This is a genomic window from Gryllotalpicola kribbensis (assembly GCF_039538245.1).
Classification (GTDB): domain Bacteria; phylum Actinomycetota; class Actinomycetes; order Actinomycetales; family Microbacteriaceae; genus Gryllotalpicola; species Gryllotalpicola kribbensis.
This window is the reverse complement of the sequence record NZ_BAABBX010000014.1, coordinates 224,873-267,792: the sequence shown is the minus strand read 5'-3', so window position 1 is coordinate 267,792 and position 42,920 is coordinate 224,873. Positions and strand designations below refer to the sequence as shown.

Here is a 42,920-nt window from a genome sequence, read left to right as displayed (position 1 = left end):
CCCAGCAGAGAAACTCGACGAATACATCAAGTCCGGTGTTGCACTCACCACCTGAAACCGCCGCGGCGGAGCACCATTTCGGCACGTCTCGATGAGGGCCGTGGGCTCAAACGCTGCGCAGGCGACCGAAAAAACGATCGAAGTAGACACTCAGCTCGGTCTGCACCGCGGGAGTGCTCAGCACCCCGGGGAGCGTAGAGTCACTCGACTCCGGTCCGCGCCGTACGGCGTCTTGCCCGTCGACGTAGTAAGCCGTGACCACTGGCAGCACCTTGAACCCCGTCACGGGAAGGTCACCGTGCCCGCTGCCGTCAAGCTCGACGACTGACGTCGACGACATGAACAGGCTCTTCAGCTCAACCTTCACGTACGCGTTCGCTACTCCGGTGACCTGCACGTTCTTGTCGGCGCCGAGGAATCCGCTCGACACGATTCGAGCCGCGGGGGTCTTCAGCGTGACCGTCACCGGGACTCCGACGCTCAGCTCGGCCGCGTCGGAGACGCGCTGGTAGACGGTGACGGTGGAGTCACCGGCGGGCAGCGCATCGAGCTCGGGGAACCGGAAGTGACCGGATGCGTCGACCACGGTGCTGACCGAACCTCCGTCAGGTCGGCCGGCGCCCACCACCGCGTAGACGGTCGCACCCGGCACGCCCTTGCCGCTGATGATCGGGAAGAGCTCGTTCTCGTGGGGCGCGGCGCCCGTGTCGGCGGTCACGTCGGTCACCTCGGGGGACGCACTGTCTCCGTCGCCCGGATTCGTGTTCCCATTGCCGGGGTCGGAACCGTTGCCGTTGCCGTTGCCGTTGCCCGGGTCGCTGTGACCGCTGCCGCCGCCCGGCGTCGATCCGCCCTGGCCGTTGTCGCCGGGCGTTCCACCCGTCTGGGCGACCGGCAGGCTGTTCAGCTTCACGGTCCGCACCGCGCCGGTGCGGCCGGTCTTCGGGTCGACGTAGACGACCTTCGCCGCGGTCGCCCCCGCCGGAATCGCGGTGGACCCGTGGCCCGAGCCGTCGAGCACGAGCTTGCGCTCGGTGCCCTGCGAGAAGAGCACCTCGACCGTCGCACCCGTGGCGCCGCTGATCGTCAGCTGAGATCCGCTCGATGCGAGCGGCGCCGACAGGCCGAGCGTCTGCTTCGGCATCCTCGCCGTCACCGCGGTGGTCGTCGTGTCGCCACTCGGGCTGCGCTGGGTGACGGTGAGCCGCACATTGCCGTCCGCGTCGGGCTGCACCCAGTTCAGCGGCCCGAGCGTGAAGGTGCCGGACTGCCCCACGGTCGTCGAGCTGCTGCGCGTGGCGGCCGCGACCGTGGTCACGAAGGCGGCCCCGGGGTGCGCGAGTGCGGGTCGCACCGTGCCCATGCGCCCACGGGCGAGCGCCGGTGCATTCGCCGCAGCTGCCTGGGTCGCCGTCACCGTCGAACCGGGCGCGCCGGTGCCGTTGAGGATCGGATAGTAGAGGCCGTCGCCCGTGTCGACCGCCGACACCGCAACGGGCGCCGGGTCCTGAGCCGGCGGCGCAGCCGGCACGACGGGCACGGCTGGCTCGTGGGGCTCGCTTGATCCGCGCGCCGCCGGGGGTGCCGCCGCGGTTGACGGAGACGGCTTCGACGGCGCCGCGGGCGAGGCATCCGTTGACGAATCGGACGGCGCCTGCGCGCTCGACGACGAGCCCGCGGCGGCGACAGCCGACGATGCGGAGTGATGCGCGGGCGCGAAGGCGCCGCTTGCGAAGGCGATGCCGCCCGCGACCGCCGCAGCCGCCACGGCGCCGCCCGCGGCGATCGAGGCGTTCCTGACCCACGTGACCTTGCCGGCGACCGCGGCGCCGGCGGCTTTTCCGCCCGCGGCACCGCCACCGATGGCCGCGGCCGTGGCCGCAGCGGGCTTGAGCATGGCGGCGTATGCCGTCGCAGCGCCGCCGCCCAGAAATCCGATGAGGATGAGCGCGCCCAGGCGACGCGACGCCGCCGTCATCTCGGCGGCGGCCAGCGGGCAGCGGTCGCACTCGTCGAGGTGGGCGTCGAGGCGCTCCTGCTCGCGAGCGGGCAGCGCCTTGCGGGTCGAAGCCGCGAGCCGGTCGATCGACCAGCGGCACTCGGAGTTCTCGGGAACGGTGGAGATGTGCGCCTGCACCCAGGCGTGCCTGAGGCCCTCTTTCGCGCGCTTCGCGAGCGCCGACACCGCGTTCGGCTTGATGCCGATCATCGCGGCGACCTCGCGCGGCGGCAGCTGCTCGGCCTCGGTGTACCAGAGCACCTCCTGCCAGCGCTGCGGCAGCGTGTTGAACGCCCGCACGGTCAGGCTCTGGTCGAAGCGCTCAGAGAAGGCCTCGTCGCTCGAGTCGGGGTCGACGACCTCGAGCTCGTCAGGCGTGATCTCGTTCGGCTGCGCGCCCCAGCGGGCCGCGACCGAGCGGATGGTCGTGACGAGATACGGCCGGAACGCCGCTGTCGGCCCGTTGCCGCGCTCGATCGCCTTGAGCACGCGCACGAACGCCTCGGAGACGAGGTCGTCGGCGTCGAAGGCCGAGGTGATGGCGCGGGCCGCGCTGATCCCCGCGCGATGGTGGCGGTCCCAGAGGGCACCGTAGGCCTGCTTGTCGCCCGAGCGGACCCGCTCGAGCAGCTCGGCATCGCTTTCCGCGGACGCGCCGACCGGCCCGCTCTCAGCGGGCTCAGTGGGCTGGGGAAGTGCAGTCATAGGTCGTAGCTCGGTGCGGGGGTAGACAAGGCAGTGCGCTTGTACGATACGCGACGACTGTCGCGCAAGCTACATCGGCACCGTGACCAAAGGGCGGGGTACCGCGAGCCGCACAGACATGATCTCAATGAGAACCTCCTCGGACTCGCGCACCATGAGGCACAGGGCGCCGTCGATACGCTGCACGCTGAGACCGCCGCTCAGCGCCGCGGCCGACAGTGTCGTCGCCGCCACGTTGAGCAGCGCCGGCGCCGTCTTCCACACCACCACGTCGGGCAGGTGCTCGACGACGTCGCGCGCGACGGCCCGCACGAACGCGCGCCAGTCGCCGGGCGCCTTCTGCTCGGCAAGGGCACGCGCGACGCGCAGCTCGTCGAGTTCGATGACCTCGTTCACTTGTTCTGCTCTCTTCTGTGATCGAACGGATGCCGCGACCGCGGCTCGGAGACTGTGGTGATGCGAATGCCGCAGCTGAGGCATCCGGTGCAGAAAAGGGAGACACGAGCGGCCGCCACCCCCATGGCGGCCGCTCTCGGCCCAAGCCCGCGCGCGTTCCCAGTCGGTTGCGGGCACCCCCTTGTCGGCCGGTCTATTTAGTCGGCCCGGTGACGACTGCCGCTGAAGTCGGTGCGCACCGCGAGCAAGTCGCGGATCTGCGTCAGCAGCTCGATGTCACTGGGCCCAATCGGCGCCCCTTCCGCCGGCATGGCCGCCGCCGCGCGCCGCTTCATGAGTGCCTGAAGCGGAAGCACGAAGGCGAAGTACACGACCGCCGCGATGATCACGAAGTTGACCACCGCGCCGACCACAGCGCCGAAGTACAGCGTCGAGTGGCCGCCCGAGACGGTCGGAATGTCGACCGTGAGCGCCTTGTCGAGGCTGTTCGCGTTGAAGACGGCACTGATGAGCGGGTTGATGATCTTCGTGACCACCGCCGTGACAAGTGCCGTGAACGCCGTGCCGATGACCACGGCGACCGCGAGGTCGATGACGTTCCCCTGCGAGAGGAACTCTTTGAACCCCTTCAGCATGAATCCTCCAGATCCGGTTTTTCGTGCGGTTTCGTTCCGTACGCCTTGAAGAGACCTGGGGTGACGCGGATCGTGACGCGGCTGCCGAAGTTTTTTTGGAACTTTTTCTGGAGGGCCGTTTTCTAGGCTCGAGTCATGGCCTGGACGACACTCAGCACCCGCACCGCGTACGAGAATCCCTGGATCCGGGTGCGCGAGGACCAGGTCGTGCACCCCGACGGCTCGCAGGGGCTCTACGGCGTCGTGGAGCTGCGGCCGGCGGTGTTCGTCGTGGCGCTCGACGACGCCGAGCGGGTCGCCCTGGTCGAGATCGACCGATACACGGTGGGGTCGTCGCTCGAGGTGCCCGCGGGTGGCAGCGATGGGCAGGAGCCGCTGGTGGCCGCGCAGCGCGAGCTCGTGGAAGAGACCGGCCTTGAGGCATCCGAGTGGGTCGAACTGGGAACGCAATATGCGCTCAACGGCGCCGCGCTCGCGCCCGAGCACATCTTCCTCGCGCGCGGGCTTCGTCAGGTGGCGGATGCCTCACGCGAGCAGCTCGAGGAGGGGATCTCCGGCGTGCGGTTCGTGCCGCTCGGCGAGGTGCTCGCGATGATCGGTGACGGGCGCATCACCGACAACGAGACGGTCGCGGCGGTGGCGCTCGCGGCGATCAGGCTCGGCCGGCTGGCTTTCTGCCCCTCTTCTTCACCCGAAGTGTGAGTTCGGGTGCCTTGGCCCGCCAGGAAGCAACCCGAACTCACACTTCGGGGGCAGAGGGTGCCAGAGGGTGGGTGAGCGCCGGCGGCTCAGGCCGGGGTCGTCGCTCGCAGCTTCACCGCGGAGAGGATCGCGGCACCGGCGCCCGCGGCGACCGCCACCCAGAGGATCGTCGTCGCGGCCGCGGCCTGCTCGGTGACCGAGCCCGCCGCCGCACCCGAGAGCACGAGCGCCATCGACACCGCCGCGGCGCCGGCCGACTGCCCGACCGTGCGGTTCGTGTTGAGCACGGCAGAGGCCGACGCGGCGTAGCGCAGCGGCGCGGCCGCCATCATGTCGCGGTTGTTGGGGCTCTGGAAGGTGCCGAATCCGAGCCCGCAGACGGCGGTCGAGACCAGCACGAGCCAGATCGGCGGGTGCGAGCCGAGCAGGGCGCACATGGCGAGGCCGATCGTCAGGATCACGAGCCCGGTGACGGCGAGGTACGCGGGCCTGACCCGGTCGGCGACGCGCCCCGAGAGCGGGGCGACGATGACGATCACGAGCGGCCACGGCGTGAACAGCAGGGCGGACTCGAGCGGAGAGGCCCCATAGGCGCTCTGGAACAGGAACGGCAGCGCGATGAAGGCGATGCCCTGCCCGAGGAACGACACCCACGCCGTGCCGACGGTCAGGCTGAACACCCCCGTGAACAGCCCGAGGGGAATGAGCGGGCGCACGGCGCGGCGCTCGCGGCGGATGAACAGCCACGTGAAGAATCCCGCGGCGATGAGCAGCACGACCCCCTGCCACAGCGTCGAGAGCGCAGCGAGCTGCCGCACGCCGATGAGGAAGCACGCGATCGCGAACGCCGCGAAGAGCGCCCCCTGCGTGTCGTAGTCGCCGCGCTGCCGCGTGCGCCCCGGCACGAAGAAGATCGCGAGCACGAAGGCGACCGCCCCGATCGGCACGTTGATGAGGAACAGCCACGGCCAGCTCAGCCCCTGCAGGATGACGCCGCCGAGCGTCGGGCCGATCGAGGTGCCGAGCGCGACGGTCATCGCGTTGATGCCGAAGATCTGCCCCAGCTTCTCGGGCGGGAAGATGTTGCGGAACAGCGGCAGCGCCACCGCGAGGATCACCGCCGAGCCGAGTCCCTGCACCACGCGGAACGCGACCAGCCACCCGAGGGTCGGCGACAGTGCGCACCCGAGCGATGCGAGCGTGAAGACCGGCACGCCGACGAGGTAGAGGCGCCGCCGGCCGACCTGATCGCCGAGTGCACTCGTCGCGGGCACGGCGCACGCGACCGCGAGCAGGAACGCGGTCGCCACCCACACCGTCTCGGACGGCGGCACCGCGAGCTGCTTCGTCAGCTGGGGCAGCGCGACGTTGACGATCGACGTGTCGATCGTGGCCATCAGCGTGGACAGCAGGATCGAGACGACGGCCAGGTTGCGCCGCAGCGGCGACGAGGTGAGGGCGAGTGCTGCGGTGGTCATCGAGATTTAGTTTAGCTTTGCTAACTATCGGATGCCTGAGCCGGCCGCGCCCCGACGGCGAGCACCGCCGCCTGCGGGAAGTGCAGCAGCCCGTCGCTTCCGGTGAACGCGGGGGTGCGGGCGTCGTAGGCCGCTCTCATGCGGCGTCTGGTCGCGGCATCCGCCGCCCGATATGCGTAGCCGATCAGCGCGATGCCCGCCTCGACACCCGACCACAGCGCGTCGGCGTCGACGGCCCACTCGAACTCGACGCGGCGAGCGCGGATGCCGGTGAAGCCGCACTCCTCGAACAGCGCCGACAGCCCGGCCTCGCTGCGGTCGAAGTCGCTGCCCGCGGGCAGTCGGTTGCCGGGCGGCGGGTAGGCGCCCGTCTCGTCCTGGATCTCGCGCCACAGCACCGCTGTCGCGCTCGGCGCCTTCCCCCACGGCCACACCGTCGCGGCGAAGCGGCCGCCGGGCTTCAGCACGCGGCGCAGCTCGGCGAGGCCCTCGCGCGGGTGGTCGACGTGGTTGATCGCGAAGTTCGCGGCGGCCGCGTCGAACGCGGCGTCGTCGTAGGGCAGCTCGGGGAGCGTCGCGGTGGTGAAGCGGATGGTCTCGGCAGGCTCAATCCGGCGGCCTGCGGGGCCCGGTCTCCATTCGGCTTCGCCCAGTCGACCAGCGGCATTCGGCTGCCCCGAGTCGACCAGCGCGGGTCGGGAGCGCGCGAAGTCGATCATCGACTGCTCGGCGTCGAACGCGTCGACCTGCCAGCCGGCGCGCGCCGCGGCGATCGCCACCGAACCAGTGCCGGTGCCGACGTCGAGCAGGCGGCCCGGCGAGCCCAGCTCGCGGAGCAGCTCGGGCACGGTGCAGGCGCAGAGCGCCCCGAACGAACGGTCGTACGGCGCGGCGATGCCGGCCCATTCCGCGAAGGCCACCTGACCACACTATGGTGTGCGTCGTGAGCACAGCGTCGCCTCTCGCGCAGTCGCCTGACGACATCAAGATCCCGACCCGGAAGATCCTCGCATGGGGCGCGTGGGACTGGGGTTCGAGCGCGTTCAATGCGGTCGCGACGACGTTCGTCTTCACGGTCTATCTGACGAGCAGGAGCTTCGGCGACACCGACCACACCTCGGCGCTGCTCGGCTGGGTGCTCGGCGTCGCGGGCGTGCTGGTCGCGCTGACCGCACCGGTCACCGGCGAGCTGTCTGACGCCGCCGGCCGCCGCAAGCTGTGGCTTGCGATCTTCTCGGCCCTCGTCGCCCTGTCGCTGCTCGCGACGGTCTTCGTGAAGTCCGAGCCGGGATTCCTGTGGTTCGGCCTCATCGCCGTGGCGGTCGGCACGATCTTCTACGAACTGGCGGCGGTCAATTACAACGCGATGCTCACGCAGGTCTCGACGGCGAAGACCATCGGCCGGGTGTCGGGCCTCGGGTGGGGCCTCGGCTACGTCGGCGGCATCGTGCTGCTGCTGATCGTGTACATCCTCTTCATCTCGGGCGAGGGCGGGGCGCTGCACGTCCCGACGGAGGGCGGCTGGAACATCCGCATCTCGATGCTCGTCGCGACGGTCTGGTTCGCGGCCTTCGCGATCCCGGTGCTGGTCGCCGTCGAAGAGCCGCACGTGCCGCGCGAGGTCGCGCGCGAACGCGGCTCGTTCTTCGGCGCCTACGTCACGCTGTGGCGCACCATCACCGAGCTGTGGACGCTGAGTCGCAACACGATCTGGTTCCTGCTCGCCTCGGCGATCTTCCGCGACGGCCTCACGGGCGTCTTCACCTTCGGCGGCGTGCTCGCCGCCGGCACCTTCGGCTTCTCGAGCGGCGAGGTCATCATCTTCGCGATCGCGGCGAACATCGTCGCCGGCGTCTCGACGATCGCCACGGGCCCCCTGGACGACCGCGTCGGGCCGAAGCCGGTGATCGTCACCTCGCTGATCGGGCTCGTCGTCGCGGCATCCCTCATCTTCTTCCTGCACACGGGTGGCGCGACGATCTTCTGGGTCTTCGCCCTGATCCTGTGCCTGTTCGTCGGCCCCGCGCAGTCGGCGTCGCGCACCTTCCTCGCCCGGCTGATTCCCGAGGGGCGCGAGGGTGAGGTGTTCGGGCTGTATGCCACGACGGGGCGCGCCGCAACCTTCCTCGCCCCGACCGCGTTCGCCCTCTTCGTCGACCTGTTCGGCCACCAGATCTACGGCATCATCGGCATCGTGCTGGTGCTGCTCATCGGCTTGCTCGTGATGATTCCGGTGCGGCCGGGGCAGGGGAAGCTCGCGGCGCGCACCCGCTAGCGCTTGCAACCCGGGTTTTGCGCCCCGCGCCGACAGATGCGCCTACGGCCGTGGACGCAGACGTCGGGCGGGGACGCAAAACTGACCGAACGGAACGCTCGCTCGCGGCATCCGCTCACCTTGTGTCCATAGGGTCTATGACGTGTCCAGCGACGTCGTTCCCCTCGGCCCCGTAGAACCTGCCGACAAGCGCATCGTGACCGAGTCCACCGAGGCGGTCTTCGAACAGCTCGGCGACAGCGCGCTGAGCGAGATCTACGCGTTGCGCGACGACTTCTCGCGGTTCATGATGCCGTACAAGTTCGCCATCGACGAGGTCATGACCAAGATCTCGATCCTGCGCGAAGAGTTCGCCGCGCTGCACGCCGAGAACCCCATCGAGCACGTGAACTCCCGGCTCAAGACGACGGAGTCGGTGCTCGAGAAGGTGGCACGGAAGGGTGTCGAACCGTCGTACCAGGCGATTCGCGAGGCGATCACCGACATCGCCGGCATCCGCGTCGTCTGCTCGTTCGTGAGCGACGTCTACCGCGTGTTCGACGCGCTCACCGCACAGGACGACGTGCGGGTCATCCAGGTCAAGGACTACATCGCGAACCCCAAGCCCAACGGCTACAAGAGTCTGCACGCGATCATCGAGATCCCCGTGTTCCTCTCCGACGGGCCCGTTCCCGTCGTCGTCGAGGTTCAGCTGCGCACTGTCGCGATGGATTTCTGGGCGAGCCTCGAGCACAAGATCTATTACAAGTACGACGCGGATGTCCCGGCCGAGATGCTCGAAGGGCTGCGCGAGGCGGCGGATGTCGCGGCCGATCTCGACTCGAAGATGGAGCGCCTGCACCACCAGGTGCGGCGAGCGTAAGGGCCGCAGCGCGGTTGGGGCTGCGCCTGCGGTTGCGCGCTGCGCGCCTACGCGCCGTGCTCGGGGCGCGCGGACTTGGGCAGCTCCTTGCGCTCCGCGCGCGTGAGCTGGGTCGCATCGGGCAGCCCCTTCGGCGGGCGGCCGCTGTACCAGAGCCCGGTCTGCTCGTACCACTGGACCTTGCGGTAGTGATCGTCGAGGGCGGCACGCACGGCCCCCTGGACCACGCCGTAGAGGATCCACGCGGCGATGGCGAACAGAACCAGATAGCCGAGGCCCGCGAAGAGCACACCGACCGACATCACCCAGGGACCCACGGAACTGCCTTTCGTTGAGGTGCCCCCAACCTAGCGGCACCCCAGACCATCGTCGAGGTTCTGCTCGATGTTCCGCGCTTCGCCGGCCGTCAGACGACCCCAACTGCCGTTCTCGCGGCGGATTGCGGCACCTACTGCCGTCTCGCGGGCCCGGCGGCCGGGGCGCGGCGCGGCGCTACGCCGTACGGACGCCGTGGAGCTCCTCGACGAGGCGCCAGGTCACACCCTCGTCGTCGGAGACCCAGCCCTGCCAGTCGTAGCCGTCTTCGCGGATGTCGGTGAAGTTCCACCTGATCGGGCGCCCGTCGTTCTGAGAGCCGTCCTGCCGCACGCCGCCCCGCCACGTCGAGGCGATCATGCTCGCGAACTCGTTGGAGTCGGGGGCGAAGAAGCTCACCCGCGCGATTCCTGCCTGGGGGTCGGCGACCCGCAGGCCGATCGCGACCGTGCGGCGCGTGCCGTCGGGCTCGGTGACGACCTCGAGGTCTTGGATCGCCCGGCCCTCGAGCACCCATGCGACGAGGTAGTCGAACTCGCGGGGCATCCACTCGCCCGTCTCTTCATCGAGTCGCTGACCTGTCACGTGCCACGACCCGACCAGCTTGCGGAAGTTGCGCAGACTGTGGTGCCCCTCGGCCAGCAGGGCCTCAACGAATTGCCCGGTTGCTGCGTCGAGTTCCATGCCGGCCTCCTGGTGGTGAGTGGGTGCGGTCAGTTCTCCGGTCGACCGGTCTCGGTGGACGAGACGTCGGTGCGGTGGAAGTTGAGGTAGCTGCGCGACGCCGTCGGGCCGCGCTGGCCCTGGTAGCGCGAGCTGTAGTCGGCCGACCCGTAGGGCTTCTCGGCCGGCGAGGTGAGCCGGAAGAAGCACATCTGGCCGATCTTCATGCCGGGCCAGAGCTTGATCGGCAGCGTCGCGACGTTGCTCAGCTCGAGGGTGACGTGACCCGTGAAGCCCGGGTCGATGAAGCCCGCGGTCGAGTGGGTCAGCAGGCCGAGGCGGCCGAGCGAGCTCTTGCCCTCGAGGCGGGCCGCCACGTCGTCGGGAAGCGTGACGCGCTCGAACGTCGAGCCGAGCACGAACTCGCCCGGGTGCAGGATGAAGGGCTCATCGCCGTCGACCTCGACGAGGTGGGTCAGGTCGGGCTGGTTCTCGGCCGGGTCGATGAACGGGTACTTGTGGTTCGAGAATAGCCGGAAGAAGCGGTCGAGGCGCACATCGATGCTCGACGGCTGGATCATTCCGGGCTCGTACGGGTCGAGCTGGATCCGGCCGCTGTCGAGTTCGGCCCTGATGTCGCGGTCGCTGAGCAGCACGCGGCCAGCCTATCCAAAGGGTCGCGGGCGATCTCGATGCGGATGCCCGAACCTCAGGCATCCGTCAGGGAGCGGCCGGGCGCATCAGGGGAAGCACGACCTCGTCGATGATCTCCTCGATCACCTTCTCGGGCACGGGCTTGAGCGTCATCAGCAGCTCGTGGCGATACAGGTCGAAGGCGACGCTCCTCACTCGCGGCGACAGCTTCGCGGTGTCGACCTCGCCGCGCCCGGCGGCGCGGTCGAGCACGATGTCGAGTGTGCTCGCACGGCCGGCGAGGAAGGTTTCGCGCAGGTCGGCGAAACTCGTGCCGGTTTCGGCGTAGTAGGCGCCGAGACGTGCACTCATCAGCATCGCGTATGGCGCGCGCGTGCGGTTGGCGCGCCGGAACAGCTCCAGCAGATCGCCGCGCAGCGAACCCGTGTCGGGCGCGACACCGCGGTCGCGCTGAGCCCAGCGCGCGACGGCCGCAGTGACGAGCTCGGGCTTCGAGGCCCAGCGTCGGTAGACGACCGCGCGGCTGGTCTTCGCCCGCTCGGCGACAGACTCGATCGTGAATCCGTCGTAGCCCTTCTCGTCCAGCTCGGCCCACGCGGCATCCAGCAGCGCGCTCTCGAGCTCCGCGCCGCGACGGCGCTGGCCCGGCTGCTTCGACGCATCCTGCGAATCTTCTTTAAGAGACATTGCGTTTCTTATCCTACCGCCCTACCTTTTAGATACAGAGTGTTTCTAAAAGGAGTGTCGATGTCCACCACTCAGGTCGAGACGGCCAAGGTCGACCCTGCCGCCTGGCGCAGCGTCTGGGCCGTGCTCGTCGGCGCCCTCGCCGTCATCTTCGACACGACGATCGTCGCCGTCGCGCTGCACACGCTGGCGACCGAGCTGCACACCTCGGTCGCGACGATCCAGTGGGTGAGCACGGGGTACCTGCTCGCGCTCGGCGTCACGATTCCGATCACCGGGTGGGCGCAGCGGATTCTCGGCGCGAAGCGGCTGTGGATCATCGCCCTCTCGATCTTCCTGCTCGGCTCGGTCTTGTCGTCGCTCGCGTGGGATGCCCCGAGTCTCATCGCCTTCCGCGTCGTGCAAGGTATTGGCGGCGGCGTGATGCTGCCGCTCATGTCGACCATCGTGATGCAGGCGGCCGGCGGCAGGGGCATCGGGCAGATCATGTCGGTCGTGAGCCTGCCCGCCGTGCTCGGACCCATTCTCGGGCCGGTCATCGGCGGCGTCATCCTGTCGCACCTGCACTGGTCGTGGCTGTTCTGGGTGAACGTGCCGTTCTGCGTGGTCGGCCTGGTGCTCGCCGCGATCATGCTGCCGAAGGACGGGCCGGTGCACCGCGCGCCGTTCGACCTCGTCGGCTTCGTGCTGATGGCACCGGCGCTCGTCGCCCTGCTCGACGGGCTCTCGAACACCAGCAGGGACGGGGGATTCGGGCGAGCCGACGTGATCTGGCCGCTCGTCATCGGCGTCGTGCTGCTGAGTGGCTTCATCGCATGGGCGCTGCGGCGCAGGGCGCGCGCCCTCGTCGACCTTCTGCTGCTGCGGCACTGGCCGCTGTCGTCGTCATCGATCCTGCTGTTCCTCTCAGGCATCACGCTCTACGGCGCGATGCTCGTGCTTCCTCTCTATTTCCAGCAGCTGCGCGGCATGACGCCGCTCACGGCCGGCCTGCTGCTCATCCCGCAGGGCGCCGGCACCTTCATCAGCCGCTCCTTCGCGGGGAAGCTCTCCGACCGCATCGGCGCGCGCTGGCTCGCCGTCGCCGGCTTCGCGATCGTCGCACTTGGCACGCTGCCGTTCGCGTTCGCCGGACTGCACACCAACGAGATCCTGCTGATGGCGGCACTGCTGGTGCGCGGTTTCGGCATGGGCATCGTGACGGTGCCGCTCATGGCACTCGCCTTCCGCGGACTGGAGCGGGCGGAGGTTCCGGATGCCTCGATCATCAGCCGCATCGCCACACAGGTCGGCGGCGCTTTCGGCACTGCGGTGCTGGCCGTCATCCTTGAGGGTGCGCTGGGCGCGGCGACGACGAGCGGCGGTGCGGTCGCGGCCTTCCAAGGCGCGTTCTGGTGGTCGTTCGGCTTCGCGGGGGTCGGCGTCGGCCTGTCGTTCCTGCTGCCCGGGCGGGTCAGGGACTGACCGGCACCTCCCACGTCAGGCGAGTGCCTGACCGCGTCGAGTCGATCGAGAGCGTGCCGCCGCGGGCGTCGGCACGGGCGCGCAGATTGGCGAGGCCGCTGCGGCGCGTGCTCTCGTCGACGCCGCCTCGCCCGTCATCCGCCACCTCGACGCGCAGCCGCCCCTCGGCGAGCGCGAGCGACACGTTGACGGTCTTGGCGTGGGCGTGCTTGACGGTGTTCGCGACCGCCTCGCGCACGACGGCGACGACGTCGTCGGCGAGCTCGGCGGTCACACTCGAGTCGAGCGCCCCCCGGAAGTCGATGCGGGGGCTGCGCAGCAGCTCGTGCCGGAACTGCTCGACGACGTCGATGACGCGGTGGCGCAGGGAAGAGGCATCCGTCTGCGTCGCCGTCATCGCGAAGATCGCGAGCCGGATCTGGCTGATCGCGTCGTCGAGCTGATCGGTGACGCGCATGATGCTGGCGCTCGCGTCCTCGCCGATGCCGGTGCCGAGCAGGCCCTGCAGCTCGAGCCCCGAGCCGAAGAGCTGCTGGATGACGTTGTCGTGCAACTCGCGCGCGATGCGCCCCCGGTCTCGGACCAGCGCCATGCGCTGGCGAGCGTCGCGCGCCTGGGCCAGCGCCAGCGCCAGGCTCGCCTGGGCCGCGAACTCCGAGGCCATCTGGCGGGTCGCCGGGCTGAAGGCGACCTGGTCGCGAGAGCGGCCGATGAGCAGCACCCCGCTGCTCGAGCCCTCGGCGGTGAGCGGCAGGGCGAGGGTCGGGCCGAGCATGCCGTCGTGGGCATACACGGCGGGCATGCGGTCGGCGAACTCGGGCTGACCGCTGAGGAACGCACGCCCGGCGAGCGAATCGGCGACGGTGGCCTCGTCGCCCAGCGCCTCTTCCCACCCGAGGCCCGAGACGGCGGCCACGCGCAAGGTGTCTGGCTTGCGGGCATCCGCTTGCTCGCCCGTCGCCGGAACCAGGACGAGCGCAACGGCCGCGTCCGCGATCTCGTGCACGCGCTCGGCGATGAGGGCGAGCGGGTCGTGCTCGTCGCCCGCGAGCAGCGCCGCGGTGATCTCGGCCGTCACGGCCGTCCACGCCTGGCGCCGGGCGGTCTCGGTGAACAGCCGGGCGTTCTCGATCGCGAGGCCCGCAGTGGCGGCGAGCGCCGTGACGATCTCTTGATCGTCGGCGGTGAAACCGCCCTCGTGATTGGTGAGGTAGAGGTTGCCGAAGATCGTGTCGCGCGAGTGCACCGGGACGCCGAGGAACTCGTGCATCGGCGGGTGGTGCGCGGGGAAGCCGACCGAGCGGATGTCTGCACCGATCTCGTCGATGCGGATCGGCTCGGGCGAGTCGATCAGCGCACCGAGCAGCCCGTGCCCCTCGGGCAGGTGGCCGATCGCGCGGGCCTGGTCGGGGTCGAGACCGACGTAGATGAAGCGCTCGAGCCGCTTGCCGCTCGGAGTGGTCGGCGCCGTCGCGGACAGGACGCCCAACGCCCCGTACTGCGCGCCGGACAGCTCGATGGCGAGCTCGACGATGCGGCGCAGCACCACCTCGAGATCCAGGGCGGAGACGAGCTGCTCGTTCGCCTGGATCAGGGCGCGCAGTCGCGCTTCAACCGATGTGCCGACGACCACGGCTTCAGGTTAGTCGCGCGGCGGGTGAGGCGGCCCGGCGGCGTCTGTGGCGTCGGTGGTGAGTGGTTGAGTGGGGGCGGATGCCTCGGGCCGCGGTCGCCTGTGGAGAGTGCGGGCTGTGTCGCGAATCTGTGGATACTTGTTCTATCTTTTCTATTGCGTTGCGTTGCCTTACGGCGTAGCTTTATTCCCATGAGTTCGGTCGGGTCCGGTGCCTCAATGGCGCTCACACAGCTGGCGGCGCTGCTGCCCGTGGACCCGTGCACGCTCACCGACCAGCAGGTGGTCGACTTCCTCGGCCGTGTCAGCGCCGCACGTCGTCAGATCGAGGCACTCGAGCTGGCCGGCGCGGCAGAGTTGAACCGCCGTTCCGACCCGGCCCCCGGCGGCGACTCGCTCGCCAAGCGGCTCGGCCACAAGACCGCCGCGCAGGCCGTCGAGGCGATGACCGGAACGTCCGGGAAGTCCGCCCGGCGGCTCGTCGCCGACGTGGAGGACCTCGCCAAGCTGCCCATCGTCGAGGCCGCGGTGCTCGACGGGCGCATCGGCCGCGAGAGCGCCGAGGCGATCGCCGGCGAGCTCACGAAGGCCGCAGAGGGCGTCGCGCCTTCCGAGGTGGCCGCGGTGGAAGCCGAGCTCGTCGAACTCGCAGCCGCAGCGCCGGCCGACCGGGTGCGCGAGGAAGCCCACAAGCGCGCCGCCCACCTCACCCCCGACCTCGTCGAGCAGCGGGCCGCAGCCGCGCACGAGAAGCGGTACTTCTGGATCGGCAAAGAGGAAGGCGGCCTCGCGCGCGTGTCCGGACTGCTGCCCGTCGAGCACGCCGCGACGATCCGCACCGTGCTCGACGGCTACGCCAGCCCGAAGCGCAAGGTCACCTTCGAACCCGGCCCCCAGGCACCCGTCGATCCCCGCACCATCGGCCAGAAGTACGCCGACGGGCTGCGTGACGTCTTCGCCGCCCACGCCCGTGACGCCGACACCCTCGAGGTCGGCGGCGACCACCCCATGGTCTGGGTCACCACCACAGAGGCCGAGCTCGCCGCCGGCACGGGCCTCGCCTTCATCGCCGGGTCATCCGAGCCGACCAGCGTCAGCGTCGCCCGGAAGGTGGCCTGCAGCGGCGGCCTGCAAGAGGTCGTCCTGACTGAGGCAGGTGCGTTCCTGCGCCTCGGGCGCACCAAGCGCGGCTTCAACCGGCGCCAACGCCGCGCCATGGTCGCCAGAGACGGCGGTGAGTGCATCATTCCCGGTTGCACCGTGCCCGCGTACCGCGCCGAAGCCCACCACGTGGTCAGTTGGCTCGAGGGCGGCCCCACCGACGTCGACAACGGTGTCCTTCTGTGCCCCTTCCATCACGACCAGGTCGAGAGCGGCCCGTGGCAGATCCGCATGGTCGATGGACGACCGCAGGTGCGCTGGTCCTACGGCGGCACGGTCGCCGATTGGCAAGCGGTGACGACGAGCACCCAGGCACCCGTCAGTCCCTGACTTTGCACGCGGGGGAGAGCTCTGCCCGGCGCGCGGGGCTGGGCGGCCGTGCGCGGTGTGGCCGTGCGCCGGGCGGCCGTGCGCGGGGCGAAGCGCGTGCCGCCGCCGGATCATTCCCCCGTGGGCGCGAAGCGATAGCCCATGCCTGCCTCCGTCAGCAGGTAGCGAGGCGCCGACGGCTCTGGCTCGAGCTTCTTGCGCAGCTGTGAGAGATACAGCCGCAGATAGCCGGTGTCGGCGGTGTGGTTCGGGCCCCAGATCTCGGTCAGGATCGTCTCGCGCGTCACGAGGCGATCGGGGTTGCGCACAAGCAGCTCGAGCAGTTGCCACTCGGTGGGCGTCAGGCGAACGGATGCCTCATGCCCCGGCTCCCCGCGAGAGACCCGGCGCGCACCGAGGTCGACCGTCACGTCACCGAAGCGCACCACCGGCGCGTCGTCCCCACCCGTCTTCCGCCGGCCCAGGGCGCGGATGCGCGCGAGCAGCTCATCGGTCTGGAACGGCTTCGTGACGTAGTCGTCGGCGCCGAGATCGAGCGCCTGAACCTTGTCGAACGAGTCCGTGCGGCCCGACACCACGAGAATCGGCACCGTCGACCAGCCGCGGATGGCCTGGATCACGGCGAGGCCGTCGAGCTCAGGCATCCCCAGGTCGAGAACGACGACGTCGGGGTGGTCGTACACGACCCGGTCGAGCGCCTCTTTGCCGTCGCGCGCGAGCACGACGTCGTGGCCGTGCGCGGTCAGGATGATCCGCAGCGCCCCGAGGATCTGCCGATCGTCATCGGCGACCACGACCTTCATCGTCTGCCTCCACCCGGTGCCACACGGCGACACCACGATAGTCGGGCCGTCATGACGTCGCGGGCGGCGGCCGTGCTGGTTCTCACCCGGCGGCCCCCGTCTCGGCGCACGGCAGTGACACGACCATTGTGAGGCCGCCGCCCGGGGTGTCCTCGGCGTCGAGCGTGCCGCCCATTCCCTCGACGAACCCGCGAGACAGGGCGAGGCCCAGGCCGATCCCGGTCGTGTTGTCGGTGTCGCCCTCGCGCTGGAACGGCTGGAAGATGGCGCCCTTGCGGTCGTCGGGAACGCCGGGCCCGCTGTCGACGACGCGCAGCTGGACCCGGCCCTCGAAGCTGCTCGCGCTCAGCCGCGGCGGCGCGGTCGAGAAGCGCAGGGCGTTCGCGAGCAGGTTGACGAGCACCCGCTGCAGCAGCACCGGGTCGGCGCGCACGAGCGGGATCGGGTCGTGGATATCGAGCAGCACATCGCCGGGCGCCACGCCCAGCTCTTCGAGAGCCGAGGGCAGCACGTCGTCGACCTCGACGTCCTCGAGGTTCACCGCGAGCACGCCCGCCTGCACGCGGCTCACGTCGAGCAGATTCGTGACGAGGGCGTTGAGGTTCGCGAGGCTCGCCTCGGCCGTCGCGAGCAGCTCGTCGCGGTCTGACTCAGACAGGCGGATGCCCGCGGACCGCAGGCTCGTCACCGACGCGGTCGCGGCGGCGAGCGGTCGCCGCAGGTCGTGGCCGAGCGCGGCCAGCAGTGCGGTGCGCACCCGGTCGGTCTCGGCCAGGGGCGCGAGCTGCTCGGCGGTGTCGGCCAGATCGCGATGCTCGAGCGCCGCGTCGAGCTGCGTGACGATCGCGGCGAGAATGCGCCGGTCGGAGCCGGCGAGCGGCGGCCCGACCAGCTCGAGGGTGGCGCGGTCGCCGACGGGTTCGGTGTAGCTCGCAGCGCCGCTCTCGACCTGTTCCCGTTCCGGACGTTCCCGCCCGGTGCCGCGGGCGCGCGTGTCCGGAACGGGAACAGGTTGGTGCCGCGTGGCCGTCGCCTCAAAGAGCACGCTGCCGTCGCCGGCGACGAGCCGCGCGACCTCCAGCCCGAAGGCCTCGCGCGTGCGCGAGACGAGCGCTGCGACGGCATCCCTGCCGCGGATGACGCTGCCCGAGACGGTCGCGAGCACCTCGGACTCGGCGGCCGACCGCCGCGCGGCGCGGCTGCGGCGCGCCGCCTGGTCGACCACGAAGCTGACCAGCACGGCGCTGATCACGTAGAGCAGCAGCGCGAGCAGGTGCAGCGGCTCGGCGATCGTGATCGTGTAGTACGGCTGCACGAAGAAGTAGTCGAGGGTCAGACCCGACAGCACGGCGGCGAACAGGGCCGGCCAGATTCCGCCGACCAGCGCGACGATGACGACCAGCAGCTGGAAGCCGAGGGTGTCGCTCGTCAGCGCCTCGGGTGTGCGCAGATACCACAGCGACGCGGTGAGCGCCGGGCCGAGGACGACGGCGAGGACGAACCCGAGCACCAGGCGTCGGGTCGTCAGCGCCCCGCGCGCCTTCGGAAGCACGAGTGCGTGCGTGCCCGCCGCCTGGTGGGTGACGATGTGCACGTCGATGTCACCGGATTCGCGGATGACGGTCTGGCCGACGCCCTGGCCGGTGAGGAATGCGAGCAGTCGGCCGCGGCGCGAGACGCCGATCACCAGCTGCGTCGCGTTCGACGCCCGCGCGAAGTCGACGAGGGCCCGCGGCACATCGTCGCCCACGACCTGGTGGTACGAGCCGCCGAGCTTCTCGACGAGAGCGCGCTGCGCGGCGAGCGCACCGGGGTGCGCCTCGCGCAACCCCTCCTGCCCCGTGACGTGCACGGCGATCAGCTCGCCGCCGGCCGCGCGGGCGGCGATGCGGGCGCCGCGTCTGATCAGCGTCTCGCCCTCTGGACCCCCGGTGAGCGCGACCACGACGCGCTCCCGCGCCTCCCACTTGGAGTCGATGCCGTGCTCGGCACGGTAGGCCTGCAGCGCCGTGTCGACCTCGTCGGCGAGCCACAGCAGGGCGAGCTCGCGCAGCGCGGTGAGGTTGCCGAGACGGAAGTAGTTGGACAGGGCCGCGTCGATGCGCGTGGCCGGGTAGACGAGTCCTTCCGCGAGGCGGTCGCGCAGCGCCTGCGGAGCCAGGTCGACGACCTCGATCTGATCGGCGGCGCGCAGCACGGCATCGGGGATCGTCTCGCGCTGCACGATGCCCGTGATCTGCTCGACCACATCGTTGAGGGACTCGATGTGCTGGATGTTCACCGTCGTGAACACCGAGATGCCGGCATCCAGCAGCACCTCGACGTCCTGCCAGCGCTTCTCGTGCTCCATGCCCGGCGCGTTCGTGTGCGCGAGCTCGTCGACGAGCGCGATGTCGGGATGCCGCTCGAGCACGGCCTCGAGGTCGAGGTCGGTGAGCTCGACCCCGCGGTGGTCGATCGCCCGACGCGGGGCGACCTCGAGCCCCTCGAGCATGGCGGCCGTCGCCGCGCGGTCGTGGGTCTCCACGACCGCGACGACGACGTACTTGCCCTCCGCCTTCAGGCGCCGGCCCTCTTCGAGCATGGCGTAGGTCTTGCCGACTCCCGGCGCAGCGCCGAGCAGCACGCGCAACCTGCCTCTGCCCATCGCGTGACCCCTATCTGTTTCCCGCTGGATCCATCTTGGACAGCTCGAGGTTCAACCAGACGACATTCACGTAGGGCTGGCCGAGGTAGCCGAGGTCGCGCCCGTGCGTGTTCCGGTCGACGAGCGTGCGAACGGATGCCTCATCGAGGCCGCGCGTCGCGGCGACCTTCGCGACCTGCAGCTCGGCGTAGGCGACCGAGATGTCGGGGTCGAGGCCGGAGCCCGAGGCGGTGAGCGCGTCGGCCGGGATCTCGGCCGCCGTGACCCCGTAGGTCTGCTCGATGACCTTCTTGCGGTGCTCGATGGCTGCGACGAGATCGGGGTTGTTCGGGCCCCAGTTCGAGCCGAGCGAGGCATTGGCGTCGTAGCCGTTCGGCGCGGAATCCGAGGTCGCCGCCGACGGCCGCGACTGGAACCACTGCGTGAGCGGCTTCCCGTGTGCGTCGGTGAAGGACTGGCCGATCAGCGCGGAGCCGACGGTGCCGGCATCCGTCTCGATCTTCGAGCCGTTCGCCTGGCTGTGGAAGCCGAGCTGGCCGACCGCGGTGATGACGAGCGGGTAGGCGATGCCGAGGCCGACGGTCAGCACGATCATCGCGCGGATCGCCACCCCGTACTGGCGCATCGCGGCGCGCGTGGTGGAAGGCATTGTCAGTTCTCCTTGAAAGGGGTGCTCAGAACCCGGGGATGAGGCTGATCAGCAGGTCGATCAGCTTGATGCCGATGAACGGCGCGATGATGCCGCCGACGCCGTAGATCAGCAGGTTGCGGCCGAGCAGCGTCGAGACCGTCGAGGGGCGGTAGCGCACACCGCGCAGCGCCAGCGGGATCAGCGCCACGATGACGAGCGCGTTGAAGATCACCGCCGAGAGGATCGCCGAGTCCGACGAGTGCAGGTGCATGATGTTGAGCGCCTGCATGCCGGGGAACACCGCGACGAACATGGCCGGGATGATGGCGAAGTACTTCGCCACGTCGTTGGCGATCGAGAACGTGGTGAGCGCGCCGCGCGTGATGAGCAGCTGCTTGCCGATCGTGACGATGTCGATGAGCTTCGTCGGGTCGCTGTCGAGGTCGACCATGTTGCCGGCCTCTTTCGCGGCGCTCGTGCCCGTGTTCATCGCCACGCCGACGTCGGCCTGCGCGAGCGCGGGGGCGTCGTTCGTGCCGTCGCCCGTCATGGCGACGAGCTTGCCGCCGCCCTGCTCGCGCCTGATGAGCGCCAGCTTGTCTTCCGGCGTCGCCTCGGCGAGGACGTCGTCGACGCCCGCCTCCTTCGCGATGACGGATGCCGTCACGGGGTTGTCGCCCGTCACCATGACCGTGCGGATGCCCATGCGGCGCAGGTCGGCGAAGCGCTCTTTGAGGCCGGTCTTGACGACGTCCTTCAGGTAGATGGTGCCGAGCAGGCGGGCGGTGCCGTCAGCTGCCCGCTCCGCGACCGCGAGCGGGGTGCCGCCGAGGCCCGAGATGTGCGCGACCTGCGACTCGAGGTCGGCGCGCGCCTCGGCGAACTCCGGCCCCGTGGCGCTCTCGGCGACCCACGCGAGCACGGCGCTCGGGGCGCCCTTGCGCAGCTGCCTGCCGTCGGGCTGGTCGACACCGCTCATGCGCGTCTGCGCGGTGAACGGCACGACGGTTCCGGCAGCGCTCCCGCCCTCCGCCGGTCGAGTAGGTCGCTCTGCGACCGTATCGAGACCGTCTTCCCGCCGAGAGAGCTTCGCGGCGAGCACGACCACTGACTGTCCTTCCGGCGTCGGGTCGGCGACGGAGGCGCGAGCGGCGGCCTCGATGAGCTCAGCGGTGTCGGCGCCCGTCACCGCGCGGAACTCGGCCGCCTGCCGGTTGCCGTAGGTGATCGTTCCGGTCTTGTCGAGCAGCAGGGTGTTCACGTCGCCGGCCGCCTCGACCGCGCGGCCCGACATGGCGAGCACGTTGTGCTGCACGAGGCGGTCCATGCCGGCGATGCCGATCGCCGACAGCAGCGCGCCGATCGTGGTGGGGATGAGGCAGACGAGCAGCGCGACCAGCACGGTGACCGTCGGCGCGGCCTTCGCGAAGCCGGCCGTCGGCCCGAGCGCGAGCACGACGACCACGAAGATGATCGTGAGGCTCGCGAGCAGGATGTTGAGCGCGATCTCGTTCGGCGTCTTCTGCCGCGCGGCGCCCTCGACGAGCGCGATCATGCGATCGACGAAGGTCTCACCCGGCTTCGAGGTGATCTTCACCACGATGCGGTCGGAGAGCACGCGCGTGCCGCCGGTGACGGCGCTGCGGTCGCCGCCCGACTCGCGCACGACGGGCGCGGACTCGCCCGTGATGGCGGATTCGTCGACAGAGGCTATCCCCGCGACGATGTCGCCGTCGCCGGGGATCAGCTCGCCGGCGGTCACCACGACGATGTCGTTCAGCGTGAGCTCGGCCGAGGCGACCGACTCGGTGCGGGCCGCTTCGGCCAAGGCATCCGCGTTCGGGTCATAGCCCAGCACGCGGTTGGCGAGCGTCGTCGTGCGCGTCTTGCGCAGCGTCGCCGCCTGCGCCTTGCCGCGGCCCTCCGCGACAGCCTCGGCGAGCGTCGCGAACAGCACGGTCAGCCACAGCCAGACCGCGATCCACCACGTGAAGGCGTTCTCGGCGGCGGCAGCCGGGTGGGCGAAGAACTGCAGGAAGACGGCGAGCACCGTGGTGAGCGCGGCACCGACCTCGACGATGAACATGACGGGGTTGTGCCACAGGGCCCGCGGATACATCTTGCGCAGGGCCTCGGGCAGGCTCGTCCAGAGCTGTCGCGGGTTGAACGCGCCCGCCTGGGCGCGAGCGGGAGCGGTGGTCATCAGTGCAGTCCTTCTGCGATGGGTCCGAGCGCGAGCACGGGGAAGTAGGTGAGTGCGGAGACGAGCAGCACGGTGCCGATGAGCAGCCCGACGAACTGCGGGCGGTGCGTGGGCAGCGTTGCGGTGGTCACCGGGATCCTGTCTTGAGCGGCGAGCGAGCCGGCGAGCGCGAGCACGAAGGCGATCGGCAGCAGCCGCCCGAGGAACATGGCCGCGCCGAGAGAGGCGTTCAGCCACGGGGTGTTGGCCGTGATGCCGGCGAAGGCCGAGCCGTTGTTGTTCGCCGCCGAGGTGAAGGCGTAGAGCACCTCGCTGTAGCCGTGCTGGCCCGGGTTCCACATGCTCGTGTGCTCGAGGTCGTGCATGATCGGCGGGATCGCGAAGCTGAGCGCGAGACCGACGAGCACGAGGGTCGGCGTGGTGAGGAAGTACAGCGAGGCGAGCTTGATCTCGCGGGCGCCGATCTTCTTGCCGAGGTACTCGGGCGTGCGGCCGATCATCAGGCCGGCGAGGAACACGGCGACGATCGCCATGACGAGCATGCCGTAGAGGCCGGTGCCCACCCCGCCCGGCGAGACCTCGCCGAGCATCATGTTGATGATCATCATCATGCCGCCGAAGCTCGTCATGCTGTCGTGCATCGACGCGACCGCTCCGGTCGAGGTGCTGGTGCCGGTGGTGTCGAAGAGCAGCGAGCCGATGATGCCGAGGCGCTGCTCCTTCCCCTCCATGGCGCCGCCGGCCGCGGCGATCGCGCTGTCACCGCCGCCGTGCAGCTCGAACAGCGTTCCGGCGACGAGGGATGCCGTGAACAGCACGCCCATGGCGGCGAGGATCGCGTAGCCCTGGCGGTTGTCGCCGACGATCCGGCCGAAGGTGCGCGGCAGGGCGAACGGGATGAGGAGCATCAGGAAGACCTCGAAGAGGCTCGTCCACGCCGTCGGGTTCTCGAACGGGTGAGCGGAGTTCATGTTGAAGAACCCGCCGCCGTTGGTGCCGAGCTCTTTGATGACCTCCTGCGAGGCGGTCGGGCCGCCGGGCAGGTGCTGCACGCCGCCCGCGATGGTGTGCACCGTCTCCACCTGGTTGAAGTTCTGGATGACGCCGCCGGCGATCAGCACGACGCTGCCGACGATGGCGATCGGCAGCAGGATGCGGGTCACGCTGCGGGTGAGGTCGACCCAGAAGTTGCCGATGGTGCCCGACTTCCGCAGCGCGAAGCCGCGCACGAGCGCGATCGCCACGGCGATGCCGACCGCGGCCGAGACGAAGTTCTGCACGGCGAGCCCGGCGAACTGCACCGTGTAGCCGAGGGTGAGCTCAGGCGAGTACGACTGCCAGTTCGTGTTGGTCATGAACGAGATCGCCGTGTTGAAGGCGAGCCCGGGCGGCACGTTCGGCAGGCCGAGCGCATACGGCAGCCATTCCTGCACCCGCTGCAGGATGTAGACGAAGAACACCCCGACGACCGAGAAGGCGAGCACGCCGCGCAGATAGGCGGGCCAGCTCTGCGCGGCATCCGATCGGACCCCGATCAGGCGGTAGAAGCCGCGCTCGAGCCCGAGGTCGCGCGTCGTCGTGAAGGTGTGCGCCATGTAGTCGCCGAGCGGGCGATAGACGAGCCCGAGGATGACGGCGAGTGTGGCGAACTGTGCGAGGAAGAGCCAGAGATTCACAACTTCTCCGGCTTCAGAAGGGCGTACACGAGGTACGCGAGCGAGGCGATGGCGAGGGCCGCCGCCACGATGTCGAAGAAGATCACAGCTTCTCGACCCCCTTGGCGGCGAGCGCCACGACGACGGCCAGGGCGATGATGCCCAGGATCCACAAAATGTCCACGAGTGACGAGTGAAGACCCGCGGGCGCGCGGCATCCGGCGCCCTAACGGAATCCTCACGGGGCGGCGGGGAACCCTAACGCGATCAGAACGGCCAGAACACCGGCACGAGGGCGACGGCGACCACGAACGACCACGCCGACACGATCGAGCCGAGTCGCCAGAAGTCGCCGAAGCGGTAGCCGCCCGGCCCGTAGACCGAGAGCGTGACGGCATTCGCGAAGGGCATCACGAACGAGGTGCTCGCCCCGAGGGCGACGCCGAGGATCATCGGCAGCGCCGCGACGTGCAGGTCGGTCGCGGTGGCGACGGCGATCGGCAGCATCACCAGCGCCGACGAGGTGTTCGAGATGAACTGGCTGAGCACCCCTGTGACGAGGAACAGCCCGATGAAGACCGCGTAGGGCCCGAGGCCGCCGATGCCTGTGACCACCTGGTCGCCGAGAAGGCCGGCGGCGCCCGTCTTCGACATCGCGACCGCGGGCGCGATCATCGCCCCGATGAGAATGCAGGTGCTCCAGTCGACGCCCGCCACGAGCCGCGGCACCGTGACGACCCGCAGCAGCACCATGAGCACGGCGCAGATCGCCGCCGCGATCGCCGCGGGCACCACGTTGAACGCGAGCAGGCCGATGAGCAGGGCGAGCACGGCGAGCGCCAGGTAGGCGCGCGGGCCGAGGGCGACCGCGGGGGCCGGGGATTCCTGGGCGGGAAGAGCGCCGCTCGAGGCATCCGGCAACGTCTGATCGACGACCGCCGGTCGGCGCTCGGGCAGCAGCCGCCTGCCGAGCAGCACGACGATGACGATGGTGCCGATCACCTGCGGGACGCCGACGAGGGCCCACGCGAAGAAGCCGAACGGGCCCGCGCCCGCCGTGTCGATCTTCTCGGCCGCGACGACGTTCACCGGGCTGCCGAGCAGGCTGAGGTTCGCGCCCGCCGTGCACGCGAACGCCAGCGGGATCATCAGCTTGGAGGGCGCCGTCGCCGTGCGCGCGGCGATGCCCGCGACGATCGGCAGCATCGCGACGGCGGCCCCGTTCATGCCCATCAGCGGGCTGAGCACGGCCCCGATGGCCATGATCGCCACGAGCCTCGTGGTCGGGCTGCCGCCCGCGCGCCGCAGCAGCAGCTGACCGGCCCAGGCCGCGACCCCGGATTCCTCGAGCGCCACGGCGATCGAGAAGAGGGACACGAGCAGGACGACCACCGGGTCGCCGAAGCCGCTCAGCGTCTCGCGCATGGTGAGCACGCCGGTGAGGAAGAGCACGAGTGCCGCCCCGACCGCGACGATGACCGCGGGGACCCGGTTCCACACGAAGAGCACCATCGCGAGCACGATGGTCGCCAGTGTGATCACGATGTGCGGTGTCACCGCTTCCGATCCTGCCGCAGACGTGCCCGCTGGTCGAGTAGCTCGCTCGACCGGCGAGCGCGGGCGGGGCGGCGGCGCTACGCCGCGCGCTGCGAGGCGAGCTCGAACGCCCGCCACATCTCGGCGTAGTGGCCGCCCGCCTCGAGCAGCTCGTCGTGCGAGCCGACCTCGAGCACACCGCCGCCGCCGAGCACCACGATCCGATCCGCGGTCTTGGCCGTCTGCAGCCGGTGCGCGATCAGCACGGTCGTGCGACCGGCCGCCACGCGGTCCATCGCGGCGGTGACCCGCGCCTCGGCGGCCAGGTCGAGGTTCGAGGTCGCCTCGTCGAGCAGCAGGATCGCCGGGTCGACGAGCTGCGCCCGCGCGAGCGCGATCAGCTGCCGCTGCCCGGCCGACAGCGAACGCCCCCGCTCGGAGATGGGCTGCAGATAGCCGTGCGGCAGCGCGGCGATGAACTCGTGCGCGCCGACCGCGCGGGCGGCGGCCTCGACCTCGGCATCCGTCGCCTCCGGCCTGCCGTACGCGATGTTGTCGCGCACCGTTCCGGTGAACAGGAACGCCTCCTGCGGCACATAGCCGAGCTGCGCGCGATATGCGGCGAGGTCGAGTGTGCGCACGTCGTGGCCGTCGACGCGGACCGCGCCCCGGTCGACGTCGTAGAAGCGCGCGAGCAGCTTCATCACGGTGGACTTCCCGGCGCCCGTCTCGCCGACGAGCGCGATCGTCTCGCCCGCGGCGATGTCGAGGCGGATGCCCCGCAGAGCCTCGGGCGGCGTGGGCGGCGCGACCTCGACCGGCTCGACCCCGCGGGCATCCCGGGGCCCGCGCTCCTGCGCGCCGGGGCGTGCCGTGACCGCCGGGTAGGCGAAGTGCACGTCGTCGAGCGTGATCGCGCCCGTGAGTCGGCCCGGCACGAGCGGCTCGGCGGCGGCGGGCGTGAGGCTCTTCAGCGCCATCAGCTCGGAGATGCGGCGCACCGAGATCGTCGTCTGCTGCCACGCGTCGAACACCTGCGAGAGCTGCTGGATCGGCGAGAAGAACATATCGACATAGAGCAGGAACGCGATCAGGGCTCCCGTCGTGAGGTGCCCGTTCAGGATGAGCCAGGCGCCGAGTCCCAGCACGATCGCGTCGGCCACCGACGACAGGAAGGCCACGAAGGGGAAGTAGGTCGCGACCAGCTTCTGCGCGGCGACGCGCGCCTCGAGGAACGAGTCGCCGAGCGCGTGGAACTGCCGCTTCGTCGCGGCCTCGTGCACGAACGCCTGCGCCTCGTGCACCCCCGACAGGCTTTCCTGGAAGTCGGCGTTCACCGCCGCGATGCGGTCGCGCGCCTGGTCGTAGAGCACCGCGGCGCGGCGTCGGAACGCCACGGTCGCGAACGCGAGCGGAATGATGACCAGCAGCACCGCGCCGCCGAGCAGCGGGTTCACGATGAGGATCGCGACCCCCACGCCGACGAAGGTCACGAACGACACGAGCGCCGCGAGCAGGCCGTTCTGCACCAGCTGCTCGAACTGGTCGATGTCGGTCGTCATGCGGGTCATGATGCGGCCCGCCATCTCGCGCTCGTAGTAGTCGAGCGACAGCCGCTGCAGCTGGGCGAAGATGCGCACGCGCAGCGAGAGCATGACGCGCTGCGCCGTGCGGCCCATCACGAAGGTCTCGGCGATCTGGTCAAAGAGGTCGACGAGCGTGACGAGGAGGAACAGGGCGGATGCCCCGAGCACGGCGTACGTCGACCCCGTGACTACCCCCTCGTCGATTCCGCTCTTGACCAGCACGGGGCCGACGAGCCCCGCGACGGCGTCGATCACCACGAGCAGCAGCCCGAGCAGAAGCGGCCGGCGGTAGTCGGCGAGCAGGGAGCGCAGCGAGAAGTGCGGCCTGTGGGCGCCCTCGCGGTCGATGTCGACGTCTGGGACGTCCTTCACGGGCGGCAGCTTGTCGACGCGGGCGATCAGCTCGGGGGTGGCGGCGAGGCCGCGGCGCATCATGCCGCCCCCGCCGGTGCCGCCGAGGCCGGGGCCGAGGCTGGGCGCGGCGGGCACGGGCGCAGCGGCAGCAGCGGCACCGCGGCCGGGGGCATCCGCGTCGCCCCGACGCCACGCGGCCGCCGTCACCCTGCCGGAATAGGCGGCGACGGCGTCGACGTCGCCGGTCGCGGCGGCGCCCCCGGCGGGCGCATCGCCGTCCTCCATGCCCGAGAGCAGCGCGCGGTAGGCCGCATTGCGCTCCATCAGCTCGTCGTGGCCGCCCTCGTCGACGACGCGGCCGCCGTCGACGAGCACGACCCGGTCGGCGAGGTGCAGGGTCGACTGCCGGTGCGCGATCAGCACGACCGTGCGGTCGGCCATGACGTCGCGCAGCCCATCGTGAATGGCCTCCTCCGTGCGGGCGTCGATCGCGCTGGTCGCGTCGTCGAGGATCAGGATGCGCGGGTCAGCGAGGATCGCCCGCGCGAGCGCGACGCGCTGCCGCTGGCCGCCCGAGAGCGACAGGCCGCGTTCGCCGACGACCGTGTCGTATTTCTTGGGCAGGCGATCGATGAACCCGTCGGCTTGCGCGAGCCGCGCGGCGCGCTCGATCTCGTCATCGGATGCCTCGGGCCGGCCGTACGCGATGTTGGCGCGCACCGTGTCGCTGAACAGGAAGCTCTCTTCGAAGACGACCCCGATCTGCGAGCGCAGCGAGTGCAGCGTGAGACGGCGCACGTCGATGCCGTCGACGCGCACGGTGCCGGCCGCGTCTCCCGAGGAACTGACGGGGTCGTAGAAGCGTGGGATGAGCATCGCCGCGGTCGACTTGCCCGAGCCGCTCGCGCCGACCAGCGCCACGCGCTCGCCCGCCGCGACGCGCAACGAGAAGCCCGTGAGCGTCTCGTGCTCGCCCGCACGGCGGTCCTGCTCGTACGAGAAGTGCACGTCGTCGAACTCGATCTCGCCTCGGGCAGGCGTTCCGAGCGGGGTCGCGCCGGGGGCGTCCGCGATCGCGGGCGGCGTGTCGAGCAGCTGGGCGATGCGCTCGACGCCCGCGCGGGCCTGCTGCGCGATGGCGAGCATTCCGGCGAGCTGGCGGGCGGGCGCGAGCATCTGCGCGACATAGGTCGAGAAGGCGAGGAACGTTCCCAGCGTGATGCTGCCGTGCAGGGCGAGGATGCCGCCGAGCGCCAGGATGCCGACCTGACCGAACGCCGGGATCGACTCGAGCAGCGGCTGGAAGCGAGACTGGATGCGCGTCGACCGCATCTGCGAGCCGTAGAGCCTGGTCGCGGAATCCGTCAGCCTCTTCAGCTCGCGGCGCTCCTGCCCGAACGCCTTGACGACGCGCACGCCGCCGGTGTCCTCGTCGACGATCTGAACGAGCTCGCCCTCCTTCTGCTGCGCGTCCCACGTGGCGGGGAACACGCGCGAGCGCATCCGGTAGCTCACGACGACGAGCGCCGGGATCAGAGCAAGGCCCACGAGGGCCAGCAGCGGCGAGAGCACGAACATCACGACGAGCGACAGCACGAGCAGCACGACGTTGCCGCTGACGATCGGAAGGAAGTTGAGCAGCATCATGACGAGCCCCGAGTCGGAGTTCGCGCGGGCGACGAGCTGCCCCGTCGGCATGCGGTCGAGATTGGTGAAGTCCATCGACTGCAGGTGGTCGTGCATGTCGTTGCGCAGGTCGTTCTGCACCTCGAGCGCGACCTTGCCGCCGCGGTAGCGCCGCAGTCGGTTGAAGAAGAAGGTGGCCGCGGCGAGCGCGATGAGCGCGGCGAGCCAGACCCAGAGGCTGCCCTGGTGGTGGCCGATGACCGTGTCGACGATCTGCCGGGCCACGAGCGGCGTGAGCACCTGTGCTCCGCTGCCGAGCAGGGCGGCGCCGAGCGCGAGGTAGAGGCCCGTGCGGTGGCGCAGCACGTAGGACCACAGCCGCGCCACCCAGTTGATCTGCTGCGGGGAATCGCCGGCCGACGTCGTCGCGCGGGTCATTCGGCCGCCTTCAGCTCTGCCCGCCGCGTCGCCTGCTGGGCGGCGTGATGGCGCTCGATCGCGTCACCGAGCTCTGCGAGGGCGCGGATGCCTGCGCCGGGCTCGTTCATCAGAGAGGCGATCGCCCCCACGCGCTCTGCGAGGCGCGCCTTGGCCTCACGCACCTGCGCCTCTCCCGCCGCCGTGAGCGCGAGCGCCAGGGCGCGCTGGTCGCCGTCGACCTTCGCGCGCGTGACGAGCCCGCGCTTCGTGAGCGAATCGACCGTGGCGCTGATGGCCGGCTTGCCGACGGCGAGCCGCTCGGCGAGGCGGCTCGCGCGGTCCTCGCCGGCGTCGAGCGCGCTGAGCACCCGGAAGTCGGCGAGGCTGAGCGGCGCTGCGGAGCGCTCGAGCATGCGGGCGAGACGCGCGACGGCGTCGACGGCGGCCTCGAGTGAGGCATCCGCTCGCTCGGCTGCGTGACTGTTCATGGTCTGAACTATACGCGGGATTGTTCGCCCTCTGAACTATCCGTTTCCGCGGGCAGCGCGCGAGGGGTGCACGTTCTTGTTTTCGCCTCTGTCCGAATCGGCCGAAACGCGGCAATTCGTACAAGTTCCTTTTGTGAGATGTGTGGGGGGCCGAGCACAACTCGTGCGCGATGAGGCTGAGTCGCTGGTCGCCGGCCGAGCGTCATCCGCCGCGGGCCATCCGCCGCGGGTCATGAGCGCTAGCGTTGCCGCATGCTTCCGCCGCTCGCACGCCCGCGCCGCATCGCCGTCATCGGCGGCGGCATCGTGGGGGTCGCCCTTGCGCGCGCCCTCGCCGTGCGCGGGCTGGGCGAGGTGGTGGTCTATGAGAAGGAGCGGCGACTGGCCGCGCATCAGACCGGGCACAACTCCGGGGTCGTGCATGCGGGGCTGTATTACGCGCCGGGAAGCCTGAAGGCCGAGCTGTGCACGCGGGGGCGCGGGCAGATCAGGGACTTCTGCCGCGAGAAGGGTCTGCCGTATCGCGAGGTCGGCAAGCTCGTGGTCGCGGTCGACGAGTCCGAGCTGGGGCCCCTCGCCGAGATCGAGCGGCGCTCGCGCGAGAACGGCGTGCCCGACCTCGAGCGCATCGACGACCCGGCGCGCATGCGCGAGATCGAGCCGCACGTCGCCGGCATCGCCGCGGTGCACTCCCCGCACACCGCGATCGTCGACTACGCCGCCATCACCGAGGCGCTGGCCCACGACGCCCGCGGCGCGGGTGCGGACATCCGGCTGGGCAGCGAGGTGACCGGGCTGCGCATCATCGGCGAGACGGCGCACGTGGCCACGCCGCACGACGAGCGCGAGTTCGACCTCGTCGTCGCGTGCGCCGGGCTGCAATCGGACCTCGTCGCGAAGCTGGCCGGCGCCGACGCGAGCCCCCGCATCCTGCCGTTCCGCGGCGAGTACTGGCAGCTCTCGGCCGAGGCGAACGACCTCTGCCACGGAATGATCTACCCGGTTCCCGACCCGCGGTTCCCTTTCCTCGGGGTGCACTTCACCCGCGGCGTCTACGACGACGTGCGGCTGGGGCCGAGCGCCGTGCCCGCGCTGGCGCGCGAGGGCTACTCGTGGGCGCGCATCTCGCTGAAGGACACGCTGGGATCGATCGCCTGGCCCGGCGCCGGCGCCCTGCTGCGCGAGCACTGGTACATGGGCGTCGACGAGATCAGCGCCTCGCTGCTCAAGCGCCGCTACTTCGAGAAGGCGCGGCGCTTCGTTCCCGAGCTCGCCATGACGCACCTGGCCGGCAAGTCGGCTGCCGGCGTGCGCGCGCAGGCATGGGGGCGCGACGGCAGCCTCATCGACGACTTCGCCGTCGACCGGCTCGGGCCCGTGACCCTCATCCGCAATGCGCCCTCGCCCGCGGCGACGAGCTCGATGGCGATCGCCGACCACGTGATCGAGCGATTCCTGGGCGAGCGGACGCCGGCCGCGTGAGAGCCCCGGGCCGGCTCGGCGCGGCCGAACGGAGGCCCCGGCGGCCGCTCACTCGCGCTCGGCGCTGAACAGCCGCCCGAGCTCGAGCCCGTCGTCGATGTCGGTGAGCACGACGTCGCCGGCCCGCAGGCGCGTGCTGGTGCGGATCTGCAGCATGTGCCCCTCGCGGCTGGCGAGGGCGATCCAGGCCGAATCGCCCGGGATCAGCTCGCCGACCTCGGCCCCGTCGGCGCGCGACCCGGCCTCGACCGTGTGCCGCTCGAGGTTCTCGGGCGGCGCGGCGAAGCGCACGTCGAGCGACCAGGGCCGCGTCTCGACCTCGCGCATCGGAACCCGGAACAGCCGGCCGAGCGGCGGCACGAGGCCGCCCTGCAGCACGACCGAGACGAGCACCACGACGAACACCACGGCGTAGAGCTCGTGCGCGCCGGGGGTGCCGGAGCTCACCACGAGCAGGCCGAGCAGAATCGGCACCGCGCCCTTGAGGCCCGCCCAGAGCACGAACGCCCGCTCGCCCCAGTCGATGCGGATCGGCAGCGTGACGAGCCCGACCAGCACGGGGCGGATCACGAAGATCAGCAGCAGCGCGATGCCGAGCCCGGTCAGCCACACCGACGGCCGCAGCACATCGTCGAGCTGCACGGTGAGGCCCAGCACCGCGAACGCGACGATCTCGGCCAGGCTGGCGGCGCCCGACGAGAACCGGGTGATCTCGGTCTTGTACGGCGCGCGCACATCGCCGATCAGGATTCCGGCGACGAAGATCGCGAGGTACCCCGAGCCGTGGGCGACCGTGCCCGCACCGTAGAGGAAGACGCCGCCCGCGATCGCGATCACCGAGGCGAGCGCCTCGTTCGGCAGCACCAGCCGCCGCAGCAGCACCCGCAAGCCGACGCCACCCGCGACGCCGACCGCCGCGCCGATGCCGAGCTGCAGCAGGAACTCGAGCGCACCGCTGCCGACGGCGGCCCAGCCGGTGCCCGAGGCGGCGAGCAGGCTGGCCATGATCGCGATGCCGACGGGGTCGTTCGCGCCGGACTCGCCCTCGAGGATCGTCCCGCTGCGGCCGCCGATCTCTTTGCGCCCGAGCACCGAGAACACGACGGCGGGGTCCGTCGGCGACAGCGCGGCGCCGAGCAGCAGCGACGCCGTCGGGGCCAGGCCGAAGACGAAGTGGGCGGATGCCGCGATCGCGGCGGCCGTGAGCGCGGTGCCCAGAATCCCGAGCCACATGATCGGCCCGGCCGCCGCGCGGAATCGCCGCCAGCCGATGTGCATGCCGCCGTCGAACAGGATGACCGCGAGCGCGACGCTCACGATGCGCTCATCGAGCAGGCGGCCGTGGGCCGACACGGGCGGCAGCGCGAGCGCGGCGAGGGCCGCCGCGACGAGGAAGAAGGCCGGCGCGGGAATCCGGACGCGCTGACTCACGAGTTGCGAGAGCACGGCCAGCGCGATCGCCCCGGCGACCACGGTCACGATCAGCGCGAAGGAGTCAGTAGCTGCCACGCGGGTCCTTCCGTCTGCTCTGCATCACTCTGCCGACCAGGCTTCCCGGCGCACCAGCCCCCAGCCTATCGGCGGCGCTGCCAGGCGATGCGGCATCCGCTCGGGCACGATGGGCGCATGCCACAGGACGCCCGCCGCCCCCGCACGGGCCTGCTCGTGCCGGGCATCCTGCTCATCACAGCGAGCGTCGGGCTCGGCATCGCCCTCGAGGCCGACACCCACCTGCTCGAACTCGACGCCCGCTGGGCGCGCGGGATCGTCGCGACCCGCGGGCCGGTGGGCGACGCGATCGCCCTCGCCTTCGACCGCGTCGGCGGGGGAGTCATCGGCATCGTCGTCGTGCCCCTGCTGATCGCCGCGGTGCTGCTCGCCCGGCGCCACTACCGCACGCTCATCGTGTATCTCGCGGCGTCGCTCGCGAGCGGTCTCGCCGTGCAGGTCATGAAGCACCTCTTCGCGCGCGAGCGGCCGGAGCACATGATCGTGATCTCCGACTTCGGGTCGTTCCCCTCGGGCCACACCGCGAACGCCGCGACCGCCGCCGCCCTGCTCGTCCTGTTCCTGCCCCGTGCGTGGGCGGGCGTCGCCGCCGTCGCCTACGTGCTGCTGATGGCGGTGTGCCGCACGTATGTCGGCGCGCACTGGCTCACCGACACGATCGGCGGCGTGCTCGTCGGGGCGGGCGTGGCGCTCCTCGTCGTCGCCCTCGCAGACCGCCTCGCGCCGCGGCCGCGCGAGAATCCGGGTGGCGAACGGATCGCACCGCCCAGGAACACCCCATAAGATGGCTTCTGCTCGGGGCAACCCGGGCAGCGCCGATGTAGTTCAATGGCAGAACTTCTGCTTCCCAAGCAGACAGCGCGGGTTCGATTCCCGTCATCGGCTCCACGATCCGAAGGCGTTTAGCACCACCAGGCCGCCGCCGTCAGCCCTTGAGGCATCCAGCAACAGCGGGCAACCTGGAATCACCATGGACGAGCGCGAGGATCACCGACAGATCGTCTCCCTGTGCGAGCACGTGCAGACCGAATGGCTGCGCGCCCGCGCCGAGAGCCTCGGCGGCCGCGTCTGGAGCGACGGGCCGCTCACCTGGGTCGACGGGCCCGACGGCCTCATTCTGGTGTTCCCCGAGACCATCGACCCCTCCGCCCTCGAGCGCAGCATCGAGCAGGCCCGCAACGAGGAGCGCGAGCTGGTCGGCGCGTGGGTCGACAACGAGATGGATGCCTCCGCCCTCGCCGCCGCCGGATTCGAACGCGGCTGGGCGCCGTGGTGGCTCGCGGCCGATCTCGCGGGCATCGACGCGCCGGCCGATCCGCGCGTGCACGTCGGGGTCGACCTCGAGGACGTGCGCGACGAGCAGGGCCACAACGGCTACGACCGCATGCTCGGGCTCGCGCGGGCGCAGCCCGAGCGGGCGTTCTACGCCGGCATCCGCATCGACGGCGTGCTCGCGGGCCACGCGTGGTCGTTCGTCGACGGCGACGTCGCCGGCATCTTCGATCTCGACGTGTGGCCGCCCTTCCGGCGCCGCGGCTTCGGCGCCGCGCTGCTGCACGCCGTCGCGGCGGCCGCCCACGGTGCGGGCGCCCGCACCGCCGTGGTCGGCACGAGCCCGCAGGACGCGATCATCTACCGCGCGCAGGGCTTCAACCGGGTCGGCATGAGCTCGACCTGGTGGCGGCACCTCTGACGGGCTACTGCAGCCGGCGGCCGCCCGGCGTCGCGATCCGCAGCCAGCGGAAGCCGTAGCCCTCGAGCGGCAGGGTGACCCGGCCGCCGTCGCCGAGCTCGAGGCCGTGGTCGTCGAGCAGATCGGCCAGGCGCGTTCCCTGCGGCACCCAGTCGAGCTCGAGCTCGACCTCGAGCTCGTCGGCGCTGAAGTTGTGGATCGTAACCATGCCCGAGTCGTCCCACCGGTTGACGAGCACGAGCACGGCCGGGTTCGGGTGGTCGACGACGGTCGCCTCACCCCAGCCGAGCTCTGGGCACTCGCGGTAGCGGTGGGTGAGGCGCGTGATGAACGCGAGCAGCGAGTCCGGGTCGGTGCGCTGCGCCTCGACGTTCACGTTCTCCGGCCCGAACTCGCCGGGCACGACGGGGGCGACCAGCTGCGAGGCATCCGCGTTCGAGAATCCTCCGTTCGGCGACGAGCCGCTCCACTGCATGGGCGCCCGCACGGCGAGGCGCCCCGGCGCGTCGAGGTTCTCGCCCATGCCGATCTCTTCGCCGTAGAACAGCACGGGGGTGCCGGGCAGCGCGAACAGCAGGCTGTAGACCATCCGGATGCGCGCCTGATCGCCGCCGAGCATCGGGGGCAGCCTGCGCCGCAGCCCGCGGCCGTACGCCTGCATGCGCTCCTCGGGCCCGAAGGCGGCGAAGACCTCCTCGCGCTCGGCATCCGTCAGCTTGTCGAGCGTCAGCTCGTCGTGATTGCGCACGAAGTTCGCCCACTGGCTGTCGGCGATGAGCTTCGGCCGGCCGATCAGCGCCTGGCGCAGCGGCTCCGAGCTCTGCCGTGCGAGCGCGAGGTACATGGCCTGCATGCCGACGAAGTCGAACTGCATGTTGAGCTCGTCGGCGTCGTCGCCGCCGAAGTACTCGACCTGCTCCTTCCGGTCGAGGTTCACCTCGCCGAGCAGCAGGGCGTCGCCCTGGCGGCGCGACAGGAACGCCCGCAACGCCCGCAGATAGCTGTGCAGTTCGCCCGCGCTCGCGTTCGGGTCCTCGCCGCTCAGCAGGAACGGAACCGCGTCGACGCGGAACCCCGAGATGCCGAGCTGCAGCCAGAACCCGGCGAGCTTCGCGATCTCGTCGCGCACACGCGGATTCGTGAGGTTGAGGTCGGGCTCGCGCGTGTAGAACTGGTGCCGGAAGTACTCGCCGGTCTTCTCGTCGCGGTCCCACACGCCGTCTTCGTCGCCGGGGAAGGCGCTGTCCTGCGGGCTCTGCGGCGGGCAGTCGGTGCGCCAGATGTAGAAGTCGCGGAACGGCGACTGCGTGCTCTCGCGCGATTTCTGAAACCAGGGATGCCGGTCAGAGGTGTGCTGCACGACGAGGTCGATCACGACCCGAATGCCCCGGTCGCGGGCGACCCGCACCATCTCGACGAAGTCGCCGAGCGAGCCGAGCCGCTCGTCGACGGCGTAGAAGTCGATCGGGTCGTAGCCGTCGTCGACGCCGCCCGACGGGTGCACCGGCATCAGCCACAGGCACGTCACGCCGAGGCTCGCGAGGTAGTCGATCCGCTGCGCGAGGCCCGGGAAGTCGCCGACGCCGTCGTCGTTCCAGTCGAGGAAGGTCTTCACGTCGAGGCAGTAGACGATCGCGGTCTTCCACCACAGGTCGCCCGTGTCCGTGATCTTCACGCGATGCCGGTACCCCGGCCGGCCGGGTGCTACTCCGGCACGACCCGCAGCGTCGCGCCGACGGAGGGCCCTTCGACCATCGGCTGCCGGAACTCGGCGGGCTGGGCGGCGTACTTCGCGTTGTAGGCATCCGTCACCGCCTGGTTCTTGATCTCGTTCACCGGCTCGAAGGTGACCTCGTGCGACACCTCGCCCGCGGTGAACGCGGCGCGCCCGGTCTCGCGCACGTGCCGGTACCAGCGCGCCCCGGTGCCGCGCACCGAGCGCACGAACACCTCGCTGCCGTCGGTGACGGCCCAGATGGTGACGGCCGGCAGGGGCGTGCCGTCGCCCGCGAGCGGGGCGAGCTGCACCTCCTCGACCTGGCCGATGGCGCGCACTTCCTCAGGGGTCCATTCGCTCATGTCGCCAGTGTCACGCAGCCGCCGCCCGCCCGCGACCCCATGTACAGGCATCCGCTTGCCCGTTTAGCCTGCAGCTATGACGGACAGCGCGGTTCCCAGCTACGAACTCAACGACGGCACGACGATCCCGGTGATCGGGCTCGGCACTTACGGGCTGAACGGCGCGGCGGGCGCGGAATCGATCGCGGGGGCGATCGGCCTCGGCTACCGGCTGATCGACACGGCGTATTCGTACGGCAACGAGGATGCCGTCGGCGAAGGCATCCGGCGCTCGGGAATCGACCCGGCCGAGCTCGTCGTGACGAGCAAGGTGCCGAACGGGCAGCACGGGCGCGACCGCACGCTGCGGGCGTTCGACGAGTCGATGCGGCGGCTCGGGCTCGAGCAGCTCGGCCTGTACCTGATCCACTGGCCCGAGCCGCAGAACCACCTCTACGTCGAGACGTGGAAGGCGCTCGTCGAGCTCAAGGAGCAGGGGCGCGTGCGCTCGATCGGCGTCTCGAACTTCGACGCAGGGCAGATCGACGAGGTCGTGGATGCCACGGGCGTCACCCCGGCCGTGAACCAGGTGCCCGTTGACCTGCTGCACCAGAACCGGGCCGCGCGCGAGACGGACGGGCTGCGCGGCATCGTCACCGAGAGCTACAGCCCCCTGAAGAACGCCGACCGCGTCGCCGGGCACGAGTACTTCCGGCAGATCGCGGCAGACCACGGCGTCACGAAGAACCAGCTCGTGCTGCGCTGGCACGTGCAGGTCGGGCTGCTGCCGATTCCCCGCTCGCGATCGCTCGAGCACCAGCGTGAGAACTTCGACATCTTCGGCTTCCGGCTCTCGTCGGAGGAGATCGGGCGGCTGGAGGCCATCGCCTGACGAGGTAGTTTTCACTAGGTGAGCGATACCGCGGCGATCCCCTCCCTTCCTCGGCGCTTCGCCGCGCTGCGGAACCGCGACTCGCGCCCGTACCTGTTCACCTCGGGGCTGTCGATGATGGCCGACAACACCGAGCACGTGATCACGTACTGGGTGCTGTGGCAGACGTTCCACTCGCCGGCCCTCGTCGGCTTCCAGATCATCAGCCACTGGCTGCCGTTCCTGCTGCTGTCGGTCTGGTCGGGCACGCTCGCCGAGAAGTACGACTGCCGCCGCCTGATCCAGGCGGCGCAGGGGCTCTTCATGCTCGTCTCCGCGGTGTGGGGTGTGCTCTTCCTTACCGACAGCCTGACGGTCTGGGCGGCCTGCATCCTGCTCGTGCTGCACGGCACCGCAGGCTCGCTCTGGGGGCCGGCCGAGCAGCTCATGCTGCACGACTTCGTCGACCGGCACGAGCTGCCGAGCGCGGTGCGCATGAACGCCACGTTCCAGAGCCTCGGCATCCTGTTCGGGCCCGTCGTCGGCTCTGCGCTGCTGCTCTGGCTCGGGCCGACGGGCGGCATCTTCGTGAACGTGCTGCTGTACCTGCCGATGACGGTGCTGATGTTCCGCACGAGGTTCACCGGGCACACCAGGGATGCCGCGCACGGCGCCGCCGACGTCGCGGTGAAGCCGCAGGTGGGCTGGCGCGACACGGCGCGGGTGCTGCGCGGCATCCGCTCGAATCACCTGATCATCGCCATGATCATCATCTCGGGCCTGACCGCGGTCACGATCGGGAACGCGCTGCAGTCGTCGATGCCGGTGTTCGCGGCGCGGCTCGGGGCGGGGTCGTCGGGCGACCTGACCTACGGCGTGCTGCTGTTCGCGATGGGCTTCGGGGGCGTGGTGGGCGGATTCCTGCTCGAGGCGACCGGCGTCATCAGGCCGACCCTGCGCGCTGCGGTGCTGTCGACGGTCGTCTTCGGCGGGGCGATCCTGGCGTTCGCGCTGACCGGCAGCTATGCGCTCGCGATCGTCGCGCTGGCGGTCGCGGGCGCAGGCGAGATCGCCTCGCTGTCGATCACGCAGAGCGTCGTGCAGCTCGAGGCGCCCGCCGGCGAGCGCGGCCGCACCCTCGGCGTCTACGGCATGTTCTCCTCCGGGCTGCGCACCGGGGGCGGCGTCACGCTCGGCGTGCTCGGCGCCGCGATCGGCGTGACCCAGGCGATCGGCGTCTTCGCGGCCGTGCTGGCCGTGGGCGCCCTCGTGGCGTGGTGGTACGCGGCGCGGCGGCCGGGGCGTGCGAGCCGCGGCGAGACGACGCTCGATGCCGGAGTCGCGCCATGAATCCGACAGTTCCGGTCGTCTCGGGTGGGCCGGTCATCGCCGTGGAAGACCCGAGGGCGGCCGACGTGCTCGAGCTGCTCGCGGAGCACCTGCGTGACATGCACGCCACATCGCCCGCCGAGAGCGTGCACGCCCTCGACCCCGACGCGCTCGCGCACCCCAGCATCACCTTCTGGGCCGCGCGCGACGCGGCGACCGGCGAGCTGCTCGGCGTCGGCGCCCTCAATCAGCACCCCGGCGGTCTCGGCGAGCTGAAGTCGATGCGCACGGCGGCCGCGGCGCGAGGGCGCGGCGTGGCGAGTGCGATGCTCGGCGCGATCGTGGCCGAGGCGCGCCGGCGAGGCATCCGCGAGCTCAAGCTCGAAACGGGGGCGGAGGACTACTTCGCGCCCGCGCGTGCGCTGTATGCGAAGCACGGATTCCTGCCCTGCGCCCCCTTCGCCGACTACACCGACGACCCGAACAGCGTCTTCTTCGCGCTCGAGCTGTAGGCGCAGCCCTCAGCGACTGCGCCGCCCGCACGTGATGTCGGGCAGCAGCGCCCGCACCGAGCGGGCGCGCACCGCGCTGCGCCACACCCCGAAGCCGTAGGCGAGGTCGTCGAGCCGGCGCGCCAGGATGAAGCGCGCCGGGTCGAGACGGGGCCGCAGGCGCACGTATTCGATCACGCCGTCGGCGAGCGCGGCCACCGCGGCGGCGCGGGCGATGCGCTTCGAGAACAGCGCGGCGACGAGGGTGACCGGCCACCAGTGCCGCACGAGCAGCGCGCTCGTCTGGTTCAACGTGGCGCCGACGCCGCTCGCGGTGAGGCGCGCGGCCTCGAGGCGCGGATGCCGGGAGCTGGGCAGCCGGCGCGCGATGCGCGCCGCGGCGAACGCGGCGACACCGACGGCGACGGGCGCCGACCAGCGCCGCTGGGCGAGCAGCGCCGCGGCGAAGGCGAGCCCCCACGGCGCGAACACGGCGGGCGCGATCAGCTTCCCGTGCCGCGCGGCGAGCGGGGACGCGGACGATCCGTAGAGCACCTTCCGCGACAGCCAGGTGCGCACCGTCGTGCGGTGGTCGTGCCGCACCGTGGCCGCCGGCTCGTAGCGCACCCGCCGGCCGCCGGCGACGAGCCGCCACACGAGGTCGACGTCCTCGCCCTCGCGCAGCGCGGCGAACCCCTCGCCCAACGCGTCGACCCTGGCGAGCAGGAAGGTCGCGGGCACCCACGAGACCGGCGAGCGGGGCCGCACGTTCCCGCCGTGCGGGCCCAGGTCGAGCGACGAGCGGGCGGCCTCATAGCGCCCGATCCAGTTCGTCTCACCGCCGTCGTGCAGGCCGAGCACCCGGGGCGCCGCGACCGCGAGGCGCGGGTCGGCGAAGTGCCGCAGCAGCGCGGGCACCACCCGGTCGTCGACGACGACGTCGGTGTCGGCGAACGCGACGAACGGCGTCGTGACGTGCGCGAGCCCGGCCGTGCGCGCCCCGCCCGGCCCCACATTGGCGTTGAGCACGACGAGCCGTGCCCCCCGCCGCGCCACAGCCCGGGCGATGGGCGCGGGCTCGGGCGACGCGTCGTCGACGACGATCACGGGGTGCGCGCGCGGGATCGAGGCGAGCAGCCGCTCGAGGCCGTCGGCGCGGCCGTAGGCGGGGATGACGAAGGTGACGTCCTCGAGCGGAACGGGCGACTCCGGCAGGGACTCGAGCACGGGGTCGGCCAGGCCGGCATCCAGCAGGCGCTCGCCGAGCGCACGCGAGCGTGCACCGCTCAGCTCCAACTCGCGCCCGCGCATCATCCGCTGCGCTGCGGGGGTGAGGTACAGCACCGTGGTGGGCGCACCGCCGATGAGGGTGCGGCCGCCCTCCGAGACACGGGTGTCGTGCCGCAGCCGCAGCACCACCCCGTCCGGCAGCCCGCGCGCCCCCGCCCCGCTCACCGAGCCACCGACTCGGGCAGCCGCGCCCACGCGGCATCCGCCATCGCCGCGAGCAGCCGGGCGCCCTCCGCTGCGGAAGCCCCCGTCGGGTCACCGAGCACGCCGTTCGGCGCGAGCTCGCGCACGCCGCGCCGGCGCAGCGCGGGCATGAGCTCGTCGATCGGGGTCGCGTTGCCGGGGGCTGCGAGATCGAGTGCGACGGATGCCGGAGCGAGATGCAGCATCACCGAGGTCTCCGTTCGGCCGGCGTGGGCGTCGCCGCCCGCGACGCCGCAGGGCACCCAGCTGACGTCGTGCCCCTCCTCGGCGAGCTGCGCGACGGCATCCGTCAGCGCCCGCACGTTGCCGCCGTGGCCGTTGACGAACACGACGCGCGGCGCCCACGCCCGCAGCGAGCGCGCGAGCTCGACCACCACGAGGCCAAGCGCCTCTTCGCCGATCGAGGTCGTGCCGGGGAAGTCCTGGTGCTCGCCGCTCGCGCCGTAGGGCAGCGCCGGCGCCACCACGACGTCGACGGATGCCGCACGCAGCCGTTCCGCGACGCCGCGTGCGACCGCCGCCGCGATGACCGCGTCGGTGTCGAACGGAAGGTGCGGCCCGTGCTGCTCGGTCGACCCGAGCGGGACGAGGACGAGCGCGGGCTCGCCCAGCTCGGGCCAGCGCGCGGGGGCGAGCTCGGTCACTGCTGCGGCGCGGAATCGGGCGCAGGCGAGCCCGGCGCCGGCGGCGTGACCGGCGCCTCGGCGCTCGCGGGCGCCGCCGGCTTCCGCGGACGGCGCGCGGCTGGGCGCGTCGATCGTCGAGCGGCCGAGGACCCGGCCGCCGTCGACGGGGATGCCGCTGCTCCGGCATCCCCCGCCCCCAGGTGCCGTTCGAAGCCCTGCGGAATGAAGAGGTCCTGGCGGCTGAGCTCGTGGATCGACTTGTGCCCGAGGCCCAGCACAGCCGAGTCGAGCCCCATGCGCAGCAGGTCGAGCACGTTCTCAACGCCGGTCTGCCCGTTGGCGGCGAGGCCCCAGAGGTACGCGCGGCCGATCATCACGGCGCGCGCGCCGAGGGCGAGCGCCTTCGCGACGTCGCCGCCGCGGCGCACGCCGCCGTCGAGCAGCACCTCGACCTGGTCGCCGACAGCGGCCGCGACGGCGGGCAGGCAGCGGATCGTCGCCGGGGTCGTGTCGAGGTTGTTGCCGCCGTGGTTCGACACCGAGATCGCCGAGACGCCGGCGTCGACCGCCCTCTTGGCGTCGTCGACCCGGGTGATGCCCTTCAGGATGAACGGACCGCCCCATTCCTCGCGCAGCCACGCGACGTCCTCCCACGTGGGCGGCGGGGTCTGCTGCCACTCGTAGTACGCCCCGAAGAAGGTCGGCGCCTCGCCGCCCGGCGGCTGCAGGTTCGGCGTCGTCAGGTCGGGCACGCGGCCCGTCTTGCCGTAGGCCCACAGCCACTTGGGCCGGATGATCGCCTCTGGGGCGAAGTCCCACATCGCCTTGAGCGTCATCTTCTCGGGGATCGCGGGCGAGCCCCAGTCGCGCCCGATCGAGAACGACCAGTCGAGCGTCGCGATCAGGGCCTTCGCGCCGGCGGCCCGTGCGCGGTCCATGCGCTGCACCATCTGCTCGCGCGTGCCCGTCCAGTACATCTGGAAGAAGGTGTTCGGGTTCGCCGCCGCGACCTCTTCGACGGGCTTCGACGCGAACGACGACAGCCCCATGATCGTGCCCCGGTTCGCCGCCGCCCGCGCGACCGCCACCTCGCCCTCGGGATGCACCGCCTGCACACCCGTCGGCGAGATCAGCACGGGAAGCGAGATCGGGATGCCGAGCACCGTGGTGCTCAGCTCGCGCTCGCTCTGATGGCCGGCCACGTGCGGGGCGAACTGCAGCTCGGCGAACGCCGCCTGGTTGTCCTCGGGCGTGCGGCCGCGCTCCGAGCCGGCCACGAGCGCCGCGTACACGGACGGCGGCAGGCGCTTCTTCGCGCGGCGCTGCGCCTCGAGCACGGTCTCGAACCAGGGATTCTGCCTCCAGGGCATCTGAGCTCCTTGTGTGTTGTGCCGATTATCGGTCTCGGAAGATGTCGGTCACCGCAGGCGCGACATCGTGGAAGTCGCGCACGAGGTGC

37 protein-coding genes and 1 tRNA gene (1 of these 38 cut by a window edge) are annotated in these 42,920 nt (G+C 71.0%); 12 read left to right on the top strand and 26 right to left on the bottom strand.

Annotated features, from left to right (window positions below; genetic code table 11):
* Nucleotides 1-106: 106 nt before the first annotated feature.
* The 3 genes from ABD716_RS09415 to mscL form a co-directional block, all read right to left on the bottom strand.
* A complete protein-coding gene (locus tag ABD716_RS09415) occupies nucleotides 107-2,704 on the bottom strand; it encodes a sigma-70 family RNA polymerase sigma factor (RefSeq protein ID WP_344776163.1) in 2,598 nt (865 codons plus the stop codon).
* 69 nt (nucleotides 2,705-2,773) lie between these two features.
* Nucleotides 2,774-3,100 (bottom strand): hypothetical protein, encoded by a 327-nt coding sequence (locus ABD716_RS09410; RefSeq protein ID WP_344776161.1) that lies wholly within the window; start codon nucleotides 3,098-3,100, stop codon nucleotides 2,774-2,776.
* A 197-nt stretch (nucleotides 3,101-3,297) separates the two neighbouring features.
* Nucleotides 3,298-3,735, bottom strand: coding sequence for a large conductance mechanosensitive channel protein MscL (gene mscL, locus ABD716_RS09405; protein ID WP_344776159.1), 438 nt, complete (start codon nucleotides 3,733-3,735; stop codon nucleotides 3,298-3,300).
* Between the two features lie 135 nt (nucleotides 3,736-3,870).
* Here mscL and ABD716_RS09400 point away from each other — a divergent pair, with 135 nt between their 5' ends.
* Nucleotides 3,871-4,437, top strand: a complete 567-nt coding sequence (locus tag ABD716_RS09400; RefSeq protein WP_344776157.1) for an NUDIX domain-containing protein — start codon at nucleotides 3,871-3,873, stop codon at nucleotides 4,435-4,437.
* Between the two features lie 86 nt (nucleotides 4,438-4,523).
* On the opposite strand, the gene ABD716_RS09395 is transcribed toward ABD716_RS09400, so the two are convergent.
* Together ABD716_RS09395 and ABD716_RS09390 are read right to left on the bottom strand one after the other, a co-directional pair.
* Nucleotides 4,524-5,915, bottom strand: a complete 1,392-nt coding sequence (locus ABD716_RS09395) for an MFS transporter (protein ID WP_344776155.1) — start codon at nucleotides 5,913-5,915, stop codon at nucleotides 4,524-4,526.
* A 20-nt stretch (nucleotides 5,916-5,935) separates the two neighbouring features.
* Nucleotides 5,936-6,835, bottom strand: a complete 900-nt coding sequence (locus tag ABD716_RS09390; RefSeq protein ID WP_344776153.1) for a class I SAM-dependent methyltransferase — start codon at nucleotides 6,833-6,835, stop codon at nucleotides 5,936-5,938.
* A 23-nt stretch (nucleotides 6,836-6,858) separates the two neighbouring features.
* On the opposite strand from ABD716_RS09390, the gene ABD716_RS09385 reads away from it, so the two are divergent.
* Together ABD716_RS09385 and ABD716_RS09380 are read left to right on the top strand one after the other, a co-directional pair.
* Complete coding sequence (locus tag ABD716_RS09385) at nucleotides 6,859-8,190, top strand: MFS transporter (protein ID WP_344776151.1); 1,332 nt, start codon at nucleotides 6,859-6,861, stop codon at nucleotides 8,188-8,190.
* 286 nt (nucleotides 8,191-8,476) lie between these two features.
* Nucleotides 8,477-9,052 (top strand): GTP pyrophosphokinase, encoded by a 576-nt coding sequence (locus ABD716_RS09380; RefSeq protein WP_425553424.1) that lies wholly within the window; start codon nucleotides 8,477-8,479, stop codon nucleotides 9,050-9,052.
* Between the two features lie 47 nt (nucleotides 9,053-9,099).
* On the opposite strand, the gene ABD716_RS09375 is transcribed toward ABD716_RS09380, so the two are convergent.
* The 4 genes from ABD716_RS09375 to ABD716_RS09360 form a co-directional block, all read right to left on the bottom strand.
* Nucleotides 9,100-9,369 (bottom strand): hypothetical protein, encoded by a 270-nt coding sequence (locus ABD716_RS09375; RefSeq protein WP_344776149.1) that lies wholly within the window; start codon nucleotides 9,367-9,369, stop codon nucleotides 9,100-9,102.
* Nucleotides 9,370-9,544: 175 nt separating this feature from the next.
* Nucleotides 9,545-10,051 carry a hypothetical protein gene (locus ABD716_RS09370; RefSeq protein ID WP_344776148.1) on the bottom strand — a complete coding sequence of 169 codons (507 nt, stop codon included), beginning with the start codon at nucleotides 10,049-10,051 and terminating at the stop codon, nucleotides 9,545-9,547.
* 29 nt (nucleotides 10,052-10,080) lie between these two features.
* On the bottom strand, nucleotides 10,081-10,686 hold the full coding sequence (gene dcd, locus ABD716_RS09365) for a dCTP deaminase (RefSeq protein WP_344776146.1): 606 nt from the start codon (nucleotides 10,684-10,686) through the stop codon (nucleotides 10,081-10,083).
* A gap of 64 nt (nucleotides 10,687-10,750) precedes the next feature.
* Complete coding sequence (locus ABD716_RS09360; protein ID WP_344776144.1) at nucleotides 10,751-11,371, bottom strand: TetR/AcrR family transcriptional regulator; 621 nt, start codon at nucleotides 11,369-11,371, stop codon at nucleotides 10,751-10,753.
* A gap of 60 nt (nucleotides 11,372-11,431) precedes the next feature.
* Here ABD716_RS09360 and ABD716_RS09355 point away from each other — a divergent pair, with 60 nt between their 5' ends.
* Nucleotides 11,432-12,835, top strand: coding sequence for an MDR family MFS transporter (locus tag ABD716_RS09355; protein ID WP_344776141.1), 1,404 nt, complete (start codon nucleotides 11,432-11,434; stop codon nucleotides 12,833-12,835).
* On the opposite strand, the gene ABD716_RS09350 is transcribed toward ABD716_RS09355, so the two are convergent.
* On the bottom strand, nucleotides 12,825-14,468 hold the full coding sequence (locus tag ABD716_RS09350) for a sensor histidine kinase (RefSeq protein ID WP_344776139.1): 1,644 nt from the start codon (nucleotides 14,466-14,468) through the stop codon (nucleotides 12,825-12,827). The genes ABD716_RS09355 and ABD716_RS09350 overlap by 11 nt on opposite strands.
* Before the next feature lie 192 nt (nucleotides 14,469-14,660).
* Here ABD716_RS09350 and ABD716_RS09345 point away from each other — a divergent pair, with 192 nt between their 5' ends.
* Entirely contained in the window at nucleotides 14,661-15,959 is a 1,299-nt protein-coding gene (locus ABD716_RS09345; protein WP_344776137.1) for an HNH endonuclease signature motif containing protein, read from the top strand.
* Between the two features lie 110 nt (nucleotides 15,960-16,069).
* Here the strand turns inward: ABD716_RS09345 and ABD716_RS09340 are convergent, their stop codons facing one another.
* From ABD716_RS09340 to ABD716_RS09300, 9 genes are all read right to left on the bottom strand, one after another.
* Nucleotides 16,070-16,762, bottom strand: a complete 693-nt coding sequence (locus ABD716_RS09340) for a response regulator transcription factor (RefSeq protein ID WP_344776135.1) — start codon at nucleotides 16,760-16,762, stop codon at nucleotides 16,070-16,072.
* An 82-nt stretch (nucleotides 16,763-16,844) separates the two neighbouring features.
* On the bottom strand, nucleotides 16,845-19,409 hold the full coding sequence (locus ABD716_RS09335; protein ID WP_344776133.1) for a DUF4118 domain-containing protein: 2,565 nt from the start codon (nucleotides 19,407-19,409) through the stop codon (nucleotides 16,845-16,847).
* Nucleotides 19,410-19,419: 10 nt separating this feature from the next.
* Nucleotides 19,420-20,058, bottom strand: coding sequence for a potassium-transporting ATPase subunit KdpC (gene kdpC, locus ABD716_RS09330; RefSeq protein ID WP_344776131.1), 639 nt, complete (start codon nucleotides 20,056-20,058; stop codon nucleotides 19,420-19,422).
* Nucleotides 20,059-20,083: 25 nt separating this feature from the next.
* On the bottom strand, nucleotides 20,084-22,243 hold the full coding sequence (kdpB, locus tag ABD716_RS09325) for a potassium-transporting ATPase subunit KdpB (RefSeq protein WP_344776129.1): 2,160 nt from the start codon (nucleotides 22,241-22,243) through the stop codon (nucleotides 20,084-20,086).
* Nucleotides 22,243-23,919, bottom strand: coding sequence for a potassium-transporting ATPase subunit KdpA (gene kdpA, locus ABD716_RS09320; RefSeq protein ID WP_344776127.1), 1,677 nt, complete (start codon nucleotides 23,917-23,919; stop codon nucleotides 22,243-22,245). The genes kdpB and kdpA overlap by 1 nt, the downstream gene beginning before the upstream one ends.
* On the bottom strand, nucleotides 23,916-24,005 hold the full coding sequence (gene kdpF, locus ABD716_RS09315) for a K(+)-transporting ATPase subunit F (RefSeq protein ID WP_344776125.1): 90 nt from the start codon (nucleotides 24,003-24,005) through the stop codon (nucleotides 23,916-23,918). Before kdpF ends, kdpA begins: the two co-directional genes overlap by 4 nt.
* A 160-nt stretch (nucleotides 24,006-24,165) precedes the next feature.
* Nucleotides 24,166-25,455 (bottom strand): SLC13 family permease, encoded by a 1,290-nt coding sequence (locus ABD716_RS09310; protein WP_344776123.1) that lies wholly within the window; start codon nucleotides 25,453-25,455, stop codon nucleotides 24,166-24,168.
* 77 nt (nucleotides 25,456-25,532) lie between these two features.
* The gene (locus ABD716_RS09305; protein WP_344776121.1) at nucleotides 25,533-29,438 is read right to left on the bottom strand and encodes an ABC transporter ATP-binding protein; all 3,906 of its coding nucleotides are present in this window, start codon (nucleotides 29,436-29,438) and stop codon (nucleotides 25,533-25,535) included.
* The gene (locus ABD716_RS09300) at nucleotides 29,435-29,908 is read right to left on the bottom strand and encodes a MarR family winged helix-turn-helix transcriptional regulator (protein ID WP_344776119.1); all 474 of its coding nucleotides are present in this window, start codon (nucleotides 29,906-29,908) and stop codon (nucleotides 29,435-29,437) included. Before ABD716_RS09300 ends, ABD716_RS09305 begins: the two co-directional genes overlap by 4 nt.
* Nucleotides 29,909-30,160: 252 nt before the next feature.
* Between ABD716_RS09300 and lhgO the strand changes: the two genes are divergently transcribed.
* Entirely contained in the window at nucleotides 30,161-31,390 is a 1,230-nt protein-coding gene (gene lhgO, locus ABD716_RS09295) for an L-2-hydroxyglutarate oxidase (RefSeq protein WP_344776117.1), read from the top strand.
* A gap of 48 nt (nucleotides 31,391-31,438) precedes the next feature.
* Here lhgO and ABD716_RS09290 read toward each other — a convergent pair whose 3' ends face one another.
* On the bottom strand, nucleotides 31,439-32,899 hold the full coding sequence (locus ABD716_RS09290) for a cation:proton antiporter domain-containing protein (RefSeq protein WP_344776115.1): 1,461 nt from the start codon (nucleotides 32,897-32,899) through the stop codon (nucleotides 31,439-31,441).
* A 117-nt stretch (nucleotides 32,900-33,016) separates the two neighbouring features.
* On the opposite strand from ABD716_RS09290, the gene ABD716_RS09285 reads away from it, so the two are divergent.
* From ABD716_RS09285 to ABD716_RS09275, 3 genes are all read left to right on the top strand, one after another.
* Entirely contained in the window at nucleotides 33,017-33,682 is a 666-nt protein-coding gene (locus ABD716_RS09285; protein WP_344776113.1) for a phosphatase PAP2 family protein, read from the top strand.
* 31 nt (nucleotides 33,683-33,713) lie between these two features.
* Nucleotides 33,714-33,787 (top strand) — tRNA-Gly (locus ABD716_RS09280).
* Nucleotides 33,788-33,869: 82 nt separating this feature from the next.
* Nucleotides 33,870-34,592, top strand: a complete 723-nt coding sequence (locus tag ABD716_RS09275) for a GNAT family N-acetyltransferase (RefSeq protein ID WP_344776111.1) — start codon at nucleotides 33,870-33,872, stop codon at nucleotides 34,590-34,592.
* 4 nt (nucleotides 34,593-34,596) lie between these two features.
* Here ABD716_RS09275 and ABD716_RS09270 read toward each other — a convergent pair whose 3' ends face one another.
* A complete protein-coding gene (locus ABD716_RS09270; RefSeq protein ID WP_344776109.1) occupies nucleotides 34,597-36,267 on the bottom strand; it encodes an alpha-amylase family protein in 1,671 nt (556 codons plus the stop codon).
* 29 nt (nucleotides 36,268-36,296) lie between these two features.
* Entirely contained in the window at nucleotides 36,297-36,671 is a 375-nt protein-coding gene (locus ABD716_RS09265; protein ID WP_344776107.1) for a DUF2255 family protein, read from the bottom strand.
* Nucleotides 36,672-36,747: 76 nt separating this feature from the next.
* Here ABD716_RS09265 and ABD716_RS09260 point away from each other — a divergent pair, with 76 nt between their 5' ends.
* The 3 genes from ABD716_RS09260 to ABD716_RS09250 are packed head-to-tail and all read left to right on the top strand — an operon-like array spanning nucleotide 36,748 to nucleotide 39,362.
* Nucleotides 36,748-37,542 (top strand): aldo/keto reductase, encoded by a 795-nt coding sequence (locus ABD716_RS09260; protein ID WP_344776105.1) that lies wholly within the window; start codon nucleotides 36,748-36,750, stop codon nucleotides 37,540-37,542.
* Nucleotides 37,543-37,560: 18 nt separating this feature from the next.
* Nucleotides 37,561-38,871, top strand: a complete 1,311-nt coding sequence (locus ABD716_RS09255) for an MFS transporter (RefSeq protein WP_344776103.1) — start codon at nucleotides 37,561-37,563, stop codon at nucleotides 38,869-38,871.
* Complete coding sequence (locus tag ABD716_RS09250) at nucleotides 38,868-39,362, top strand: GNAT family N-acetyltransferase (RefSeq protein WP_344776100.1); 495 nt, start codon at nucleotides 38,868-38,870, stop codon at nucleotides 39,360-39,362. Before ABD716_RS09255 ends, ABD716_RS09250 begins: the two co-directional genes overlap by 4 nt.
* Nucleotides 39,363-39,371: 9 nt before the next feature.
* On the opposite strand, the gene mftF is transcribed toward ABD716_RS09250, so the two are convergent.
* The 4 genes in view from mftF to ABD716_RS09230 are tightly spaced (at most 25 nt apart) and all read right to left on the bottom strand, a layout consistent with a single transcriptional unit that may run on beyond the window.
* A complete protein-coding gene (gene mftF / locus ABD716_RS09245; RefSeq protein ID WP_344776098.1) occupies nucleotides 39,372-40,796 on the bottom strand; it encodes a mycofactocin biosynthesis glycosyltransferase MftF in 1,425 nt (474 codons plus the stop codon).
* The gene (gene mftE, locus ABD716_RS09240) at nucleotides 40,793-41,479 is read right to left on the bottom strand and encodes a mycofactocin biosynthesis peptidyl-dipeptidase MftE (RefSeq protein WP_344776096.1); all 687 of its coding nucleotides are present in this window, start codon (nucleotides 41,477-41,479) and stop codon (nucleotides 40,793-40,795) included. Before mftE ends, mftF begins: the two co-directional genes overlap by 4 nt.
* Nucleotides 41,476-42,831 (bottom strand): pre-mycofactocin synthase MftD, encoded by a 1,356-nt coding sequence (gene mftD / locus ABD716_RS09235; protein WP_344776094.1) that lies wholly within the window; start codon nucleotides 42,829-42,831, stop codon nucleotides 41,476-41,478. Before mftD ends, mftE begins: the two co-directional genes overlap by 4 nt.
* A 25-nt stretch (nucleotides 42,832-42,856) precedes the next feature.
* Nucleotides 42,857-42,920, bottom strand: the 3' end of a protein-coding gene (locus ABD716_RS09230; protein ID WP_344776092.1) for a vWA domain-containing protein. It continues 614 nt past the right edge of the window; only the last 64 of its 678 coding nucleotides appear in the window; the start codon falls outside the window, past its right edge — the gene reads right to left on this strand; its stop codon occupies nucleotides 42,857-42,859.

Excerpts from the sequence above, each read along its gene's own strand:
- ABD716_RS09415 (WP_344776163.1), bottom strand. The coding sequence starts at position 2,704 with ATGACTGCACTTCCCCAGCCCACTGAGCCCGCTGAGAGCGGGCCGGTC.
- mscL (WP_344776159.1), bottom strand. The coding sequence starts at position 3,735 with ATGCTGAAGGGGTTCAAAGAGTTCCTCTCGCAGGGGAACGTCATCGAC.
- ABD716_RS09400 (WP_344776157.1), top strand. The coding sequence starts at position 3,871 with ATGGCCTGGACGACACTCAGCACCCGCACCGCGTACGAGAATCCCTGG.
- ABD716_RS09395 (WP_344776155.1), bottom strand. The coding sequence starts at position 5,915 with ATGACCACCGCAGCACTCGCCCTCACCTCGTCGCCGCTGCGGCGCAAC.
- ABD716_RS09380 (WP_425553424.1), top strand. The coding sequence starts at position 8,477 with ATGATGCCGTACAAGTTCGCCATCGACGAGGTCATGACCAAGATCTCG.
- ABD716_RS09370 (WP_344776148.1), bottom strand. The coding sequence starts at position 10,051 with ATGGAACTCGACGCAGCAACCGGGCAATTCGTTGAGGCCCTGCTGGCC.
- ABD716_RS09360 (WP_344776144.1), bottom strand. The coding sequence starts at position 11,371 with ATGTCTCTTAAAGAAGATTCGCAGGATGCGTCGAAGCAGCCGGGCCAG.
- ABD716_RS09355 (WP_344776141.1), top strand. The coding sequence starts at position 11,432 with ATGTCCACCACTCAGGTCGAGACGGCCAAGGTCGACCCTGCCGCCTGG.
- ABD716_RS09345 (WP_344776137.1), top strand. The coding sequence starts at position 14,661 with ATGAGTTCGGTCGGGTCCGGTGCCTCAATGGCGCTCACACAGCTGGCG.
- ABD716_RS09340 (WP_344776135.1), bottom strand. The coding sequence starts at position 16,762 with ATGAAGGTCGTGGTCGCCGATGACGATCGGCAGATCCTCGGGGCGCTG.
- ABD716_RS09335 (WP_344776133.1), bottom strand. The coding sequence starts at position 19,409 with ATGGGCAGAGGCAGGTTGCGCGTGCTGCTCGGCGCTGCGCCGGGAGTC.
- kdpC (WP_344776131.1), bottom strand. The coding sequence starts at position 20,058 with ATGCCTTCCACCACGCGCGCCGCGATGCGCCAGTACGGGGTGGCGATC.
- kdpB (WP_344776129.1), bottom strand. The coding sequence starts at position 22,243 with ATGACCACCGCTCCCGCTCGCGCCCAGGCGGGCGCGTTCAACCCGCGA.
- ABD716_RS09305 (WP_344776121.1), bottom strand. The coding sequence starts at position 29,438 with ATGACCCGCGCGACGACGTCGGCCGGCGATTCCCCGCAGCAGATCAAC.
- ABD716_RS09300 (WP_344776119.1), bottom strand. The coding sequence starts at position 29,908 with ATGAACAGTCACGCAGCCGAGCGAGCGGATGCCTCACTCGAGGCCGCC.
- lhgO (WP_344776117.1), top strand. The coding sequence starts at position 30,161 with ATGCTTCCGCCGCTCGCACGCCCGCGCCGCATCGCCGTCATCGGCGGC.
- ABD716_RS09285 (WP_344776113.1), top strand. The coding sequence starts at position 33,017 with ATGCCACAGGACGCCCGCCGCCCCCGCACGGGCCTGCTCGTGCCGGGC.
- ABD716_RS09275 (WP_344776111.1), top strand. The coding sequence starts at position 33,870 with ATGGACGAGCGCGAGGATCACCGACAGATCGTCTCCCTGTGCGAGCAC.
- ABD716_RS09265 (WP_344776107.1), bottom strand. The coding sequence starts at position 36,671 with ATGAGCGAATGGACCCCTGAGGAAGTGCGCGCCATCGGCCAGGTCGAG.
- ABD716_RS09260 (WP_344776105.1), top strand. The coding sequence starts at position 36,748 with ATGACGGACAGCGCGGTTCCCAGCTACGAACTCAACGACGGCACGACG.
- ABD716_RS09250 (WP_344776100.1), top strand. The coding sequence starts at position 38,868 with ATGAATCCGACAGTTCCGGTCGTCTCGGGTGGGCCGGTCATCGCCGTG.
- mftD (WP_344776094.1), bottom strand. The coding sequence starts at position 42,831 with ATGCCCTGGAGGCAGAATCCCTGGTTCGAGACCGTGCTCGAGGCGCAG.